The sequence below is a fragment of the Micromonospora sp. NBC_01655 genome (assembly GCF_026339755.1).
In the GTDB taxonomy this organism is placed as follows: domain Bacteria; phylum Actinomycetota; class Actinomycetes; order Mycobacteriales; family Micromonosporaceae; genus Micromonospora.
The window spans coordinates 623105-679726 of record NZ_JAPEQF010000001.1 but is presented as its reverse complement, the minus strand read 5'-3'; the positions used below and the strand labels follow the sequence as shown (position 1 = coordinate 679726).

54 protein-coding genes and 1 pseudogene (2 of these 55 only partly in view) are annotated in these 56622 nt (G+C 74.1%); 34 read left to right on the top strand and 21 right to left on the bottom strand.

Annotated elements, in window-relative coordinates; all coding sequences use genetic code 11:
* From OOK41_RS03315 to OOK41_RS03290, 6 genes are all read right to left on the bottom strand, one after another.
* Positions 1 to 1334, bottom strand: the 5' portion of a protein-coding gene (locus tag OOK41_RS03315) for a sensor histidine kinase KdpD (RefSeq protein WP_266262919.1). It extends 244 nt beyond the left edge of the window; the window shows 1334 of its 1578 coding nt (coding positions 1-1334); its start codon is at positions 1332 to 1334; the stop codon falls past the left edge of the window.
* Positions 1327 to 2022 (bottom strand): response regulator transcription factor, encoded by a 696-nt coding sequence (locus OOK41_RS03310; RefSeq protein ID WP_266262918.1) that lies wholly within the window; start codon positions 2020 to 2022, stop codon positions 1327 to 1329. The genes OOK41_RS03315 and OOK41_RS03310 overlap by 8 nt, the downstream gene beginning before the upstream one ends.
* Positions 2023 to 2090: 68 nt before the next feature.
* Positions 2091 to 2600: a hypothetical protein gene (locus tag OOK41_RS03305; protein WP_117668255.1), complete on the bottom strand. Its 510-nt coding sequence runs from the start codon at positions 2598 to 2600 to the stop codon at positions 2091 to 2093.
* 299 nt (positions 2601 to 2899) lie between these two features.
* Positions 2900 to 3868, bottom strand: coding sequence for a DUF2332 domain-containing protein (locus OOK41_RS03300; protein WP_266262917.1), 969 nt, complete (start codon positions 3866 to 3868; stop codon positions 2900 to 2902).
* A gap of 84 nt (positions 3869 to 3952) precedes the next feature.
* On the bottom strand, positions 3953 to 4945 hold the full coding sequence (locus tag OOK41_RS03295) for an aminoglycoside phosphotransferase family protein (RefSeq protein ID WP_266262916.1): 993 nt from the start codon (positions 4943 to 4945) through the stop codon (positions 3953 to 3955).
* Positions 4946 to 5068: 123 nt separating this feature from the next.
* Positions 5069 to 6241, bottom strand: coding sequence for an acetyl-CoA C-acyltransferase (locus OOK41_RS03290; protein WP_117668252.1), 1173 nt, complete (start codon positions 6239 to 6241; stop codon positions 5069 to 5071).
* Between the two features lie 115 nt (positions 6242 to 6356).
* Between OOK41_RS03290 and OOK41_RS03285 the strand changes: the two genes are divergently transcribed.
* On the top strand, positions 6357 to 6806 hold the full coding sequence (locus OOK41_RS03285; RefSeq protein WP_117668251.1) for a PH domain-containing protein: 450 nt from the start codon (positions 6357 to 6359) through the stop codon (positions 6804 to 6806).
* Between the two features lie 138 nt (positions 6807 to 6944).
* Here OOK41_RS03285 and OOK41_RS03280 read toward each other — a convergent pair whose 3' ends face one another.
* Both OOK41_RS03280 and OOK41_RS03275 read right to left on the bottom strand, forming a co-directional pair.
* Positions 6945 to 7856 carry a rhomboid family intramembrane serine protease gene (locus OOK41_RS03280; protein WP_117668250.1) on the bottom strand — a complete coding sequence of 304 codons (912 nt, stop codon included), beginning with the start codon at positions 7854 to 7856 and terminating at the stop codon, positions 6945 to 6947.
* 64 nt (positions 7857 to 7920) lie between these two features.
* Complete coding sequence (locus tag OOK41_RS03275) at positions 7921 to 8451, bottom strand: peptidylprolyl isomerase (RefSeq protein WP_117668249.1); 531 nt, start codon at positions 8449 to 8451, stop codon at positions 7921 to 7923.
* A gap of 84 nt (positions 8452 to 8535) precedes the next feature.
* Here OOK41_RS03275 and OOK41_RS03270 point away from each other — a divergent pair, with 84 nt between their 5' ends.
* Entirely contained in the window at positions 8536 to 9339 is an 804-nt protein-coding gene (locus OOK41_RS03270) for a hypothetical protein (protein WP_266262915.1), read from the top strand.
* A gap of 151 nt (positions 9340 to 9490) precedes the next feature.
* On the opposite strand, the gene corA is transcribed toward OOK41_RS03270, so the two are convergent.
* Entirely contained in the window at positions 9491 to 10633 is a 1143-nt protein-coding gene (gene corA / locus OOK41_RS03265) for a magnesium/cobalt transporter CorA (RefSeq protein WP_266262914.1), read from the bottom strand.
* A 371-nt stretch (positions 10634 to 11004) separates the two neighbouring features.
* Positions 11005 to 12099, bottom strand: a complete 1095-nt coding sequence (locus tag OOK41_RS03260; RefSeq protein ID WP_117668246.1) for a PLP-dependent aminotransferase family protein — start codon at positions 12097 to 12099, stop codon at positions 11005 to 11007.
* A gap of 232 nt (positions 12100 to 12331) precedes the next feature.
* Here OOK41_RS03260 and OOK41_RS03255 point away from each other — a divergent pair, with 232 nt between their 5' ends.
* Positions 12332 to 13162 (top strand): 3'(2'),5'-bisphosphate nucleotidase CysQ, encoded by an 831-nt coding sequence (locus OOK41_RS03255; RefSeq protein WP_266262913.1) that lies wholly within the window; start codon positions 12332 to 12334, stop codon positions 13160 to 13162.
* Positions 13163 to 13244: 82 nt separating this feature from the next.
* Positions 13245 to 14375: a hypothetical protein gene (locus OOK41_RS03250; protein ID WP_266262912.1), complete on the top strand. Its 1131-nt coding sequence runs from the start codon at positions 13245 to 13247 to the stop codon at positions 14373 to 14375.
* Between the two features lie 3 nt (positions 14376 to 14378).
* On the opposite strand, the gene OOK41_RS03245 is transcribed toward OOK41_RS03250, so the two are convergent.
* The 4 genes from OOK41_RS03245 to OOK41_RS03230 are packed head-to-tail and all read right to left on the bottom strand — an operon-like array spanning position 14379 to position 17285.
* Positions 14379 to 15302 carry a glycosyltransferase family A protein gene (locus OOK41_RS03245; RefSeq protein ID WP_266262911.1) on the bottom strand — a complete coding sequence of 308 codons (924 nt, stop codon included), beginning with the start codon at positions 15300 to 15302 and terminating at the stop codon, positions 14379 to 14381.
* On the bottom strand, positions 15299 to 16264 hold the full coding sequence (locus OOK41_RS03240; protein WP_117668242.1) for a sulfotransferase: 966 nt from the start codon (positions 16262 to 16264) through the stop codon (positions 15299 to 15301). The genes OOK41_RS03245 and OOK41_RS03240 overlap by 4 nt, the downstream gene beginning before the upstream one ends.
* Positions 16252 to 16788, bottom strand: coding sequence for a glycosyltransferase (locus OOK41_RS03235; protein WP_117668301.1), 537 nt, complete (start codon positions 16786 to 16788; stop codon positions 16252 to 16254). Before OOK41_RS03235 ends, OOK41_RS03240 begins: the two co-directional genes overlap by 13 nt.
* A gap of 56 nt (positions 16789 to 16844) precedes the next feature.
* On the bottom strand, positions 16845 to 17285 hold the full coding sequence (locus OOK41_RS03230) for a UDP-N-acetylglucosamine--LPS N-acetylglucosamine transferase (RefSeq protein ID WP_117668241.1): 441 nt from the start codon (positions 17283 to 17285) through the stop codon (positions 16845 to 16847).
* A 247-nt stretch (positions 17286 to 17532) separates the two neighbouring features.
* On the opposite strand from OOK41_RS03230, the gene OOK41_RS03225 reads away from it, so the two are divergent.
* Entirely contained in the window at positions 17533 to 18513 is a 981-nt protein-coding gene (locus tag OOK41_RS03225) for a sulfotransferase (RefSeq protein WP_266262910.1), read from the top strand.
* Positions 18514 to 18530: 17 nt separating this feature from the next.
* On the opposite strand, the gene OOK41_RS03220 is transcribed toward OOK41_RS03225, so the two are convergent.
* Positions 18531 to 19463 (bottom strand): hypothetical protein, encoded by a 933-nt coding sequence (locus OOK41_RS03220; RefSeq protein ID WP_266262909.1) that lies wholly within the window; start codon positions 19461 to 19463, stop codon positions 18531 to 18533.
* Positions 19464 to 19667: 204 nt separating this feature from the next.
* Between OOK41_RS03220 and OOK41_RS03215 the strand changes: the two genes are divergently transcribed.
* The 13 genes from OOK41_RS03215 to OOK41_RS03155 all read left to right on the top strand — a co-directional run bounded on the left by OOK41_RS03215 (position 19668) and on the right by OOK41_RS03155 (position 34911).
* Positions 19668 to 21494 carry a lipopolysaccharide biosynthesis protein gene (locus OOK41_RS03215; protein WP_266262908.1) on the top strand — a complete coding sequence of 609 codons (1827 nt, stop codon included), beginning with the start codon at positions 19668 to 19670 and terminating at the stop codon, positions 21492 to 21494.
* Positions 21491 to 22483: a DUF3048 domain-containing protein gene (locus tag OOK41_RS03210; protein ID WP_117668237.1), complete on the top strand. Its 993-nt coding sequence runs from the start codon at positions 21491 to 21493 to the stop codon at positions 22481 to 22483. Before OOK41_RS03215 ends, OOK41_RS03210 begins: the two co-directional genes overlap by 4 nt.
* Positions 22480 to 23967 carry an O-antigen ligase gene (locus tag OOK41_RS03205; protein ID WP_117668236.1) on the top strand — a complete coding sequence of 496 codons (1488 nt, stop codon included), beginning with the start codon at positions 22480 to 22482 and terminating at the stop codon, positions 23965 to 23967. Before OOK41_RS03210 ends, OOK41_RS03205 begins: the two co-directional genes overlap by 4 nt.
* On the top strand, positions 23967 to 25196 hold the full coding sequence (locus OOK41_RS03200) for a hypothetical protein (RefSeq protein WP_266262907.1): 1230 nt from the start codon (positions 23967 to 23969) through the stop codon (positions 25194 to 25196). The genes OOK41_RS03205 and OOK41_RS03200 overlap by 1 nt, the downstream gene beginning before the upstream one ends.
* A complete protein-coding gene (locus OOK41_RS03195) occupies positions 25193 to 26053 on the top strand; it encodes a sulfotransferase (protein ID WP_266262906.1) in 861 nt (286 codons plus the stop codon). The genes OOK41_RS03200 and OOK41_RS03195 overlap by 4 nt, the downstream gene beginning before the upstream one ends.
* A complete protein-coding gene (locus OOK41_RS03190; protein ID WP_243639486.1) occupies positions 26041 to 27576 on the top strand; it encodes a lipopolysaccharide biosynthesis protein in 1536 nt (511 codons plus the stop codon). The genes OOK41_RS03195 and OOK41_RS03190 overlap by 13 nt, the downstream gene beginning before the upstream one ends.
* A gap of 79 nt (positions 27577 to 27655) precedes the next feature.
* The gene (locus OOK41_RS03185) at positions 27656 to 28705 is read left to right on the top strand and encodes a glycoside hydrolase family 26 protein (protein ID WP_266262905.1); all 1050 of its coding nucleotides are present in this window, start codon (positions 27656 to 27658) and stop codon (positions 28703 to 28705) included.
* Positions 28706 to 28935: 230 nt separating this feature from the next.
* Positions 28936 to 31014 (top strand): hypothetical protein, encoded by a 2079-nt coding sequence (locus tag OOK41_RS03180; RefSeq protein ID WP_266262904.1) that lies wholly within the window; start codon positions 28936 to 28938, stop codon positions 31012 to 31014.
* Positions 31015 to 31129: 115 nt separating this feature from the next.
* Positions 31130 to 31579: an NUDIX hydrolase gene (locus tag OOK41_RS03175; RefSeq protein WP_207892706.1), complete on the top strand. Its 450-nt coding sequence runs from the start codon at positions 31130 to 31132 to the stop codon at positions 31577 to 31579.
* Positions 31576 to 32346, top strand: a complete 771-nt coding sequence (locus OOK41_RS03170; protein ID WP_266262903.1) for a hypothetical protein — start codon at positions 31576 to 31578, stop codon at positions 32344 to 32346. The genes OOK41_RS03175 and OOK41_RS03170 overlap by 4 nt, the downstream gene beginning before the upstream one ends.
* An 81-nt stretch (positions 32347 to 32427) precedes the next feature.
* Complete coding sequence (locus OOK41_RS03165; RefSeq protein ID WP_266262902.1) at positions 32428 to 33159, top strand: phosphocholine cytidylyltransferase family protein; 732 nt, start codon at positions 32428 to 32430, stop codon at positions 33157 to 33159.
* Positions 33147 to 34211 (top strand): iron-containing alcohol dehydrogenase family protein, encoded by a 1065-nt coding sequence (locus OOK41_RS03160; protein WP_266262901.1) that lies wholly within the window; start codon positions 33147 to 33149, stop codon positions 34209 to 34211. Before OOK41_RS03165 ends, OOK41_RS03160 begins: the two co-directional genes overlap by 13 nt.
* Entirely contained in the window at positions 34189 to 34911 is a 723-nt protein-coding gene (locus tag OOK41_RS03155; protein ID WP_266262900.1) for a CDP-alcohol phosphatidyltransferase family protein, read from the top strand. Before OOK41_RS03160 ends, OOK41_RS03155 begins: the two co-directional genes overlap by 23 nt.
* A gap of 223 nt (positions 34912 to 35134) precedes the next feature.
* On the opposite strand, the gene OOK41_RS03150 is transcribed toward OOK41_RS03155, so the two are convergent.
* A complete protein-coding gene (locus OOK41_RS03150; RefSeq protein ID WP_266262899.1) occupies positions 35135 to 35590 on the bottom strand; it encodes a hypothetical protein in 456 nt (151 codons plus the stop codon).
* 242 nt (positions 35591 to 35832) lie between these two features.
* On the opposite strand from OOK41_RS03150, the gene OOK41_RS03145 reads away from it, so the two are divergent.
* On the top strand, positions 35833 to 36846 hold the full coding sequence (locus tag OOK41_RS03145; protein ID WP_266262898.1) for a helix-turn-helix transcriptional regulator: 1014 nt from the start codon (positions 35833 to 35835) through the stop codon (positions 36844 to 36846).
* Between the two features lie 394 nt (positions 36847 to 37240).
* Here the strand turns inward: OOK41_RS03145 and OOK41_RS03135 are convergent.
* Together OOK41_RS03135 and OOK41_RS03130 are read right to left on the bottom strand one after the other, a co-directional pair.
* A pseudogene (locus OOK41_RS03135) lies at positions 37241 to 37618 on the bottom strand (glycosyl transferase family 1); the annotation flags it as partial.
* Positions 37619 to 37837: 219 nt separating this feature from the next.
* Entirely contained in the window at positions 37838 to 38293 is a 456-nt protein-coding gene (locus tag OOK41_RS03130) for an RICIN domain-containing protein (protein ID WP_266262897.1), read from the bottom strand.
* Between the two features lie 558 nt (positions 38294 to 38851).
* Here OOK41_RS03130 and OOK41_RS03125 point away from each other — a divergent pair.
* The gene (locus tag OOK41_RS03125; RefSeq protein WP_243639483.1) at positions 38852 to 39085 is read left to right on the top strand and encodes a hypothetical protein; all 234 of its coding nucleotides are present in this window, start codon (positions 38852 to 38854) and stop codon (positions 39083 to 39085) included.
* A gap of 366 nt (positions 39086 to 39451) precedes the next feature.
* On the opposite strand, the gene OOK41_RS03120 is transcribed toward OOK41_RS03125, so the two are convergent.
* Both OOK41_RS03120 and OOK41_RS03115 read right to left on the bottom strand, forming a co-directional pair.
* Positions 39452 to 39847 carry a hypothetical protein gene (locus OOK41_RS03120; protein ID WP_117668224.1) on the bottom strand — a complete coding sequence of 132 codons (396 nt, stop codon included), beginning with the start codon at positions 39845 to 39847 and terminating at the stop codon, positions 39452 to 39454.
* A gap of 19 nt (positions 39848 to 39866) precedes the next feature.
* Positions 39867 to 41117 (bottom strand): glycosyltransferase, encoded by a 1251-nt coding sequence (locus OOK41_RS03115; protein ID WP_266262896.1) that lies wholly within the window; start codon positions 41115 to 41117, stop codon positions 39867 to 39869.
* A 24-nt stretch (positions 41118 to 41141) separates the two neighbouring features.
* Between OOK41_RS03115 and OOK41_RS03110 the strand changes: the two genes are divergently transcribed.
* The 12 genes from OOK41_RS03110 (at position 41142) to OOK41_RS03055 (ending at position 55519) form a co-directional block, all read left to right on the top strand.
* Positions 41142 to 42002: an Fpg/Nei family DNA glycosylase gene (locus OOK41_RS03110; protein WP_266262895.1), complete on the top strand. Its 861-nt coding sequence runs from the start codon at positions 41142 to 41144 to the stop codon at positions 42000 to 42002.
* A 265-nt stretch (positions 42003 to 42267) separates the two neighbouring features.
* Positions 42268 to 43839, top strand: a complete 1572-nt coding sequence (locus tag OOK41_RS03105) for a sugar transferase (RefSeq protein WP_266267720.1) — start codon at positions 42268 to 42270, stop codon at positions 43837 to 43839.
* A 40-nt stretch (positions 43840 to 43879) separates the two neighbouring features.
* Complete coding sequence (locus tag OOK41_RS03100; protein ID WP_117668220.1) at positions 43880 to 45103, top strand: sensor histidine kinase; 1224 nt, start codon at positions 43880 to 43882, stop codon at positions 45101 to 45103.
* A 23-nt stretch (positions 45104 to 45126) separates the two neighbouring features.
* The gene (locus OOK41_RS03095) at positions 45127 to 45888 is read left to right on the top strand and encodes a LytTR family DNA-binding domain-containing protein (protein WP_117668296.1); all 762 of its coding nucleotides are present in this window, start codon (positions 45127 to 45129) and stop codon (positions 45886 to 45888) included.
* A gap of 73 nt (positions 45889 to 45961) precedes the next feature.
* On the top strand, positions 45962 to 46708 hold the full coding sequence (locus OOK41_RS03090; RefSeq protein ID WP_266267719.1) for a DUF5701 family protein: 747 nt from the start codon (positions 45962 to 45964) through the stop codon (positions 46706 to 46708).
* Positions 46709 to 46868: 160 nt separating this feature from the next.
* Positions 46869 to 47546 (top strand): response regulator transcription factor, encoded by a 678-nt coding sequence (locus OOK41_RS03085; protein ID WP_266262894.1) that lies wholly within the window; start codon positions 46869 to 46871, stop codon positions 47544 to 47546.
* Positions 47543 to 48604 (top strand): ATP-binding protein, encoded by a 1062-nt coding sequence (locus tag OOK41_RS03080; RefSeq protein WP_266262893.1) that lies wholly within the window; start codon positions 47543 to 47545, stop codon positions 48602 to 48604. The genes OOK41_RS03085 and OOK41_RS03080 overlap by 4 nt, the downstream gene beginning before the upstream one ends.
* Before the next feature lie 83 nt (positions 48605 to 48687).
* Positions 48688 to 50427, top strand: coding sequence for a DUF4153 domain-containing protein (locus OOK41_RS03075; protein WP_266262892.1), 1740 nt, complete (start codon positions 48688 to 48690; stop codon positions 50425 to 50427).
* A 482-nt stretch (positions 50428 to 50909) separates the two neighbouring features.
* Positions 50910 to 51278: a hypothetical protein gene (locus OOK41_RS03070; RefSeq protein WP_353962198.1), complete on the top strand. Its 369-nt coding sequence runs from the start codon at positions 50910 to 50912 to the stop codon at positions 51276 to 51278.
* 1 nt (position 51279) lies between these two features.
* A complete protein-coding gene (locus OOK41_RS03065) occupies positions 51280 to 52938 on the top strand; it encodes a cation acetate symporter (protein WP_266262891.1) in 1659 nt (552 codons plus the stop codon).
* A gap of 143 nt (positions 52939 to 53081) precedes the next feature.
* A complete protein-coding gene (locus tag OOK41_RS03060) occupies positions 53082 to 53846 on the top strand; it encodes an ABC transporter ATP-binding protein (RefSeq protein ID WP_117668215.1) in 765 nt (254 codons plus the stop codon).
* Entirely contained in the window at positions 53831 to 55519 is a 1689-nt protein-coding gene (locus OOK41_RS03055) for an ABC transporter permease (RefSeq protein ID WP_266262890.1), read from the top strand. The genes OOK41_RS03060 and OOK41_RS03055 overlap by 16 nt, the downstream gene beginning before the upstream one ends.
* Positions 55520 to 55553: 34 nt before the next feature.
* Here OOK41_RS03055 and OOK41_RS03050 read toward each other — a convergent pair whose 3' ends face one another.
* On the bottom strand, positions 55554 to 55802 hold the full coding sequence (locus tag OOK41_RS03050; RefSeq protein WP_266262889.1) for a hypothetical protein: 249 nt from the start codon (positions 55800 to 55802) through the stop codon (positions 55554 to 55556).
* A gap of 80 nt (positions 55803 to 55882) precedes the next feature.
* On the opposite strand from OOK41_RS03050, the gene OOK41_RS03045 reads away from it, so the two are divergent.
* Both OOK41_RS03045 and OOK41_RS03040 read left to right on the top strand, forming a co-directional pair.
* Positions 55883 to 56377: an SRPBCC family protein gene (locus tag OOK41_RS03045; RefSeq protein ID WP_266262888.1), complete on the top strand. Its 495-nt coding sequence runs from the start codon at positions 55883 to 55885 to the stop codon at positions 56375 to 56377.
* A gap of 118 nt (positions 56378 to 56495) precedes the next feature.
* Positions 56496 to 56622 carry the 5' end (the start) of a flavin reductase family protein gene (locus OOK41_RS03040; protein ID WP_266262887.1) on the top strand. It continues 557 nt past the right edge of the window, so the window shows 127 of its 684 coding nt (coding positions 1-127); it begins with the start codon at positions 56496 to 56498; the stop codon falls past the right edge of the window.

The window sequence follows — 56622 nt, the reverse complement described above, 5'->3', positions numbered from 1 at the left end:
AGCACCCCGCCGGCCGCCGGGTCCGGCCCGGCCGGCCGCGCCGCGAGCACCACCGGTGCCCCCGGCGGTACGACCCGCAGCGCGTTCTCCAGCAGCCCGTCGACCACCTGCCGGATCCGCCCCGGATCGGTGTACGCCGGCACCGCCCCGTCGGGGATCTCCACGCGGAACGCCACCCCGACCGCCGCGCAGCGGTCGGCCCAGGTGCGTTCCGCGTCGGCGGCCAGCCGGGTCAGGTCCACCGGCACCGGTTCGAGGGGGAAGTCGGCGGCCTCCAGCCGGGCCAGGGCGAGCAGGTCGCGGACCAGCCGGTCCAGGTGCTCGGCCTCGGCCAGCATGGTCCGCCCGGTCTCCGGCGCGTCGTCCGCGCCGACCACCCCGTCGGCCAGCGCCTCGGCGTACCCGCGGATGGCCGTCAGCGGGGTGCGCAGCTCGTGCGAGACGGACAACAGGAACTCCCGCTGCCGGCCCTCGCTGGTGGCCAGCGCGGCGGCCAGCGCGTTGAGGGCCCGCGCCAGCTCGGCGACCTCCTCGGGTGACTCCACCGGCACCCGGACCGCCCGGTCCCCGGCGCTGAGCCGGGCGGCGGCGGTGGCGGCGGTGCGGATCGGCCGGGCCAGCCGGCGGGCCAGCAGCATCCCGGCGCCCAGCCCGGCGGCGAGGCCGGCGAGCAGCGGCAGCCACAGGGTCAGCAGCACCCGCCCCCACAGCCCCGGGGTGGCCGGCCTGGTCAGCACCACGCCGTCCCCGCCGGGCAGCGGCCGGCCCTCGACCAGGGCCCGCTTTCCCGCCACCAGCCGCCGGCCGGAGACGTTGCGGCCCTCGGCGACCCGGTTCACCAACTGGCGGGGCAGGCCGGCCCGGTCGACCGTGCCGGCGCGGATGACGTACACGTCGATGTCCTGCTCGCGGAGCTGGCGGATCAGCCGGTCGCCCGCCATGTCCCGCTGCCGGGGCAGCCGGACGCGCAGCACGTCGGCGGCGAGCCGGGCCTGCGCGGCGAGGGCGTCCTGGTCGCGCCGTTCCACCCCGCGCACCGCGAGCGGCACCGCGACCAGAGCGGTGACCAGCACCGAGACCAGGGCCACCGCACAGGTGACCAGCACCGCGCGGGCGGTGAGGGTACGGCCCGGGCGGCGGCGCGGCGGCGGCACGGGCCGGGGGCCGATCACCGGCAGCGCGACGGTCGGCTGGGCCGAGGCGGACACCGGCGGCGGGGCGGGGAGGCCGCCGGACGGCGAAGCGGAGAGTCCGCCGGGCGGCGGCCGGCGCGGGCCGACCTCGGGCGGCGGGGCCGGCGAGGGGCGGTCGCCGGCCGGCGGGAGGTCAACCATCGGCTGCGTACCCGACGCCCCGGTGGGTGCGGATCACCCCGGCCGCCCCGCCCAGCTTGGCCCGGACCTGCGCCACGTGCACGTCGACCGTGCGGGTGCCGGCGTGCACGGCGTACCCCCAGACGCTGGCCAGCAACTCCTCCCGGGTGAAGACCCGGCCGGGCCGGGCCATCAGGTAGGCGAGCAGGTCGAACTCGGTGGAGGTGAGCTGCACCGGGGCACCGGCCACGGTCACCGTGCGGCGGGCCGGGTCGAGGGTCACCGGGCCGACCGTGCGGGCCCGCTCGTCGACCCCGGGGGCACCGGCCGCGCGGCGCAGCACCGCACGGACCCGGGCGACCAGCTCGCGCGGGCTGAACGGCTTGGTCACGTAGTCGTCCGCGCCGAGTTCCAGGCCGACGATCCGGTCCACCTCGTCGTCGCGCGCGGTGAGGAAGATGACCGGCGTCCAGTCGCCGGCCTCGCGCAGCCGCCGGCAGATCTCGGTTCCGGCCAGGCCGGGCAGGGCGATGTCGAGGACGCAGACCACCGGGCGCAGCCGGCGCGCGGCGGCCAGCCCGGCGGTGCCGTCCCGTTCCAGGTGTACGCCGAAGCCGTCCCGGGTCAAGTAGAGCCGGACCAGGTCGGCGATGGCCGGCTCGTCCTCGACCACGAGGACGAGCCCGCGTTGCGGTGCGTCGACGGTCACCGGCCCATGATTGCCGAACCTCGCGGCCGGGGTGCGCCGGGCCGTGTTCGAATCGGGTAAGGAACCGCTCAGCGGACCACCACGGGCCGCAACGTGGTGGGGCGGGCTGCGGCCGGGGCGTCGCTGATGGTGGCCACGACCCGTTCCCGGGCCGTCCGCAGCCGGGTGCGGAACGCGTGGTGCAGCAGGGCGTCGAGCTGCCACACCTGCCTCGGGTGCTGGGGCCGGATGACGAACCTCTCCCGCACGCCGTCGATGGCGGTGGCGGCCAGCTCGACGGCGGGCAGCCGGGGGTCCGGGCTCCAGGTGACGTCACTCAGCTCGCGCAGTTCGGCGTTGAGGTGCAGGCACAGGCGGTGCAGCACCCGGGTCTGCCGGATGACGACGAGGCGTCGGTGGGTGAGCAGCAAAAGGTACTCGCCGATCGGACGCTGCGGCCGGCTGCACCGGGTCACCAGGATGGTGGCGTCGCCGCCGCCGACGCAGCGGCGGAAGATCGGCATGTGCCGGCTTACGGTCTGCGCCGCCAGCCCGGTGTCGGCGGCGGCGGGCAGGAACGTTCGGGAGAAGACGTCCATGCCCTGCCCAACGACGGCGGGCGGCGGCGTGATATGGGTCACGCCGAACTTGCGGAACTTCCACGTCCCGGTGTCGCACCCGGTGTGCGGCGGCGGACGGGGCCGAGCACCGCGGCTGCCGTGGCGGCCAGGGCCCGCCGGACGCCGCGCCCGAACCCGGGCACAGAGAAGCTGTTCGTCACGTGTCCCCGATCTTCCCCGTGCAGAAGAGAGCCGGCGGGCGGCCGACGGTCCTCGCGCAGCACCGGAGCCCCGATTGCTCCGGGCCGTCGGTGGCCTTGTCGAGATCGGACGGCGACTCAGCCGGTGAGCCCGTGCAGGGACTGGCCGTGCGGACCGGCCCAGGCGACCGGACGGCCATCGAGGGAGAGCAGGAAGCGGGTGGCCTCGCCGGGCGGGGGCGCGGGGGAGTCGGCGGGCGCCGGCAGCACCCCCGCCGCCTCGTTGGCGATCCAGTGCCCAGGCAGCCCGGCGACGGTTCGGGCGAACCCGGTGCGGGCCACGGGCGGCACGTAGGCCAGGACGGCACTGTGGAAAACCACGAGGGTGGCCTCCGGTGGCGCGGCGGCGGCCAGCGCCGGCAGGTCGGTGAGCAGGTCCCCCCGGCGCAGCAGGGGCGGGTCGGCGCGGGCGACCCGGGCGGCGGCGGTCAGCCGGTCCCGCCGCCCGTGCTGCTCGGGCCAGACCAGGGCGGTGAGCCAGCCCAGGTCGTCCGGGTCGGTGACGTCCAGCGGGTTGAGGTCGAGCCCGGCCCGCCACACCACCTCCGGCACCCGGCCGGGCAGCCGGACGTCGCCCGCCACCGCACAGGTGAGCCGCACCGCGCTCCCGGCCGGGCCGACCAGGTGGTCGTCCGCCCCTGGGCGGACGTAGCGGTACCGGTAGGCGTCGGGGTACAGGCAGAGTCCGGCGGACGCGCCCACCTCCAGCAGGGCCAGGGGCTGCGGCAGCCGGGCCAGCAGCGGCAGCAGCACCGCGCACCGGGCGGCCTCGTTGGTCTGGGTCCGTCGCGCCCGCACGGTCGCCGCCACCTCGGCCCAGTGGTCGGCCGTCCAACGCCGGAACGCCGCCGGGTCGTCGACCGGGCCGCCGAGGTGGCGTACGGCGCCGAAGATCAGGTTGGGCTGCCGCTTCGGCTCGGGCAGGCCGTCGAGGAGGGCGAGCAGCCCGGGGTCACCGGCGACGGCGAGGGCCAGCCGCTCGTACGTGGGGGTCTCGCCCCGGGCCTCGCGCTCGCCGAACGCCCGGTACCACCGCGCCGTGTCCATGCCGGCAGCCTCGCCCGAGACGCACCGGCACCGCCATGACCGGCACCACGTTTCCCGGCCCCGGCCTGTCCGGCCCGGTCCCGCCTACAGCCTGTCCGGCTCGAACAGCTCGGCGAGCCAGCCGGGGACCGCCTCGGCGTAGCCGGCGCGGGCCGGGTCCGGGGTGGACAGGGCCCGCCGCCAGGACAGCGACCGGCTGACCTTGGCCACGGTGACCGCGAGGCCGGCCGCCTCCCGCAGGTCGGCCAGGTCGTGCCGGTCGGTCCAGGCGTCGAGGTACGCGTCCCGCAGCCGGGCCAGCATCGGGTCACCGGCCGGCAGCTCGAAGGTGCCCGCCACCGAGTTCAGCGTCACCAGGAGGGTGCCGAAGGGATGGGCCACCGAGGCGTCGCCCCAGTCGAAGACGCGGTGGTCGGCCGCGAAGACGTTGCCGTCGTGCAGGTCGTCGTGCTGCACGCCGGCCGGGACGCCGAACGAGGCGAGCCGGCGGCAGCGCGCCGCGAACTCCGGCAGGAACGCCCGCAGCCGCTCGTACGTCTGCGGGGTCAGACCGTCCGGGGCGCCGACGCGCATCGCCTCGCGGTCGTCGAGCAGCTCGGCGAGCAGGCCCGGCATCGCCTCCGGGCGGTGGTCCGGCACGCCGAGGGCCAGCAGCTCGCCGGCCCGGGGCACGGTCGCGCGCTGGAGCGCGGCGTACCCGGTCAGGACCCGTTCCCAGGCGGCCGGGTCGCGCTCCCGGGCCAGGCTGTCCCGCAGGGACTCCCCACCGTCGGGCAGCAGCGTCCAGCCCCGCTCGGCGTCCACCGCCACCGGCTCGGGCACGCGCCCCGGGGCGATCCGGGCCAGCGCGCCGAGCAGCCCCGCCTCGAAGCGGGTGCCGGCGTTGACTGCCTTGAACCAGTACGGGCCGGCGTCGGTGGGCAGCCGCCAGACCAGCGACCAGGGCCGCAGCCGGCTCTGCACCGGGCCGGTGATCCGGCGGCCGGCCCTGCCGAGGTGGTCGGCGGCCCAGTCGTGGGCCAGATCCTGCCACCGCTGGTCGGACCAGTCGGCGAGCGGCGTCGAGGAGGCGGTCACAGTGGGCAGACTATGAGCCGCGTCGGGGCGGGGCGAGGGGGTTTCCGCCGCCCGACCGGGTCGGAGGCCGCCCGCCCGGTGCCGGCCGGGGTGGGGCGGGACGCCTCCGGCCGGCGGGGACGGTCAGAGCAGCTCGACGATGGTGGCGTTGGCCATGCCGCCGCCCTCGCACATGGTCTGGAGGCCGTAGCGGATGCCGTTGTCCCGCATGTGCTGGAGCATCGTGGTCATGATCCGGGCTCCGGAGGCGCCGAGCGGGTGCCCCAGGGCGATCGCGCCGCCGCGCGGGTTCAGCCGCTCCGGGTCGGCCTCCGTCTCGGCCAGCCAGGCCAGCGGGACCGGGGCGAACGCCTCGTTCACCTCGTACACGCCGATCTCCTCGATGCCCAGCCCCGCGCGGCGCAGCGCCTTCGCGGTGGCCGGGATGGGGGCGGTGAGCATGGCGACCGGGTCGTCGGCGGCGACCACGGCGGTGTGCACCCGGGCCAACGGACGCAGGCCGTGCCGGCCGGCCCACTCGGCAGTGGTGACGGCGAGCGCGGCGGCGCCGTCGGAGATCTGGGACGCCGAGCCGGCGGTGACCACGCCGTCGGACCGGAACGGGGTCTTCAGCTCGCCGAGCTTCGCCAATGTGGTGTCCCGGCGGATGCCCTCGTCGGCGGCGAACTTGCCGCCGTCGGGCAGGACCACCGGGGCCAACTCGGGATCGAACGCCCCGGCGTCCTGCGCGGCGGCGGCCTTCTCGTGGCTGGCCAGGGCGAACTCGTCGAGCTGGGCGCGGGAGAAGCGCCAGCGGGCGGCGATCAGCTCGGCGCCGGCGCCCTGGTTGAACGGCAGCGGGGAGTCGTCGGCGAAGCCCTCGACCCCCCGGTAGCGGTCGCGGATCTGGTCGCTGAACGGTGAGCCGTCGCCGACGCTGGAGCCCATCGGCACCCGGGTCATCGACTCGACGCCGCCGGCCACCACCAGTTCGGCCTGGCCGGACGCGACGGCGGCGGCGGCGAAGTGCAGGGCCTGCTGGCTGGACCCGCACTGCCGGTCCAGCGTGGTGCCGGGAACCGACTCCGGCCAGCCGGCGGCGAGCACGCCGTTGCGGGCGACGTTCCACGACTGCTCGCCGACCTGGGACACGCAGCCCCAGACGACGTCGTCGACCTGCTCGGGGTCGATCCCGGTGCGCTCGGCCAGCGCGCGCAGCACGTGGGCCGAGAGGTCGACCGGGTGCACGGTGGCCAGGCTGCCCTTGCGCCGCCCGACCGGGGTCCGTACCGCACCGACGATGACCGCGTCACTCATATTTACTCCCCGGTAACCTGGCAGGCCTCGATACTACGTCCTGTCCCGGCCGGCCGTCCCCCACGTCGGCCGGTGGCGGCAGGCCGGAGCGGTCCCGGCAGGGCATGCTGTACGCATGCGGCCAGAGCGGAGCCCGGAGTCGTCGGCGGCGGTGCGGCAGTGGCGGGTGCCCACCGGGGTGCCGGTGGTCAAGCTGGTCGGCGCGGCGGCGCTGGTCGGGCTCGGGCTGGTCTTCGTCGACGGCGACCGGGTGCGGCTGGTGCTGGCCGTGGCGACCGCCGTCGGGCTGGCCGGGTGGGCGGCGCGCGACCTGCTGGTGCCGGTGCGGCTCGCCGTCGACCCGGCGGGGATCACGGTGGTCCGGGGCCTCGCCGGCCGGCGCCGGCTCCCCTGGGACGCCGTCGAGGCGATCACGGTCGACCGCCGGCCCCGGCTCGGGCTGGCCACCGAGATCCTGGAGATCGACGCGGGCGACTCGCTGCACCTGTTCGGCCGGTACGACCTGGACGCCCCGCCCGCCGAGGTGGCCGAGACGCTGCGCGCCGCCCGGACCGAGCCGTCCTGACTGACTGCACGCCACGGGCACCGAGCCACCGTCGGGGCGGCACGGTGTACGACACGACGCGGCTTCCCGCCGTCGTGAGGCCACCTTGTACCGCACCCAAAGCCGATCATGGGCGGGCCCCGACCGGCCCGGCGGGGGTCAGCCCGCGAGCGTCGCCGTGCGGACGACCGCGAGCCCGATCAGCGCCACCAGCACCAGCACGGTGCCGGCGGCCTGGAACAGCCCGCGCCGGGACCGGGGCGCGTACGCCAGCAGCAGGGCCATCGCCCCGCCGGTCACCAGCCCGCCGAGGTGGCCCGGGATGGAGATGCCCGGCACGGTCAGGGTGAAGACCAGGTTGATCACCAGGACCGGGAGCACCGAGGAGATGTCCCGCCCCATCCGGCGTTCGATCACGATCAACGCGGCGAACAGGCCGAAGATCGCGGTGGACGCGCCGGCGGTGGTGGCGTTCTCGGCGCTGAACAGGTAGGCGGCCACGTTCCCGCCGAGCCCGGCGACCAGGTAGAGGGAGAGGAAGCGCAGCGGCCCGAGGTTGGCCTCCAGCGACCGGCCGAGCACCCACAGCGCCCACATGTTCAGCAGCAGGTGCAGCACGCCGTAGTGCAGGAACATCGCGGTGACCAGCCGGTACCACTCGCCCTGGGCGATGCCGTGCACGCTGCCGTCGGCGAACAGGGCCTGGCCGAGCACCGAGCCCCAGTCGGTCAGTGGCGTGCTGCCGCCCATCAGGCCGCCGAAGCCGGAACCGCCCGCCACCGCGTCCCCGCCCCGGTCGGAGGCGATGGACAGGACCATGAGCAGCACGTTCAGCGCGAGGATGGCCTTGGTGACGTAGCCGTGGCGGCCGACGGTACCGCCGCCGAAGGCGGTACGCGCCGGCCGCACGCTACGGCGTCCCTCGTTCACGCACTCGGGGCACTGGTGCCCGACCGAGGCCGCCCGCATGCAGTCCGGGCAGATCGGCCGGTCGCAACGGGTGCACCGGACGTACGTCTCCCGGCCGGGGTGCCGGTAGCAGATCGGGGTGGTCGGCGGGGACTCACTCACGGCTGCTGCCTCCCGGTGCCGGCGGGGCGCTCAGTCATGCGAGCAAAGGTACCTCGCGCCCGGGTCAGGCCGGGGTGCGCTCGATCTCGACCCGCTCGATGACCACGTCGGAGAGCGGGCGGTCGCTCGGGCCGGTCGGGGTGTTGGCGATCGAGTCGACGACCTTCGCCGACGCCTCGTCGGCCACCTGGCCGAAGATGGTGTGCCGGTTGTTCAGGTGCGGGGTCGGCCCGACGGTGATGAAGAACTGCGAGCCGTTGGTGCCCGGCCCGGCGTTGGCCATGGCGAGCAGGTAGGGCCGGTCGAAGCGCAGCTCGGGGTGAAACTCGTCACCGAACTTGTAGCCCGGGCCGCCGCGCCCGGTGCCGGTCGGGTCGCCCATCTGGACCATGAAGCCGCTGATCACCCGGTGCGAGATCGTGCCGTCGTAGTACGGCCCGCTGCCCGGCTGACCCGTACGCGGGTCGGTGTATTCCTTGTTGCCCTCGGCCAGGTCCACGAAGTTGCGGACCGTCTTCGGAGCGTGGTTGGGGAAGAGCTCCAGCCGGATCGGGCCAGCGTTGGTGTGCAAGGTGGCGTAGACAGCCTCGGCCACGGGTACTCCTCACTCGTTGGTCAGTTCCATGCGGATCCTCCCATGTGCCCGATCTGGCAGTGCGGAGGCATCCGAAGGTGGAGGATGACGAAGGAACAACTCCCAGGAGGTGGGACCGTGTTTGGAATCGGGCGGCGTAGGACCCAGGGACAGTTGGCCAAGGTCGAGCTGAACCAGGGCATCGGTCACCTGAAGCAGGCCGCCACGCACGCGGCGAGGGGCGCCGGCGCCACGGTGGGCCCGCGGGTCCAGGCGGCCCGGGGCGCCGTCGCACCGACCGCCCTCGTGGTGCGGGACCGGGCGGCGAGCGGTCTCGCGTCGACGGCCGCAGCCCTGGCGCCGCTGGCCCTGGCCGTGCGCAACGTGCAGGCCGAGGCGGCCGGCAAGGCCATCGCCGGCAGCAAGGCCGCCGCCGGGCGGAAGGCCGCGCTGAGCAAGAAGGCCAGGGCGAAGAACCTGAAGGCCGCGCGGCGGAAGCAGAAGAAGACGTCGGGCGGGATGATGGTCGGCCTGCTGGCCGCCGGCACCGTCGCCGGCCTGGCCGGCGCGATGGCCCTGCGCCGCCGCCGGGAGCAGCAGGAGTGGACCGAGTACGAGCCGGCCCAGACCGTGGAGCCGGCGCGCGACGAGGTGGACACCCTGATCGTGGAGACCCCTTCGGCGAACGGCGCGAAGCCGACCGACTCGTCCACCCGGCCCGGCGGGCCGACCGGGGCCGACGGCAACAGCGCCGCCACCAGCGCCCCGGGCACCCAGCCGGTGATCCAGCCGAACGACAAGGTGCCCTCGGTCGCCGAGGGCGCCCGGGACGTCTCGGGCCGGCCCGCCGACGACCTCACCACGGCCCTCGGCAAGGAGAAGACCGCGCGGTCCGGCAGCCGTCGCTGACCCCGCCTGCCCTCGCCCGCGGCGCGGCGACGACCCCCGTCGTCCCGCGCCTCGGGCGTTCCGGCGCCGTCCGGTCCGCCGACCCCGCAGCCGCGACGAGCGGCGTCGGCGAACGACGGGGCGGCGGGGCGGCGCCGGCGGGCGACGGGGCTCAGAGCCAGCCGTTGCGGCGGAACCAGCGGTACAGGGCCAGCGAGACGACCAGCATCAGGGCGAGCACGACCGGGTAGCCGTACGTCATTTTCAGCTCGGGCATGATCTCGAAGTTCATGCCGTAGATGCCGGCGATCGCGGTCCAGACCGCGGCGATGCCGGCCCATGCGGCGATCTTGCGCATGTCGTTGTTCTGGTCGACCGTGACCTGGGCCAGCCGCGCCTGGAGGATCGAGTTGAGCAGGTCGTCGTACGAGTTGACCTGCTCGACGGTGCGGCTGAGGTGGTCCTGCACGTCCCGGAAGTAGCGCCGCACCTCCTGCGGCACCTCCCGGTTGACCTGGGCGGTGAGGGTCATCAGCGGCCGTTGCAGCGGCGCCACCGCCCGCTTGAACTCGACCAGTTCCCGCTTCATCTGGTAGATCCGCTGGATCCGGCCGCTGCCCTGGCGGTCGAAGACGTCGGCCTCCAGCACGTCCAGGTCGTCCTCCAGCCGGTCGGCCACCTCCAGGTAGACGTCCACCACCCGGTCGGTGATCGCGTACGCGACAGCCCAGGGGCCATGCGCCAGCAGTTCGTGCCTGGCCTCCAAGTCGGCGCGGACCGGGGCGAGCCGGCAGGCGTCCCCGTGCCGGACGCTGATCACGAAGTTCGGGCCGATGAACAGCATCACCTGCCCGGTCTCGACGACCTCCGAGTTCTCGGTCAGCTCGTCGTGCTCGCAGTACCGGGCGGTGCGCAGCACCAGGAACGCGACCTCGCCGAAGCGTTCGAGCTTGGGCCGCTGCTGGGCCTTCACCGCGTCCTCGACGGCCAGTTCGTGCAGGCCGAAGGTGTCGGCGATGGCGGACATCTCGGCCAGCTCGGGCTCGTGCAGGCCGACCCAGACGAACCCGCGCTCGCGGCGGGCCGCGGCCAGCGCCTCCGCGTAGTGCCACTCACCGGGCTGCCGCCTGCCGTCGACGTAGAGCCCGCAGTCCATCACCGCGCTGCGCCCCGGCCCGGCCGGCTCGGGGACGCGCTGGCTGCCGTCGGTGTTGAGGATCCGGGTCATCGCCCGCACCGGGGCCCAGGCCCGCGGCTTGATCGCCCGCCCGCCGTCCGGCGACGTGGCCCGGCTCCGCTCCGCCCGGTCCGACATGGCGACCCCCTCCCCACGCTGTCGCGGCAGCCGCATGCCGTCGCGGGTTGCAGGGTACGCCGGCCCGGCGCGGGCCGGCCGGTGTCGGCCGCCGCCCCGGCGGGTGGCCGGTGGGCGTCCCGGGCGCGGGATGGGGGCGGCGCCGGGTGGGCCGGGCCGCGTCAGGGGGGTGAGGGGGCGACACGGCCCACCCGGCGCCCTTGGGGGCGGGGGTTGTGCTGCGTGCGCCACCGGTCGGGCGTCGAGGCCCGCATCGGGGCAGGTCGACCGGTCGACGTGAATGGCGCTCGCAGCATTGTGGGCCGTGGACCGGCCGGGCGGGAGTCCCGACCCGGCCGGCATCGCGCTTCTGTCAGAAATCTGACAGAAGATCAGCCTCGGACGGCCGCCACCGCCTCCGCGAGGCGACGAACACCCTCGTCGATGCGGTCCGCGGTGACCGCCGAGAACGCCAGCCGCAGCGCGTGCTGCCCACCGTCGAGCACGAAGTCGCTGCCCTTGACCACCGCCACGCCCCGCTCCGCCGCCGCCGGGGCGAGCCGGTCCACCAGCACGTCCTCCGGCAGCTCCACCCAGAGGAAGTAACCGCCGTCCGGCTCCACGAACCGCGCCTCGGGGAGGTGCCGGCGCAGCGACTCGGCGAGCACCCGGGCCCGCTCGCCCAGCGCGGTGCTGACCGTCCCGATCGAGCGGGTGATGTCGCCGGAGACGCAGAACTGGTGCACGATCGCCTCGGACACCATGCCGGGCGAGATGTAGAGGCTGGTCGCCTTCTTCGCGATGTCGGCGATCAGGTCCGCCGCCCCGATCAGGTAGCCGACCCGCACCCCCGGGCAGACCGTCTTGGTGAAGCTGGAGGCGTGCACCACCACGCCCCGGGTGTCCAGCGAGAGCATCGACGGCAGCGGCTCGCCCCGGAACCGGATGTCGGCGTACGGGTCGTCCTCGAAGATGATGAAGCCGTACTCGGCCGCCAGGTCGAGCAGCTCCCGCCGCTTCTCCAGCGACAGGGTGACCCCGGCCGGGTTCTGGTAGTTCGGGATGACGTGCGCGAGCTTCGGGCGGACCCCGGCCTCCAGCAGCTTGCGCAGCTCGGCGGTGTCCAGGCCGTCCGGCTGGATCGTCACGCCGTGGATCTCGCCACCCATCCGCTGGAGGTTGAGCAGCGTCCGGTCGTACGTCGGGCGCTCGACCACGACCGCGTCGCCGGGGCGGACCAGGTGGTCGAACAGGAACGCGTCGGCCTGGAGCGAGCCGTTGGTGACCAGCACCTGGTCGGCCTCGACGCCGTGCTTCTCGGCGATCCACCTGCGCAGGGGCGGGTAGCCGACGGAGGTGCCGTAGGCGGTGACCCCGGCGGGATCGGCGTCGAAGGCACGGACGGCGGCGGCCTTGAGCCCCTCGACATCAACGATGTCCAGCGAGGGAGCCCCACGGGCGAAGGAGATCAGCTGCTCGGCGGTCATGCGGACGAGCCTAGGGCCTGGCCCGGGCGGTCCGACCGGCATACACGCCAAGTTCAACATGCGGGCAGCGGACCGGCGGCGGAACGGCCGACGCGGAAGCGGCCGGTGGTGCGCGAGACTCAGGTGTCGATTATCGGACCGGTCCCTGGCCGCATCCCCGCGACCGCCGAAGGATGGGCCTCCGCGCGGCGCCGACGGGCGGCACCGGCACCCGAGGAGTGGTGAGGTTCACGTGACCGAGGACGGTACGGGTCGGCTCGACGACCAGGCCTTCGCGGAGTGGCTGGCCGACGCGGCCGGTGCGGCGCTGACCGCCCTGCGCGCGGAGCAGGGCTTCGCCGATCCGGCAGCGCTCAAGGACGCCGGCGACAAGGTCTCCCACGACCTGATGTCGACCGCCCTGGCCCGGTGGCGGCCCGCCGACGCGGTGCTCTCCGAGGAGCAGGCCGACAGCCGGCGCGCCTGGGCCGGCGACCCGACCGCCGGGGCCCGTCCCGCGCGGCTGGAGGCGGACCGGGTGTGGATCATCGACCCGCTCGACGGCACCCGCGAGTTCTCCGAGTCCGGGCGCGACGACTGGGCGGTGCACGTGGCGCTCTGGCAGCGCTCCGCCGGCCCGGACGGCGCGCTGGTGGCCGGCGCGGTCGGCATGCCGGCCCGTACCGCACCGGACGGCAGGCCGCTGGTCCTCGGCACCGCCGTTCCCGCCGCGCCCGCCGTGGCCGGGCCGCTGCGGATCGCGGTGAGCCGCAGCCGGCCGCCCGCGTTCGTGGGCGAGCTGGTCGAGGGCATCGGCGCCCGGGCGGTGCCGATGGGCTCAGCCGGCGTGAAGGTCTGCGCGGTGGTGACCGGCGAGGTCGACGCGTACGTGCACGCCGGGGGCCAGTACGAGTGGGACTCGGCGGCCCCGGTCGCGGTCGCCCTCGGCGCCGGCATGCACGCGTCCCGGATCGACGGCTCGCCGCTGCGCTACAACCGGGACGACCCGCGCCTGCCCGACCTGCTGGTCTGCCGGCCGGAGCACGCGGAGCCCCTGCTGGCCGCCATCGACCGTCACCGTTGACCGGCGGCCCTGCCGCCGCCCGACGGGCGCGGTCGTGGTGCTCCCGCCCGGCCCCACCGACACCGCCGCCCCGAGGAGGGTCATGAGCCCCGGCCCCACCACCGCACCCGCCCCGCCCCCCACCCCGACGGAGCCCGACAGCCCGCGCCGCCGGCTCGGCCGCTGGCTGCTGCTCCCGCTGGCCGCCGGCGCGGTCGCGCTGGGCACCACGGTCGCCCTGGCCACCAACGGGGACCTGCCCGGGGGGCCGGCCCCGACGGTCACCGACGCCGGGTCCGAGGGCGCGGGCCTCGGCCCGGCCGCCCCCGGCGCCCGGCCGACGCCGGGCGGCGACGAGGGCTTCGGCAGCAGCCCGAGGTCCGTCTCGCCGAGCCCGGGCGCCAGCGACGGGACAACGGCCGGCGCGTTCCCGGGCGGCCGGAACACCCTCCCGGGGGCGAGCATCCACCTCCAGGGCGGGGAGAGCTTCGCCGCCGGGCTGGCCCGGTCCGACCGCAGCTACGGTCCGCTGCGCATGGTCCGGGTCTTCTACCCCGGCCTGCCGCCGGCCTGGTCCGGCAGCCGCGCCGACGTCGCCGACCGGACCGTGGTGGTCTCCTTCAAGGCGCCGCCCGGCGAGGTGGCCGCCGGCCGGCACGACTCCCGGCTCGCCGCCTGGTTCCGCTCCGTCCCCGGCAACCTGGACGTCTACTGGTCGTACTTCCACGAGCCGGAGGACGACATCGCCCGGGGCTCGTACACCGCCGCCCAGTACCGGGCCGCGTGGCAGCGGCTCGCCGGCCTCGCCGACCGGGCCGGCAACGCCCGGCTGCGGGCCACGCTGATCCTGATGTGCTGGACGCTCAACCCGAGCTCGCACCGCACCTTCGAGGACTACTGGCCTGGCGGCGACGCGATCGACGTGCTCGGCTGGGACTGCTACAACAGCGGCGGCAAGTTCAACCGGTACACGGACCCGGCGCAGGTCTTCTCCCCGATGATCGCCAAGTCGAAGGCGCTGGGCAAGCCGTGGGGGCTCGCCGAGACCGGCAGCGTCCGGATCGCCGGCGACAGCGGCGCCGGGCGGGCCGCCTGGATCCGGGCCATGAGCCGGTACCTCGACGGTCAGCGCCCGCTGTGGGTGGCGTACTACGACTACCAGGTCGCCGGGGGCGACTTCCGGCTCACCGACGCGCCGAGCCGGGAGGCGTGGCGGGCCTGGTGCGCCGCCTGACGCTCAGATCCCCCGGCCGCGTCTGTGCAGCGTACGCAGGACGCGGTCGGGGTCGACGGCCCGGCTGGCCACGGCGAGGGCCAGGTACGCGCGCGGCTCCCGGGGGTTGCGGGACAGCGTGCGTCGGGCCCAGCGGACCGCCTCGCCCCGGTTGCCCAGCGCCGCCTGGGCGAAGGCGATCTGCCCGCTGACCCGGGCCTCGCCGGCCGGCACGGTGGCGAACTCCGGGTACCGGCCGAGCAGCCACTGCAACGCCGTGGCGATGGTCTCCCAGCGCTGGGCGAAGTACGACCGCTTGTGCCAGCGCACCGTCACGTACGGCTCGACGACGTTCACCAGCGGGGCGTGCCGGGCGGCCCGGAGCAGGAACTCGTAGTCCTCCGCGTAGCTGCCCGGGATCTCCTCGTCGACCAGCCCGATCCCGTCGAGCAGCGCGCCCCGGCGGATCAGGAACGTCGACGGGTGCAGCTCGGTGTGCCGGTCCCGCAGCAGGGCCGCCAGCGGCACCCGGTCCACCGGGAGCACCCGGTCGACCGGGGGGCGGCCGTCGTAGTCGACCCGGATGCCGCAACTCACGAACGCCCCGTCGGGGGCGGCGCGCAGGGCGGCCACCTGGGCGGCGAGCTTGCCGGGCAGCCACTCGTCGTCGTCGTCGCAGAACGCCACCAGGTCGCCGGTGGCGGCCAGGATGCCGGTGTTGCGGGCACCGGCCAGGCCCGGGGTGCGCTCGTTGACCAGCACCGTCACCCGGGGATCGTCGGCCAGCGAGCGGTCCGGCTCGGACTGGTCGTAGACGACCACCACGTCGACCGGGCCCGGGTGGTCCTGGCCGAGAATCGCGTCGAGGGCCTTGCGCAGCAGTTCGGGGCGGTCCCGGGTGGGGACCACCGCGGTCACCGACGGGTGCTCGTTCAGCGACTGGGTCATGGTGCCTCCGTGGGGCCCGGGCGGCCGAGGCCGACGTATCCGTACCGCAGCCGCAGCGGCAGCGTCGCGGCGCTCACCACCGCCCGGCTGCGCGAGGGCAGGGCCGTGCGCCAGGCGTCGTCCTGCCGGACCCGCAGCGGCCCCGCGTTGAACCGCAGCGGGTTGCCGGCGATGCTGTGCGCCCTGACCAGCGGCGTGGGCGACGGGTCGAGCACCCGCAGCGCCTCCGGGGTGTCCGCCAGGCCGGCGAAGCGGCGGACCCGGGCGACGGTGCCGCGCGGGTCGGCGGTGAAGTCCTCGTAGCGCAGCCGGACCACCGGCGCCCGCGTGGCGAGCAGGTGGAACGCGGCGTTCTGCGCCGTCCACAGCTTGCTCACCGTGAACGGCGAGAAGGTCGGCATGTACGCCTCGGCGTCCACCACCTCGGGCCGGCGCACCTGCTTCGCCCACGAGTACGCCACCGCCCGGCTGTCCCGGACCAGGTGCAGCACCCGCAGGTCGAGGTCGTCGGCCCAGCGCAGCGCGAACGCCGTCGAGGCGTGCTTGCTGGAGTCCACCACGAGCTGTGCCCCGGTCACCGCCATCGCGGCGGCGTAGATCCGGGTGTAGAGGTCGGCGTAGCGGCGCACCTGCGCCAGCTCGGCGGCGGGCAGGTCGCCCCTGGCCAGCCGGGGGATGTGCCGGGTCCGGTCGACGGTGGCCTTGAGCGCGAGCACGTCGGCACGGTCGACGGCCGACCAGCCGCCGAACGCGTGCTCGCCGACCCGCTGCCAGAAGTCGCAGGCGGTGAACCGCTCCCCGCAGCCGCACCGCTCGTCGCCGCCGAGGGCCCGCTCCCACAGGTGGACGACCTCGCCGACGGCGCAGACGTCGGGGTGCTGGGCGAGGATCAGCTCCAGCAGCGTGGAGCCGCTGCGGCCGAGGCCGCCGACGAACAGCACCCGGGCGCTCACCGCCACCACCTGCGCCGACCCGGCTCCCGGCTGGTCCGGACCAGGTCCTCGACGATCCGGCCCACCGCCGTGGCGGCGGCGACCCGGGAGTCGGGCCGGCCCGGGTCGGCCGACAGCGCGTACACCCGCGGGTCGGCCACCCCCCGGTCCAGGGCCGCGACCAGGTCGGCCTCGGACTCGACCAGCCGGACCATCCCGGCCGCGCCGAGCCGGCGGGCGAAGAGCTGCTGGTGGTCGTCGACGTGCTCGTCCCGGGTCGGGTCCCGGGGCACCACGATCGGCAGGTGCCCGTGCCGGCGCGCCTCGGTGATGGTGGCCGGCCCGCCGTGGCAGACCACCAGGTCGGCCTCGGTCATCGCCCGCTGGAGCTCGTCGTGGGCCAGGAACGGGGCCGCGTCGGGCAGCCGGGGCGCGCGGCTGCGCCCGTGCTGGACGACGAGACGGACCTCGGGGGCGAGGCCGTCGCGGCCGGCGTGCCAGCGCTCCAGCCACTCGACCAGCCGGTCGAACCGGTGCACGTCGGTGCCGACCATGGCCAGCACGGTACGCCGGAATGGTGAGTTGGTGCGCTGGCGGGGGACCGGCAGGCTCACAGCAGGTTTCCCACCACGGTCGCCTTCGGGTAGAGCCGGCGCTGTTCCTCCCACTGCACGAGCATCGCGGAGAGGAACGGCCGGCACAGCCGGGCCGACAGCGTCGGGGTGTCGATCCGGTCGTACACCTCGATGTAGACGGTGGGGATGCGGCGCAGCCGGGCCACCACCACGAACGGCACGGCGACGCCGGCTCCGGTGGTGACCACCGCCGCGACGTCCCGACCGCGGAACACCCGGACGGCGAGCCACATGTTGCGGGCCAGGTTCCGCACGTTGCGGGTGGTCGGGTGGTGCGCCCAGACCACGTCCTCGCCGTCGAGCAGCGACCGGGCGTCCGGGGTGTCGAACGTGACCCAGGAACGGGACCGGTCGCGGTACCACGGTTGCAGCGCCACCAACTGCGCGAGGTGCCCGCCGCTGGATCCGACGAGCATGACTTCACCAGACTCCACGCCACCCGCCTCCCACGGCCCGGCCGCGCCCCGGGACGCGCCCGACGAGGGCGGTCGACCGGACGGCGCGGCGCCGCCACAATGTATCGGCCACCCCACAGAGAACATAAGTGGCTTCCACCACCATCGGACCTGTCGGATGGTTGGCTGCGGCCCTTCCGCCAATGCCTCACTCCGCCGTCCCGTGCCTAGACTGCCGCTGACATCCACCGGGGCGAGAGGATCGCGGATGACCGACACGGCCGAGGCGGCGCAGGGCAGCGGCACCCGGGCGGTCCCCGACCCGGTCACCGTCCTCTACGTCTGCGGGATGCCGCGCAGCGGCTCGACCCTGCTCGACCTGATGCTCGGCCAGTTCGTCGGGCACTGCGACGTCGGCGAGCTGTTCTACCTGTGGCAGTCCGGCGTCGAGCGGAACTTCCGCTGCGCCTGCGGGGAGCACTTCGACGCCTGCCCGTTCTGGGGCGAGGTCGGCCAGCGGGCGTACGGCGGGTGGTCCCGGGTCGACGTAGCCGAGGTGCTGGCGCTGCAACGCCGGGTCGACGCGACCGGCCGGCTGCCGCTGATCGTGGGCCCCCGGATGTCCCCGGCGTTCCGGCGCGACCTCGACCGCTACACGGAGTTGCTCGCGAAGCTCTACCGGGCGGTGGCCGAGGTGTCCGGGGCGAAGGTGGTGGTGGACTCGACCAAGCGCCCCTCGCTGGCGTACATCCTGGCCCGGGCCCCGCAGATCGACCTGCGGCTGGTGCACGTGCTGCGCGACCCGCGCGGGGTGGCGTACTCCTGGAGCCAGGTCGTCGAGCTGCCCGAGGGCACCTCCACCAAGGGTCGGATGAACCAGCGCTCGGCCCGGCTGACCGCCCGGCGCTGGGTCACCGTCAACGCGATGGTGGCCGCGCTGGCCCGCCGCGGCGTCCCCCGGGTCACGGTCCGGTACGAGGACCTGGTCCGCGACCCGCGCGCCGAGCTGGGCCGGATCGCCGCGCTCACCGCCGACGTGACCGGCGTCGTGGACCCGCTGGAGTTCCTACGGGACAACGAGTTCGAGCAGGCCGGATCACACGCGGTCGCCGGCGGCCGGATCCGGATGCGCAGCGGCTCGATCACCCTGGCGCTGGACGAGAGGTGGCGCCGGGAGTACGCCCCGGGTCACCGCCGGCTGGTCGGCGCACTGACCTGGCCGCTGCGCCGCCGCTACGGCTACCGCTGACCGGTCCGCCGCGCCGCTCAGGAGCGGGCGGCGGCGGCCAGGTGGGCGTCCAGGGTTTCCAGCAGCTCCGGGGCGCGCTCGTAGTCGAACTTGCGGGCGAAGTGCGCCCCGCTGGCCAGCGCCCTGGGCAGGTCCTCGGCGGTCAGCGACTTCGGGTGGTTGAAGGTGCTGCCCCGGAAGTCGAAGTACCGCTTGCAGTCCGGCACCAGGTCGAACCGCCCGGAGCTGCACACGATGGTCTGGAAGACGGCCTCCACCGGGGAGAGGCAGCGTCGGAAGTACGACACCACGTCCGGCCGCCGGTCGAAGTACTCCCGCAGGTACGCCACCACAGGCCAGCTCAGCGAGGTGAACGCCGACCCGCCGTGCAGGCGCAGGTCGGGCCCGAACGGGGTACGGGCCCGGCGGCCCACCGCCAGCCCGTACGACACGTGCACCCGGACCAGCGGCTGCACCCGGTTGACCGCCTGGAGCGGGCGGAGCAGCTTCTTGCCCCGGGGGGTGAGCGGGAGCAGCCGGCGGTGCTGGAAGTGGTAGCGGGACCGGACCCGGCGGCTCGGCCAGTGGCTGTCCGGGCCGAACGCGTCCCAGTACTCCATGAACCCGTCCGCGCCCGAGCCGACCAGCTCCGCCTCGCACTCGCCGAGCGGCCGCAGGGGGTAGTCCTGGCCGGTGATGTTCGCCAGCCAGTCGACCCGCACCCCCTCGTCGTTCAGCCAGTCCACCGCGGCCATGTAGCGGTCGACATGACTGAAGTCACCGTAGCCGCCCTCGTGCGTCTGCACGACGACGTCGGGCAGCGAGCGCAGCTCGGCGAGGTCCAGCGGGGGGCCGTTGACGTCGTGGCTGATGTGCACCACGCTGTCTGGGCTGTACCGCTTCACGGCGTGGACCAGCCGGTTCATCTGCTCGGGCGACCGGTGGCTCTGGATGTGGTAGCAAAACCGCACCCACCCATCCTGCCCCCGCGCCCCGCCGGGTGAGAAGCGCACCTTCGTCGGCTTCCCCTCGTCGCCCGGATCAGGGAGACTCAGGGTTCCGCCGTGGTGCCGCCCGCCACGGCCGACTGGCCGGTCCCGGTCCAAAGGAAGCGACACAGCCCGATGCCCTCGCCTCACCACACCGATCTGCGCGACTCAGACGGCCCCACGCTGATGACCTACCTTGAGTGGCTGCGCCGCCGGTGGTGGATCCTCGTGGTGGCCGCGCTGCTGGGCGCGGGCGCCGGCATGCTGGTCAGCCAGGTGCAGACCCGCACGTACGTGTCGACCACGTCGCTGCTGGTCCGCCAGGTCGGCCCGGACGCCAACCAGGGCGCCAAGGTCAACCTGGACACCGAGGCCCAGGTGGTCCGCTCCCTGGTGGTGGCCGAGCGGGCCCGGGCCCTGCTGAAGACGACCATCCCGCCGGAGGACCTGGTCCGCTCGCTGTCGGTCACCGTGCCGCCGAACAGCCAGGTGCTCCAGATCGTGTACGAGGCGCAGAGCCCCGCGGCGGCGCAGGCCGGTTCGCACTCCTTCGCCCAGGCGTACCTGGACCTGCGGCTGGCCACCGCCACCCGGTCGCTGGAGAACGAGACGACCGCGCTCAAGCAGCAGATCGCCGAGACCAACAAGCAGCTCGCCGCAGTCGCCGGAAAGATCGCCGGGACCCCGTCCAACTCGGTCGAGCGGGCCCGCGCCGAGGCCGACCGGAACGTGCTGACCAACCAGCTCGCCAGCCTCAACAGCCGGCTGAGCCCGCTGCTGAGCACCGCGCTCGACCCCGGCGAGATCATCTCCGACGCGGCGCTGCCCCGGAAGCCCAGCTCCCCGAACACCACCCTCAACCTGGCCAGCGGTCTCGGCGCCGGGCTGCTCTTCGGCATCGTGGTCGCCCTGGTGCTGGACCGGCTGGACACCCGGGTCCGGCGCGGCCGGGACGTGGCCGACCGGCTCGGCCTGCCGATGCTGCTGGAGCTGCCCGCCCGGTCGACCGGGCTGACCGTCCTGCCGGCGGCGCACGAGGTCTCCCGGGAACTCGGCCGGCTGCGCAACGTGCTGTTGTCCACCATGCCCGAGCCGCAGCCCGGGCGGGGCCGTCTGCTGCTGCTCACCGACACCTCCCCCGGCCCGGCCGCCGGCTTCGTCGTCGGCAACCTCGCCGCGGCGTACGCCCGCACCGGGGCCCAGGTCGCGGTGGTCACCACCAAGCCGGACTCCCCGCTGGGCGGGATGCTCGGCGGGGTCCGGCCCCGGCACACCCTCGCCGACGTGCTGCGCCACGACGTCTCGGCGCTCACCGCGCTGACCCCGGCCCCCGGCCTGAACCAGCTCCGGGTGCTGCTCCCGGGCAACCTCGACACCGAGGTGGAGCTGCCGGTCGCCACCATGCTGGAGATCCTCGCCGAGTTGGCCGCCCGCTTCGACCACGTGCTGATCGAGACGGCCCAGCCGACGGCTGCGGTGGAGGCGCAGGCACTGGCCCGGCACGTGGACGGCGTGATCCTGGTGGTCGAGGGCGGGCAGACCCGCAGCAGCGAGATCACCGCCGCGATGCGGCAGTTCGAGCAGGTCGACGCGCCGGTCCTCGGCGCGGTGCTGGCCCCCCGGCTGGCCGACCGGGGCCCGGCGGTCCAGCCCACCCCGCCCATCCCGCCGGCCCGCCGGCTGGGCCCGCCGTCGCCCCGCCCGCGGCCGACGCCCGCCGGGCGGCCCCAGCCGGGCATGCCCAACATCGAGACCACGATGATCCTGCCCCGCGCCGGCGCCGGCGCCCGGGACACCGCCGCCAAGCCGGCCCCCGCCCGGACCGGGGTGGCCAAGCCGCCGCCGGTGCAGCCCCCGCCGCCCCCGCCGCCCGGGTCGCCCGGGTCGCCGAAGCCGGCAGCCCAGCAGAAGCCGGCCGGCAAGTCCACCGTCTACCGCTCCGCCCGGGACGCCGACGGCCCAGACCCCGACCGGTACACCATGGCCTTCAACCCGCTTGAGGACCGGGAGTGAACCGCCGGCGGGCGCTGGGCACGACGCTCGCGGCCGTGCTCGTCGCCGCGCTCGGCGCCGGCTGCGCCGAGGAGCAGGCGCCCGGCGCGGCGAACGTGGTGGACCCGGGCTCCCCTGCGCCCCGGCCCAGCCCCACCCCGAGCCTGCCGGCCGCGCCGCTGTCCGGGAAGCCGGTCGCGGCGGCGACGGCCGCCCGGCAGGCCGTGGTGGTGCCGCTGCGGGTGACCGCCGGCACCAGCCCGGCCGGACTGGCCGAGGCCGACCTGGTCTACCAGGAGTTCGCCGAGTCGGAGAGCCTGCACCTGACTGCGGTCTACCAGTCCCGCGACGCCGCCCGGGTGGGCCCGGTCGCCGAGATCCGGCCGGTGGACATCCGTACGGTCGGCGTGCTGCACCCGTTCGTCGGCTACGCCGGCGGGCCCACCGGGTTCCTCCGCCAGTTCGAGGCGGCGGAACTGCCGGGGGTGACCCCGGCGCAACGCTCGGCCGCGTTCCCGTCCGGCCAGGCGTCCGTCGCCGCGCTGCGGCAGGCGGCCCCGAAGGGCGGCGCCGCGCCGACCCAGGTCTTCGACCACGCCACCCCGGGGGCCCCGCTGGCCAGCCAGGGCGTGACCCCCGCCGGCAAGCTGACCGTCACCGCGCCCGGCCATCCCGCCCAGACCTGGGCGTACGACGCGGCCAGCTCGTTGTGGCGCGGCCGGGTCGGCAAGGCCACGGTGAGCGTCGCCGCGGTGGTCGTGCTGACGATGGAGTACCGCACCATCGACGTCCGCAAGCCCAGTCCCCGCTCACTGCCGGGAGCGAACGTGTACGGGTCCGGGGCCGCGGTGGTGGTGTCCGGGCCGTCCAGCGCGAGGGCGCAGTGGAGCAAGCCCGGCCAGAAGCTGGTCTGCAACGTCACCGACGCGGCCGGCTACCAGGTCCGCCCGCAGCCCGGCCCGGCCTGGGTGATCTACGCCCCGAAGACCGCCAAGGTCAGCGTGACATGACCACGGCCGCCCCGCTGCGGTCCGTTCCCGGGCCGGAGCCGGCACCGGCGGGCCGCCATCCGGCCGACCCGCCGCAGAGCCCGCCGCCCGGCGCGACCCGCCGCTGGTCGCTGCGGCTGCCCGTCGCCTGGCCGGTGACCGCCCTCTTCGTGCTGTACCCGCTGTGGTGGGCGCTCGGCCTACCCTCGTTCATCTTCGCCATCCTGGCCGTCCCGATGGCCTTCCAGCTCTACCGGCGCGGCACCGTGAAGGTGCCGCCGGGCTTCGGGATCTGGCTGATCCTGCTGGCCTGGGTGGTGCTGTCCGGGCTGATGCTCGACATCACCGCGCCCAACACGCTCACCCCGAACGGGTTCGGCCGGTACATCGGCTGGGGCATCCGGGTGATGAACTACACCGCGCTGACCGTGACGATGCTGTACGTGCTCAACCTCAGCGAGCGCGAGCTGCCGCGTAAGCGGCTGGTGAAGCTGTTCGGCTTCATGGCCGTGATCACCGTCGTCGGCGGGTATGTCGGCGCGCTGTTTCCCCAGCTCAAGTTCGTCGCGCCGCTGAACTACATCCTCCCCGCCGCCATCGCCAAGGAACCGTTCGTCAACCGGCTGATGCACGTCGAGGTCGCCCAGGTGCAGGAGGTGCTCGCCGGGGAAGCCAGTTCGCCCCGCCCGGCCGCCCCCTTCGAGTACACCAACACCTGGGGCGAGAACATGGCCATCCTGCTGATCTGGTTCATCGTCGGCTGGGTGGTCCTCGGCCGGGGGCCGCGCAAGCTCACCGGGTACCTGGTGGTGGCCGCCGCCATCTTCCCGATCGTCTACTCGCTCAACCGGGGGCTGTGGATCGGCCTGGTGGTCGGCGCGGTGTACGTCGCGGTGCGGATGGCGCTGCGCGGCCGGATCGTCGTCCTGGTCGGGCTGGCGCTGGCCACCGGCCTGGTCGGGGTGGCGGTGCTCGCCTCGCCGCTGGGCACCCTGCTCAACGAGCGGATGGCGAACGGGCACAGCGACGACATCCGGGCCACCCTGTCCAACGGGGCGGTGGAGGCGGCGAACCACTCGCCGGTGCTCGGCTACGGCGGCAACCGGGCGCTGATCGGCAGCAACCGGTCCATCGCGATCGGCAAGTCGGCCGACTGCAAGCAGTGCGGCAACCGGGAGCTGGGCAGCAACGGCCAGGTGTGGAACCTGCTGGTCGGCCAGGGGTGGGTGGGCGCGTTCTGCTACAGCGCGTTCTTCCTCTGGTGCCTGTGGCGGTTCCGGCACGACCACACCCCGATCGGCATCGCCGGCAGCCTGGTGCTGATCCTGATGCTGTTCTTCCAGTTCCTCTACGGCTCGCTGAACACCACCCTGGCGTACGGGCTGATCAGCGTGGCGCTGCTCGCCCGCAACGACCTGCACCTGCGCGAACTGCGCCGCGAGGCCCGGTTCGCCGCACCGGAGACGACGGCCCCGCGCGCGGGGCCGGAACGGTGGTCCCGCTGATGCTCATCCCACCCCCGGGCGCGGACGCGCGCGGCACGTACCTGCCCGAGCTGGCCGGCGTGGTCTGGCCGGAACCGGCCCAGCCGGCGCTGCGGCGCGGCGGCCGGGCCGGGTTCGCGGTGGTGCCGTCGGCCGCGCGACCCCGGCTGCTGGTCCCGGCCGGCTCCCGACGGGCGGCGGCGGGCGCGGTCCGGCACTCCACCGAGGCGCAGGGGGCGAAGGCCCGGCTGCGCCGCGCCGTGCTGGCGACGGCGTTCCGCACCGGGCTGGGCCGGCTCGCGTTCCGGGACCGACTGGTGGTCGACGCCGCCGCCGACGGGCTCGACGCGCACCTCGCCGCCGTGCTGGGCCGCCCGGCGCTGCTGAGCATCCACATCGGCCCGGCCCGGGCCAACCGCAAGCCGGTCGTTCAGCTCCTCGACGCCGCCGGCACCCCGATCGGGTACGCCAAGCTCGGCGTCGACCCGCTCACCCGGGCGCTGGTAGCGGCCGAGGCGGCGGCGCTGGGCCGGCTGGCGACGCTCGACCTGCCCGGGATCGGAGTGGCCGAGGTGCTGCACCACGGCGCCTGGGGCGGGCACGCCCTGCTGGTGCAGAGCGCCCTGCCGGTGGGGCTGCCCCGGGCCGCCCCCGCGCGGGCCGCCGAGGCCGAGCGGGCCGCCATGGTCGCGGTGAGCCGCTGCGCCGGCATCGACCGCCGGTCGTACGCCGACAGCCCCCACGCCCGGCGGCTCGCCGACGAACTGGCGGCGCTCGGCGACCGGCCGGAGGCGGCCCGGCTGCGCGCCGTGCTGGCCGAGGTCCGGCGGGCCGACCCGGTGCTCGACCTCGGTGCCTGGCACGGCGACTGGAACGGCGGCAACAGCGCGGCCCTGGCCGACGGCCGGGTGCTGGTCTGGGACTGGGAGCGGTTCGCCGACGACGTGCCGGTCGGCTTCGACGCCCTGCACCGTCGGGTGCAGACGGCGATCACCCGGGCCGGCGTGGAGCCGCGCGCGGCGGCCGGGCGGCTCATCGTCGACGCGGCCGGGACGCTGACGGAGTTCGGGCAGCCGGCCCGGGCGGCCGACCTGGTGGCGGTGCTCTACCTGGTCGAGCTGGCGGCGCGGTACCTGCGCGACCGGCAGGCCGAGGCGGGCGCCCGGCTGGGACACGTGGCCGACTGGCTGTTGCCGGCGGTGGAGGATCACCTGGCCGGTCGGCCTGGTGCGGGAGGAGTGGCGAAGTGACGCTGGTCAAGGCACAGGCGCGGCGCGCGGTGCGGTCGGTGAGCCGGACGTACGGCCGGTGGACCGCCGGGTCGCGGCTCGCCCCCGACTTCCTCATCGTGGGCGCCCAGCGGTGCGGCACGACGTCGCTGTTCAAGACCCTCTCGCAGCACCCGGCGGTGCTGCCGGCGGTCTACCACAAGGGCGTGCACTACTTCGACACCGGCTACGACCGGGGGATGGACTGGTACCTGGGGCACTTCCCGACGGTGCGCCGGGCCGAGGCGGTCCGGGAGCGGGCCGGGGTGCGCGGGGTGACCGGCGAGTCGAGCCCGTACTACATGTTCCACCCGCTGGCCGGCGAGCGGATCGCGCGGGACCTGCCGGATGTGCGGCTGCTGGTGCTGCTGCGCGACCCGGTGGAGCGGGCGTACTCGGCGCACTCGCACGAGGCGGCCCGGGGCTTCGAGCCGGAGGGCTTCGAGCGGGCCCTGGAGCTGGAGGAGGAGCGGATCGCCGGGGAGCGGGAGCGGCTGCTCGCCGACCCGACCGCGCACAGCCACCACTACCAGCACAACGCCTACCTGACCCGGGGTCGCTACGTCGAGCAGCTCGAACGACTGGAGTCGATCTTCGGCCGGGACCGGCTGCACGTGGTCGACGCGGACGACTTCTTCGCCGACCCCCGGCCGGCGTTCGACGCGGTCTGCGACTTCCTCGGCCTGCCGCGCTGGGCGGAGATCTCGTTCGGCAAGCACAACGCCCGGTCCCGCTCGCCCATGGACCCGGCGCTGCGGGCCCGGCTGGAGGAGCACTTCGCCCCGTACGACGAGCGGTTGAGCACCTGGTGGGGACGCGTGCCGTCGTGGCGACGGTAACGCCGGCCCGGTCCCCGGCCGGCGAGCTGGGCGGGGCAGCCCGGCACGGGGTCGCGAACCTGCTCGGGGTGGCGGTCGCGGCGGTCGCCGGATTCGGCCTGAACATCGTCGTCACCCGGGCCTGGTCCATGGCGGACGCGGGCCTCTTCTTCGCCGCCACCAGCGCCTTCATGATCGCGTACGCGGCGGCCCGGCTGGGCACCGGCGTCGGCTCGGTCTACTTCCTCAGCCGCTACCGCACCCTCGGCCAGCCGGAGCGCATCCGCGCGTCGGTGCTGGTCGGGCTGCTGCCGGTGGTGCTGTTCGGCACGCTGATCGCGCTGGCCGGCTGGTGGGCCGCCCCGCGGATCGTGGCGCTGACCTTCGACGAGCCGGCGCCCGGGGCGGTGCGGGCCCTGCGGGTGCTGCTGGTCTTCGTGCCGGTGGCCGCGCTCTGCGACTTCGCGTTGGCCGCCTGCCGGGGGTTCGGCAAGATGCGCCCGCTGCTACTGGTCGAGCGGCTCGGCCGGACCGGGCTGCAACTGCTCGGGGTGGGCCTGGCCGCCCTGTTCGGGCTCTCCGCCACCACCGCCCTGCCGCTGGCCTGGGCGCTGCCCTACCTGCCCGCCGCGCTGCTCGGCACCGTATGGCTGGCCCGGCTGGTCCGGCGGGCCGAGCGGGGCGCGCAGGCCCCGCCGGTGTCGCTGCGCGACGAGTTCTGGCCGTACTGGCGCTACAGCGGCCCCCGGGCGCTGAGCGGGCTGGCCCAGATGGCGGTGCAGCGGCTCGACATCGTGCTGCTCGGCGCGCTGCGCGGGCTGTCGGAGGCGGCGCTCTACACGGCGGCCACCCGGTTCCTGGCCCTCGGGCAGCTCTCCGGGCAGGCGCTGTCCACCGCCGTGCAGCACCGGCTGGCCGAGCACCTGGTCCGCGACGACCGGGCCGCCGCCGGCCGGCTCTACCAGGCCGCCACCGGGTGGCTGGTGCTGCTGGCCTGGCCGGCGTACCTGCTCTTCGCGATCTTCGCCGAGCCGATGCTGCACCTGTTCGGCGACGGGTACGCCGCCGGCCGGCGGGTGACCGTGTTCCTGGCGCTGACCATGCTGGTGGCCACCGGCTGCGGCATGGTCGACACGGTGCTCAACATGGCCGGCCGGACGTCCTGGACGTTCTACAACGCGCTGGCCGGCACGGTGGTCAACGTGGTGCTCAACGTGCTGCTCATCCCGCGCTTCGGCATCATGGGTGCGGCGGTCGCCTGGTCGGCGTCCATCCTGATCACCAACCTGGTGCCGCTGCTCCAGTTGCACCACGCGTACCGGCTGCACCCGTTCGGCCGGGGCACGCTCGCCGCCGCCGGGCTGGCGGTGGCCTGCTTCGGCGTGCCGGCGCTGCTGGCCCGCACCGTGGCCGACGCCGGGCCGGTCACGCTGGCGGTGTTGGCCGTGCTCGGCGCCGCCGGGTACGCCGCCGGGATGTGGCGGCTGCGCCGGGTGCTCCAGCTCGACGCGCTGCGGGCGCTGCGCCGGGGCCGGCGGCGCTGAGGTCCCTGCCACGGGCCCGTCCACGAAACGTCCACCACCGGCGCGCCGGTGGCCTCAGCACGAGGAAGGTGCGGCAACGATGAAGCGGTTCCAGACGGCGGTGGTGCTCCTGCTCGGGTCGGCGCTGGCCGTGTCGGCGTGCTCCGAGGCGGCTCCGGACTTCGTGCCGCCACCGGCCGCGCCGACCGCCACCGCGCAGGCCACGAGCCCTGGCGCGGCGGACGGCCTGCGCACCACCGGTCGGGGCCCGGAACTGCCCGAGAAGGGTGTCTGGCTGGGCGCCTGGGTGAAGCCGGATTGGCAGACCCCGGAGGGCCGGGTCGAGGCGCTGACCGCGTTCGCGGACCAGACCCGGGGCGAGGTCGTCCTGGCGCACATGTTCCACGACTGGGAGGACGACTTCCCCGGCCCCACCGAGCACGCGTTCCAGGCGGCCGGGAAGCTCCAGATGATCTCCTGGTCCGGCGCCGACACCCGGTCCATCCGGGACGGGGTGTACGACCAGCTGATCCGGCAGCGGGCCGAGAAGATCAAGCAGTTCGGGGTGCCGCTGCTGCTGCGCTGGCGGTGGGAGATGGACCGCCCGAACCTGACCCAGAGCGTGCACTCCCCGGAGGACTACGTCGCCGCCTGGAAGCGGATCCGGGGCATCTTCACCGAGGTGGGGGCCACCAACGCCGGCTTCGTCTGGTGCCCGCACGTGCAGGGTTTCGTCGACGAGAAGCGCAACGCCGCCGCGTACTACCCGGGCGACGACCAGGTCGACTGGCTCTGCACCGACGTGTACCCGGGCAAGGAGTTCGACGGCTTCGCCGAGCAGATGGACACCTTCATGCCGTTCGCCGCCCAGCACCCCCGGCCGGTGATGATCGGCGAGTTCGGGGTGACGTACCCGGGCGGGCCCGGCCAGCGCGCCGCCTGGCTGAGCGAGGCCCACGACTACGTCAAGCGGCACCCGCAGATCAAGGCGGTGGTCTACTTCGCCGCGAAGCAGACCACGAAGCCCGTGTACGACAGCACGTTCGACGAGGACCCGGCGGGGCTGGCCGCGTTCCGGGAGCTGACCGCCGACCCGTGGTTCGCCGCGCCGCCCCCGCCGGTTCCGGCGCACGGTCCACGTACCCGGTGACCTCGTCTCCGCGTACGACCGGCCCGGCCGGCGGGGGGCGGATAGACCGAATGGACGGACAGAACGGGCACCCCGGGGTAGACGCCGCGCGCCGCATGCGCCATCGTGGTGCAGAGACTTGTGTCCCGGTCGTCGCCTCCCGGCCGGGGATCACCAGGATCACCGACCGGCCGGGCCGGTCGGGTGGAGGCGCCCGCATCGTTCTCTCCGCCGTTCATCCGGAGTTGCCCGTGGCCCGTAATCCGGCACTCAGTCGCCGACCACTCGCGGTCCTGACCGCCGCCGCACTCACCGTCACCGGTGCCCTCGTCGCCAGCCCGGCGCCCGCCGCCGCCCCAGGCCACGCCACCGTGGTGGGCGCGGTGCCGTCCACCCTCACACCGGACATCGTGGACGGCACCGTCTTCGCCATCCACGACGCCGGGAGCAAGGTCGTCGTCGGCGGCTCGTTCACCGGGGTGGAGAACCGCGGCTCGGACGTGAAGATCCCGCGCAATTTCGTGCTGGCCTTCGACAAGGCCACCGGCCAGGTGGACACCGCGTTCGCCCCGGTGGTCGACAACGAGGTGCTGGACATTCTCGCCGGCCCCACCGCCGGCACCGTCTACCTCGCCGGCAAGTTCAACACCGTCAACGGGACGAACCGCCGCAAGCTCGCCCTGGTCAACCTGTCCAACGGCAGTCTGGTCGCGAGCTTCCCGAACCTGGCGTTCAACGGCCTGGTCAACGACATCGCCAAGGTCGGCAACCGGCTGCTGGTGGGCGGCATCTTCACCACCGCCGCCACCAAGCCGCGCGGCGGCCTCGTCTCGCTCGACGCCACCACCGGCGCGGTGGACGAGTACCTGACCGCCACGCTGACCGAGCACCACAACTACGACGGGGTGAGCGGCGCTAGCGCGGGCGTCGGGGCCGAGAAGCTGGCCGTCTCGCCCGACGGCACCCAGCTCGTGGTGATCGGCAACTTCAAGAAGGCCAACGGGGTGCTGCACGACCAGGTGGTCCGGCTCACCCTCGGCACGAGCGCGGCGACCGTCTCGGGCTGGAACACCAACCGCTACGAGCCGCGCTGCAACTACAAGGCGTTCGACTCCTACGTGCGGGACGTCAGCTTCTCGCCGGACGGCCGGTACTTCGTCGTCGCCACCACCGGCAGCCCGTACAACGGGACGCTCTGCGACGCGGTCGCCCGCTGGGACACCTCCTCCACCGGCACGGCCGTCCAGCCGACCTGGGTCAACTACAGCGGCGGCGACACGTTCCTCTCCGTCGGCATCACCGAGCAGGCGGTCTACGTCGGCGGCCACTTCCGCTGGGTGAACAACACCTCCGCCACCAACTCGGCGTACCCGGGCGCCGTCGCCCGGCCCAGCATCGCCGCGCTCGACCCGCTCAGCGGCCTGCCGCTGGCCTGGAACCCGGGCCGGCACCCGCGCGGCTACGGCGTGGCCGAGCTGCTGGTCACCGCGCAGGGCCTGTGGCTGGGCTCCGACCAGGAGTGGATCGGCAACTTCCAGCACCGCCGGGAGCGGATCGCGTTCTTCCCGCTCACCGGCGGCGCGGCCCCGCACTCCACCGCCACCACCACCCTGCCGGGCAACGTCTACTTCGCCGGGCCCGGCGCGACGAACACGATGCGCACCCGGGCGTACGACGGCATCCTCGGGGTGAGCAGCTCCGCGCCGGTCGCCAGCCCCGACGGCACCGCGTGGTCGGCCGTCCGGGGTGCCTTCTGGGTGGGCGGCACCCTCTTCTACGGGGTGCAGGGCGCGCTGTGGCGGCGCACCTTCGACGGTGCCGCCTTCGGCACCCCGAAGCTGGTCGACCCGTACCACGACCCGCTGTGGGACAAGGTGGTGACCGACTCCGGGCCGGAGGGTCAGACGTACGCCGGCAACACGGTGAACTTCTACCCGGAGCTTCCGAACGTGACCGGAGCGTTCTACACCAACGGCCGGCTCTACTACACGCTGACCGGCCAGAGCGGCCTGTTCTGGCGCTGGTTCAGCCCGGACAGCGGCACCGTGGGCGCGGACAGGTTCACCGTGGCCGGCGCCACCGGCTTCGCCGACGCCGGTGGGATGTTCGTCTCCGGATCCGGCATCTACCTGGTCAGCCGCAGCACCGGCAACCTCTCGTCGGCCGGCTGGGTCGGCGGGGCGCCGACGGGCGGCTGGACGACGCGCAGCGGCCCCCAGGTCGACACGATCGACTGGCGGGCCGCGGCGGTCTTCACCGGCCCCGACAGCCCGACCCCGCTGCCGACCAAGCGGATTCCGGTCAAGCGGACGCTCAGGCAGAGCCGCTGACCCCGAGCCCACGGCCCGGTCCCCGCCCGGGGGCCGGGCCGTGGGCGTTCCCGCCGGCAGCGTCCCTGGTCACCGGGCATCGCCCTACGGGGCCTCGGCTCGCTACTGTCGACGGGTGTCCACCGAGCCTCTCCGCTGCGCCGGCGCCCTGATCGTCGACGACGACGGCCGCATCTTCATCCAGCGACGGTCCCCGCAGCGGGTCCTGTTCCCCGACACCTGGGACATCGTCGGCGGCCACCTGGAACCGGGCGAGGAGATCGAGGACGCGCTGCGCCGGGAGGTCACCGAGGAGACCGGCTGGACCGTGTCGCACATCCTCGGCCCGGTCGGCGAGTACCGCTGGACCGGCGCCGACGGGCTGGACCGGATCGAGAGCGACTTCCTGGTCCGGGTCGACGGCGACCTGGGCCGCCCCCGGCTGGAGGTGGGCAAGCACACGGAGTACCGCTGGCTGGCCGAGCAGGACGTCGCCCTGCTGGACGAGCACCGCGACGTCAACGACGGGCTGATCCGGCGGATCGCCGAGGACGCCTTCGCGGCCCTGCACTCGATCGGTCTGTGAGCGAAGAGGTCGAGCTCGCGCCGCACCGGTTCGCCGGGCTGGTCGCCCCGGCGGTCGACCGGGTCTTCGTCGCCGGCATCCTCGCCGGCCACGACGGGGGCGGCGAGGAGCTGAGCCAGCGGTACGGCGGGCCGGCGGCCACCAGCTCCCTGGTCGAGTTCCGCACCCGGCTGGCCGCGCCGGGCGGGACCGTCGACCCGGCAGGCTTCGCCGCAGTGACCCGGTACCGGGACCCGGGGTCCTGCCAGCGGGCGCTGGACAAGCAGGTCGCCTACGGCATGCTGCACCGCCGCACCGACGGCTGCTTCTCCGCCACGGAACGCGGGCACACCTTCCTCGCCGAGATCTACCAGGTGCACGCCGAGGTGACCGAGGAACTGTGGGCCGGGCACCACGACCGGGTGCTCCGGCTGGTCGAGGCGCTCGGCCGGCTGCTCGCGTTCGCGCTGGTCGCGGCCGAGGAGGAACCGGGCTCGGCCGGCGAGGCGTTCGCCGTGATGGCGCCCCCGCACGAGCCCGACGGCGCCCCGCCGGGGCTGCTGCTGCTCAACCGGCTGGGCACGCTGCGCTACCACCGGGCCGACGCGCACGAGGCGGCGTGGGCGGCGGCCGGGCACACCGCGCTCAGCATCACCGAGCTGCCGGCCGGCCCGGAGCGGCTGGCCATCGAGCAGGAGACGGACCGACGGGCGGCGGGCCCGTACGCGGTGCTGACCGCCGAGGAGCGGCTGGCCATGCTCGCGGACCTGGCCGCGCTGCCGGGGTGAACCCCTGGTTGACGGCGGGCGTGATCCGTCCCGGCGCTATCCTCCACCGGTGACCCGGAGTCGTACGAGGGAGGCGGTCGCATGATCGGGATGGTGCTCGCGGCCGGTGCGGGGCGCCGACTGCGCCCGTACACCGACACCCTGCCCAAGGCGCTGGTGCCGGTGGACGGTGAGACCACCATCCTGGACATCGCGCTGCGCAACCTCGCCGAGGTCGGGCTGACCGAGGTGGTGGTCGTCGTCGGGTACGCCGCGGACGCGGTCGTCTCCCGCCAGGCGGAGCTGGAGAAGCGCCACGGCGTGCGGCTCAGCCTCGTGCACAACGACAAGGCCGAGGAGTGGAACAACGCGTACTCGCTCTGGCTGGCCCGGGAGCACTTCGCCCGGGGGGTCCTGCTGGTCAACGGCGACACCGTGCACCCGGTGAGCGTGGAGAAGACCCTGCTGGCCGAGCGCGGCCCGGGCATCCTGCTCGCGGTGGACACCATCAAGCCGCTGGCCGAGGAGGAGATGAAGACCACCTTCGACGCCGCCGGTCAGCTCACCCGGATCACCAAGCTGATGGACCCGGGCGAGGCGTACGGGGAGTACATCGGCGCGACGCTGATCGAGCCGCAGGTGGCCGACGCGCTCGCCGACGCCCTCGAGACGACCTGGCGACGGGACCCGAACCTCTACTACGAGGACGGCTACCAGGAGTTCGCCGACCGGGGCGGGGAGGTGCGGGCGGCGCCGATCGGCGACGTCTCCTGGGTCGAGGTCGACAACCACGACGACCTGGCCCGGGCGTGGGAGATCGCGTGCCGCTACTAGCCCGGACGGTGCTCACCCCGCTGCACATCGACGTGCGGCGGGGGGCCGTGGCCGACCTCGCCGCGATCCTCGCCGACGGCCGGATCTCCTCCGGCGGCGACGTGGCGGTGGTGGTCGGCCCGGGCCAGGGTGCGCAGATCGCCGAGCTGATCCGGCCGTCGCTGCGCTCCGCGGACGTGTTCACCGTGGCCGGTGGCACCCTGGAGGCCGCCGACGACCTGGGCGGCAAGCTCCGCGCCCGCTCGTACGACGCCGTGGTCGGCATCGGCGGCGGCAAGACGATAGACGTCGCCAAGTACGCGTCCACCCGGCGCGGGCTGCCGATGGTGACGGTGGCGACCAGCCTGGCCAACGACGGCATCGCCTCACCGGTGGCCAGCCTCGTCAGCGAGGGGATCAAGGGCTCCTACGGGGTGCACATCCCGATCGCGGTCATCGTCGACCTGGACTTCGTGGAGGCCGGCCCGGAGCGGCACAACCGGGCGGGCATCGGCGACGTGGTGAGCAACATCAGCGCGCTGGCCGACTGGGAGCTGGCCCGTCAGGTCCGGGGGGAGCCCGTCGACGGGCTGGCCGCCTCGCTGGCCCGGATGGGCGCCGAGGCCGTCCTCGCCCATCCCGGCGACATGACCGACGACGCGTTCGTCACGGTGCTCGCCGAGGCGCTGATCTCCAGCGGGCTGGCGATGGCGGTCTGCGGCACCAGCCGGCCGGCCAGCGGCGGCTGTCACGAGATCATGCACGCCGTCGACGCCCTCTTCCCCGGCACCGCCTCGCACGGTGAGCTGGCCGGGCTCGGGGCGCTGTTCTGCACCTGGCTGCGCGGGGACCGGCGGCGCTTCGGGGAGATGTCGGCCTGCCTGGCCCGGCACGGCCTGCCCCGGCTGCCGGCCGACGTGGCGCTCGACGACGACCAGTTCGTCGAGGCGGTGCAGTTCGCCCCGGCGACCCGGCCGGACCGGTACACCATCCTGGAGCACCTGGCGATGTCGCCTTCCGAGACGCGGGAGCGGCTGGCAGACTACGCCGGTGCACTCCGCGACCTTGGCTGAGCCGTCCCGCCCCTCCGTAGCCGACTTCCACCGGGTCAACCGGGGCGGCGGCCTGTTCAGTGAGTCGATCAGCCAGTGGCTGGGCGCGGTCTTCGCGCTGGTCGCCCAGCGGCTCGGGCTGCGCCCCACGGCGCTGTCCATCGCCAACCTGGTGCTCGGCCTGGCCGCCTCGGTGACCGTGGTGGCCCTCGCCGGCCCGGTCGCCGCCGGGGACGTGCCGGCCTGGGTGGTCGGCCTGGCCGCGCTGGTCGGCTGGCAGGTCGCGTACTCGCTGGACTGCGCCGACGGGCAACTCGCCCGGGTGACGGGGCAGGGCAGCGCGGCCGGCGCCCGGGTGGACGTGCTCTGCGACGTGGCCGCCCAGATCGCCCTGGTGGCCGCCCTGTCCGCCACGGCCGTGGCGCAGCGCCCGGAGACGCCGGCCTGGCTGGTCGCCGTCTTCGCGGGCACCTGGATGGTGAACCTGGTGACCTCGGTGATGCAGGCCGGCCCGAACGCGGCCAGCATGGTCACCTCGACCTCGCTGCCGGTCCGGCTGGCGAAGCTGGTCCGCGACTACGGCGCGGTGATCTTCGTGGCCGGGCTGGTGCTGGCGTTCGCCCCGGCCCTGGTGTTCTGGGTGATCGTGGCGTTCACGATCGTCAACGGCGGCTTCCTCCTGGCCAGCATCGCCTTCTCGGCCCGCGCCTCGCTCCGCTGAGCCGCCGGGACCTGTCTCGTCACATCCGGCTGCCAAGCTTCGACTGATCGCTCAAAGAGGAAACGTGCCCCGGCTCCGAAGATGGGAGCCGGGGCACTTCACTGCCTCATCGCTCGTGTCCGGTGCCCGGCGCCCGTCCCTATGGGCCGGGTCATCGGTCCGTCAGGGGCACTCACCGCCCGCACGCCCGCCGCTTCGGGGCGCAGACCCCTTCAGCCTTGTCTCAGGGCATCACCGTGTGCCAGTTCTTCTCGCAGTGGATGATCTTTCCGGCCGAGTTCGCGTGGCAGGCTCGGGAGTTCAGGTTCCCGATCGGATACGAGCTGTAGAAGTACGCCTTGGCCGTGCCGGCACCGTTGGTGGAGCAGTCCAGCACAGGGACGGTGCGGAAGTGCCAGTGGTCACTCTGCCATCCGCCGTGCGTGTAGGCGATCTCGATCGTCGCGCAGTAGCCGTCGGTGGCGGTGTCCTCCACGTACGCCTGGATCGCGGAATATTCGACGGAGGTGGTCCATTCGTCCACCTCTTGATATACGCCGCCAGCAGTGCTGCGCGCGTCCCCGGAGTATTTGTACCCGTAGCCGCCGGGGGAGTTGGTGTCGTAGAACCAGTCGTCGGTGCTGTGTGCGCTTGCCGCGCTGGGGACGGCGATCACCAGGCCCAACACTGCAACGAGCACGAGCGACATGCGTTTCACGGCTCTCTTCTCGTGTCTGGCCAGTCCGGCTGTGGACAGCAGTCTGGTGAGTCTCCGTACCATGGCGGGTTCCCTTCTCTGGAGCGAGAATCGGTCGTCGTTGCTGAAACCACCATCAGACCGTCGGGTATCGGCTGTCACCTTGCTTCGGTCTGAGCCGAAAGGCCACCATCGATGGGCGTTTGAGGAGAGTTGGCGCTGGTTCTGGATGGGAAGGGTCGCGGGTGGTCTACCGGATTCACTTCACGGCAGAGGACCTGGGACGCACCCGGCTGATGGGGTCGCCGTCGCCGCTGGTGGAGACCATGCGGGTGGTCCGTGGGTTGTGGAAGCCCTCGTTGATGCGGCATGTCCCCTGGACGGAGCCGGCGGTTCCACGTCTGCCGGCCGAAAGCCGCTTGGTCCTCGATCTGGCGCCGGCTCGTGGCTACTCGCCGAACTTCCTGTCCCTGGCACGGCTCGGCGGCGCGCAGGAGTGCCTGGAGCAGGTCCGGTCCACACCCCGGTCGCTGATCCGCCGGGAGATGACGCGCTTCGCCGAGGAACGGCCAGTGCCGGGCTGGGCACGCCGACTCGACGACGACCCGCAGGCCCTCCAACGCCTCGCTGATGCCCTCGGTCAGCTACACACCACGCTGATCGCCCCATACTGGGACCAGGTGACCGCCTGGGTCGCCGCCGACCGGGCCGCCCGGGCCCGGGACCTGGTCGACCACGGGATCGACCACCTGTTACGCCATCTGTGTCCGCCCCAGATCCGCTGGAACCCGCCCGTCCTGGAGATCCATACCGGGCTCACCGGCGAGCTGCATCTCAGCGGCCGCGGGCTGCTGCTGATTCCCTCGGTGTTCGGCTTCGGCAGGCCCAGCGTCGACTGCGACGCCGAACCCCAACCCTGGCTGAGCTTTCCCATCCCCCACAACGGGCAGCGCTTTCCCGGCACGCCGACGCCAGCGGAGTCGGAAGCGGCACCTCGGCAGATGGTCGCGCTGCTGGGCCGTACCCGCGCGACCGTCCTGCACGTCATCGCCCAGCAGCCCGGTTGCACCACCGGTGAACTTGCCGCCACCGCCCGCATCAGCGCCAGCAGCGCCAGCGAACACGCCACCGTGCTCCGGGCCGCCGGACTCATCACCACCACCCGCCGCAGGCAAAGCGTCCTCCACGTCCTCACCCCAACCGGCCGGTCTCTCCTCGACACGGGCCAGACCCGCGTTACTTCGGCTGGCCGGCGGTGAACCACACCGCAGCGAGGACGAGCAGGAACTGGCCGAGAGGCTAGCCCGCCCCGCCTCGGTGATCATGAAGTTATCGCCATCCGCTCCGGCGTTTTCTGCCGCTAACTTCATGATCACCGGCGGTCCCGGTCCGCCCTGCTCTCCTAGTCGCTCAACTCTCCGGCGGCGGTGGTTCGTCCGCTCTCCGGGCCTTCCACGGCTGATGTTCGGTGATCCAGGCTTCCACGTCCTCCACCAGCCAGACCGCCCCACCAGCCAACCGGTCGAAGGGCTCCGGGAAATCGGGTCGGCTGGTGAGCTGAACGACCCGGACGCGCGACACGCCCAGGCGCTCCTGAAGCTCCGCGCTCCTCAACTCCGTCCGGGACACCGCCGCCCCTGCGAGCGAGGTGGCTTAGCGGGGCGGGGCGGTAGCCGAGACGCCCGCGTACACGTCGATCAACTGGCGGGTGACCACGTCGGGGTGAAGGTGCGCTCGTAGCGGGCCCGGGCGGCCGGGGCGAGCCGCGCCGTGCCCGCGCGGGCCACCGGCAGGGCGGCGGCCATGGCGGCCGGCTCCGGGGGGCCACCACCCAGCCCGCCTCGCCGGCCTGCACCCCGACCGGCAGGGCGACGTGGCCCGCCCCGGGGTGGCCGTGGCGACGGCGGCCGGGCCGGTGCCGGCGGGCTCGCGCGGGGCGTCCGCGCCGAGGAGGTACGGGATACCATCGAGGGCGGTGCCGAGCACCGGACGGCCGCTGGCCAGCGCCTCGATGATCACCGTGGGCAGCAGCCAGACCGCCCGCCAACCGGTCGAAAGGCTCCCGGAAATCGGGTCGGCTGGTGAGCTGGACGACTCGGACGCGCGACATGCCCAAGCGCTCCTGAAGCTCCGCACTCCCGTACAGCGCAGCGGAAGAGCAGGCAGCGAACGACGAACTGTCGTAGCCGAACGGACCGGGCCCGCGGTTTCCCGCCGGGCCCGGTCGATGGTGGTACGTGTCGTCGAGGATCAGCTGTAGACGCCCCAGTACTGGCCCGAGTTGGGGCCCAACTGCCCAACGTGGCCGCCGTTCACCGGGGTGGCGTCCAGGCGGCTCAGCCGCAGGCCGCTCTTGTGGTTCTTACGCAGGTAGCCCTCCTGGGACCAGCCTTGCTCCAACGCACCGTAGACACAGGTCACCTGGACGGCGTGGGCGCCCGCCGCGATGCTGCCGCCCTCGATCGAGAGGCATTTGCCGCTCTTGGCGTTGACGAGCTGAGCGGATCCGTCCCAGTCCCAGCGCTGCTCGGCGCCACCATTGCAGGTCGCGACGATGACGTGGGCGCCATTGGCCACACTGGCGCCGGCGACCGCCAGGCACAGGTCGTAACCAGTTGGACGAAGCGTGAAGCCGCTGAGGACGGCGGCCTGCGCCGGTGCGGCCGTGGACAGCAGAACAAGGGCGGCGGCGAGGCCGGTCGCCACCCTACGGCTCTTCTTGAACACAGTTGCCTTTCGATGAACGGGCCGCGCCGGGACAGCCGACACGGGTCGCGCCTCGAGACTTTTGGCCAGCACGGAGGCATTCATGCCACCCCTCGGACTGGCTGGTTGGCAGCGGCCTTTTCGGACCGAACCATGATCAATATAGCGCCGGGGGGGGAAAAGCCGGGCAACGTTGTTTCCAGCTCGACAGACACCGTCTGCACCACCAGCCCGCCGTGTGTGTGCGGTCCGCAACACCCAGGGCGAGCGCAGCGGGTACGGGTTGTGCAGGTGCAGCACGTCCGGCCGGTGCTCGGTGATCAGCCAGCTCAACGCCGAGGCCAAGTGACGTTGGAGCACTGAGGGCGGCACCTGGCTGGGTGGGTCTGGCGGCACCCCTGATGTTGCGCAGGGTGGACCTATTTCCTACCGCCGAAGACCTTTGAGCGTGCCAGCCTGCGGTCCGGTAGTTACGCCCGGAGCAGCTCCACCAGGACGACAACGGCCCCGGCTACCTCGTGCGCGTCGACGACCTCGCCGAGCGGATCCCACCGCCGAGTGGCAGCAGCACAGCTGCTGGCGGCTGCCCAGCAGCCCGACGCCGACCCGGAGATCATCACGTTGACCGTCGCCGAGATCCGCCGACTCCTCAACGCCTTCGTCCTCGCCACACCCCTACCACCAGAGCACACCCTGCACTGGTCGATCTGGCGACGAACATTCCAAGCCCGAGCCCGACAATCCCACTACCAGCGCAGACTCGCTCACGACGTGTGGCCTCGTTTCGGGTAGGGCAGGGCGATTGCGAAGTCGGGCGGGAGCGCTTCGATCAGGAGGTCTCGGGGGTCCTGGCGTGGGCGCCGCTCCACGGCAGGTATGCGTCCCGGCCCCTGTGGAGCTGAGTCGGATACGACATCAGCCACGCCCGCCGCGATCGGCGATCGCAAGCGACGACCCGACGGGGCGGTGGGTAACGCGACGGCGGTGGCCCGACCGGCGATGATGACGTAAACGACTCAGCTCCATAGGCGCAGCCCACGGCATCGACCGCCTCGCCCACAGCTCCGCCCCGGCCACGGCCCCCCGGGCCAACCAGGGACGTGCTTGCCTGCCGCCGGAGACGTGGCCGTGCGTCTCCCGCCTCGACACACGCCCTGGCTAGGCGTCCTCGGCCTCGCTGAGGTCCTCCACCCGCACCGGCCGGTCCCGGTCGAACGTGACGATGATCCCGTACGGGTCGCAGATCGGCATGCTGTCCTCCGCGAACCGCAGATCCCACTCGTCGCCGGTGCGGAACGTCAGTTCCGGCTCCGACAGCGGCAGACCGTGCGGCTCCAACCCCTCGTACGCCGTTACGTGGTCCACGCTCAGCCCGAAGAGCCCCGGGTCCGCCAGCAGCGAGGCCCGCAGGTAGGCGAGCGCAGCGTGCACGTACCCGTCGAGGTTCTGCACGACGCCGCGGATCAGGCCGAGATCGATGCCCTCCGGGAAGTCCGGACCGCCGCGCTCACGCACCACGTAGACGCGCACGCCCCGCCCGCCGGCCCAGCGCACCGCCGGCTCCGCTGAGCGGTCAACCGAGAGAGGCGTACACGTCGATGAGCTGCCGCGTGACCACGTCGGGGTGGAAGGTGCGCTCGTAGCGGGCCCGGGCCGCCGGGGCGAGCCGCGCCGCGCCCGCCCGCGCCACCGGCAGCGCGGCGGCCATCGCGGCCGGCTCCGGGGCCACCACCCAGCCCGCCTCGCCCGCCTGCACCCCGGCGGGCAGCGCGACGCGGCCCTCCCCCGGCACGGCGGTGGCGACGGCGGCCGGGCCGGTGCCGGCGGGTTCGCGCGGGCCGTCCGCGCCGAGCAGGTACGGGATGCCGCCGAGGGCGGTGCCGAGCACCGGACGTCCGCTCGCCAGCGCCTCGATGATCACCGTGGGCAACACGTCGTGCCAGGTGGACGCAGCGATGATCACCGCGCTGGCCTCGATCGCCGCGCGCACCCCGGCACGGTCCAGCGGGCCGAGGTAGGTGACATCGGCGCGCTCGGCGGCGGCGGCCTCGGCCAGCGGGCGCAGCTCGCCGTCACCGGCGATGCGCAGCGGGCCGAGCGAGCCGTCCGGGTGTCGCCGCCAGGCGTCCAGCAGCAGGCCCAGCCCCTTCTCCGGGGAGAGCCGGGCCATGTACAGGAAGCCGTCGCCGAGCGGCGCGGGTGCCCCCGGGTCGGGGATGCCGTTCGGCTTCACCACGATCCGGTCCGCCGGGACACCGTAGTCGCGCAGGTGGTCGGCAACCGCCGAGGTGAGCGCGACGAACCGGTCCACCGACTTCCAGGTGCCCCGGTGCACCGCCAGCGTGGTGGCCATCAGCGCGCTCTGGGCCCGCGAACCCCGGTAGCAGCGGTGCACGATCGCCGGCACGCCGAGCGCCCGGCCCCGGCAGTCCTGGCAGATCATGCCGTCCCGGAAGTACAGCCCGGAGGAGCAGACCTGCCGGTAGTTGTGCACCGTCTGCACCACCGGCACGCCGTGCTTGTGCGCGGTCCGCACCACCCAGGGCGAGAGCAGCGGGTACGGGTTGTGCAGGTGCAGCACGTCCGGCCGGTGCTCGGTGATCAGCCGGCTCAGCTCCTGCTGGGCCCGGGGTGCGTAGATCGGGGAGACCGGCAGCAGCGCCTTGGCCGACTTCGGCATGGTCGGGATCTCGTCGGAGCTGCGCAGGAACGGCAGCACCTCGACCCCGGCCGCCGTGAGCTGGGCGATCTCCGCGTCGACGATCGTGTTCTCGCCGGAGGGTTGGGCTTCCCGGTACCGGTTGTGCGCCACCACGATTCTCACGGGAAAGAAGGCTACCGTTGGCTGATGCCTGAACTTCCCGAGGTGGAAGCGCTCGCCGGCTACCTGCGGGAGCGCGCAGTGGGGCGGCGCGTCGACCGGGTCGAGGTCGCCGCGATCAGCGCCCTGAAGACGTACGAGCCGGCGCCGGCCGCCGTGTCGGGCCGTACGGTGACCGACGCCCGGCGACACGGCAAGTTCCTGGACGTGGTGTTCGGCGACGACCTGCACCTGGTGGTGCACCTGGCCCGGGCGGGCTGGCTGCACTACCGGGAGTCGTTCCCCTCCGGTGGGCCGTTGCGCCCCGGCAAGGGGCCGATCGCCCTGCGGGTCCGGCTCGACGACGGCTCCGGCTTCGACCTGACCGAGGCGGGCACCCAGAAGAAGTTGGCCGCTTACCTGGTCACCGACCCGGCGGCGGTGCCCGGGGTGGCGAAGCTCGGCCCGGACGCGCTCGCCGCCGACCTGGCCACCTTCGCCGAGCGGATCCGTAGCCGCCGCGGCCAGGTCAAGGGGGTGCTGACCGACCAGACGGTGCTGGCCGGGGTGGGCAACGCGTACTCGGACGAGATCCTGCACGCGGCGCGGCTGTCCCCGTTCGCGCTGTCCGACCGGCTGACCGACGAGCAGGTCGCCGCCCTGCACGAGGCGACCCGCCGGGTGCTGGGCGACGCGGTATCCCGCTCACTGGGACAGAAGGCGGCGGAGTTGAAGGGCGAGAAGCGTTCCGGGCTGACCGTGCACGCCCGGGCCGGCCTACCGTGTCCGATCTGCGGTGACACGGTCCGGGAGGTCTCGTTCGCCGATTCCAGCCTCCAGTACTGCCCCACCTGCCAGACCGGCGGCAAGCCGCTCGCTGACCGTCGGTTGTCCAGACTCGTACGGTGAGTGACGACACAGGGTGGTTACGGAGTGGAATCGCCGGCCGAGCGCCGATCCTCCCGGTCCGCACCTCTACCGGGGCCGCCATCCATCGGTATAGTGGCTCGGTCCCCGGCTTTCGCACCTGAGGTGGAGCCGGCCGGATCCCACGCGGCACACCGGGCGAGAAGTCCCTCGGGTCTACATCCGGTGCGGGCCCCGCGTGGGAAACTGAACGGTGGGCGACCCGTGCCCTCACTGCGAGTGAGCGGCGCGCGTCATGCGGGAGGACATGGGTGAGGTGACGACAAGCCTCCAGCGCCCGGTAACCAGCGAAGGCCGGAGCGAACTCGTGCGGCACGTCGACAGCTTCGAGATCCAGCCGCCGACGCCGCCGTCACACAACGGCGTGCCCCGGTCGGCCTGGGCCCGGGCACGTCGGCGGGTGTCGCGCTGGCACCGGCCCTACACCACCGCCCTGCTCCTGCTCGACTTCGGGGCGGCGGCGCTGGCGAGCTTTCTCGCCATCCAGATCTTCGACCAGGCGGCCTCCGGCTTCTACGGCGTGGAGGAGGATCCCACCTGGTTCTACACGGTCGCCTTCGGTCTGCTGCCGCTCGGCTGGGTGGTGATCCTGTGGGGCAACCGGGCGTACGACCGCCGCTATCTGGGCCTGGGCCCGGACGAGTTCAAGCGGGTGATCCGGGGCGGCGTCGCGGTCGCCGCGACGGTCTCCTTCCTCGCCTTCGCCACCGTGACGCAGCTCTCCCGGTGGACGGTCGGCTTCGCGCTGCTCGGGGCGTTGCTGCTGATCCTGTTCGGCCGCATCCTGGCCCGGTCCACGCTGCACGCGCTCCGCCGCCGGGTCGGCCAGGCCGGGCACCGGATGGTGCTGGTGGGCACGCTCCCGGAGTGCCTGGAGGTCTACACCGCGGTCACCCGCAACCCGAGCGCCGGGCTGGTGCCGGTGGCCATCCACATCACCGACGGGTACGCCGCCGCCCGGGGCATGCAGACCCCGGTCCCGGTGTACGCCGGCCGGGACGTCCTCGCCCTGGTCCGGGAGGTCGGCGGCGACACGATCGCGGTCTGCGGCTCGGCCAGCGCCGAGCCGGGCGAGCTGCGCCGGCTGGCCTGGCAGTTGGAGGGCTCCGGCGTCGACCTGGTGGTGGCCCCGCAGCTCACCGACATCGCCGGCCCCCGGGTACACATCCGCCCGATCGAGGGGCTGCCGCTGCTGCACGTCGAGGAGCCGACCCTGTCGGGCCCGGCGCTGCTGGTCAAGAACCTGATGGACCGGGTCGCCGCCGGCGTCGGCCTGCTGCTGCTCGTCCCGGCCTTCCTGGCCATCGGCGTGGCGATCCGGCTCTCCGATCCCGGCCCGGTCTTCTTCCGCCAGCCCCGGGTCGGCCACGAGGGCCGCACGTTCCGGGTGTGGAAGTTCCGCACCATGTACGTCGACGCCGAGGACCGGCTGGCCGGCCTGGTCGACCAGAACGAGACCGACGGCATGCTGTTCAAGATTAAGGAGGACCCCCGGGTCTTCCCGGTGGGCCGCTTCCTGCGGGCCTCCTCGCTCGACGAGCTGCCCCAGTTGATCAATGTGCTCTGGGGCGAGATGTCGCTGGTGGGGCCGCGTCCGCTGCCCGCCGACGACGGCGACTTCCTCGGCGACGTGCGCCGCCGGCTGCTGGTCCGGCCGGGCATGACCGGGCTGTGGCAGGTCTCCGGCCGCTCCGACCTGTCCTGGGACGAGGCGGTCCGGCTGGACCTCTACTACGTCGACAACTGGTCCCTGGCGTACGACCTGAGCATCCTGTGGCGCACGGTGGGCGTGGTGTTGGCGAGCAAGGGCGCGTACTGACGGTCTTGGCGTAGCGGCCGGGACACGCCAGGATCGCTGCGTGGGTGGCAACGTCTCCGCCGTGGTCGGCGTGGTCTCGCTGGTGACCGCGCTGGCCGCGGCGCTGTACGCGGTGGTCCGGCTGCGCGCCCGACGGGGCATCGCCACCGCCACCCAGCGGGCCACCTACGAGGTGCTGCACACCGCCGGGCTGGCCGCCGAGTCGCTGCGGGCCGGCCTGAGCACGGCGGGCGCGGCGAAGGCCGTACGCCACCTGCGGGCCCTGGTCGGGGCGGCCGGGCTGGCCCTGACCGACCGGGACACCCTGCTCGCCCTCGACGGGCGCGGGACGCACCACACCGGCCAGCTCGTCGCGGCGGCCCGGCGGGCGGTCTCCGGCGGGCGGTCGACCGTGCTGGGGGAGCCGGAGCTGCACTGCGACCGGGTCGACTGCCCGGTCCGGGGCGCGGTGGTCGCCCCGTTGCGCGCCGACGGCCGGGTGGTCGGGGCGCTGGTCGCGGTCGCCGACGGCCCGCCCGCGCCGGGGCTGGTGCAGGCCACCCTGGAGACCGCGCACTGGGCCGGCAACCAGCTCGCCCTGGCCGAGCTGGACGCCTCCCGGGAGCGGCTGGCCAGGGCCGAGGTGCGCGCGCTGCGCGCCCAGATCAGCCCGCACTTCATCTACAACGCGCTGACCGCGATCGGGTCGTTCGTCCGGACCGATCCGGAGCGGGCCCGGGAGCTGATCCTGGAGTTCGCCGAGTTCACCCGGTACTCGTTCCGCGCGCACGGCGAGTTCACCACCCTGGCCGAGGAGCTGCGCTCGATCGACCGGTACCTGACCATCGAGCGGGCCCGGTTCGGCGACCGGCTCCAGGTGCGGTTGCAGATCGCCCCGGAGGTGCTGCCGGTGACGCTGCCGTTCCTCTGCCTCCAGCCGTTGGTGGAGAACGCCGTCCGCCACGGGTTGTCCCGCAAGCCCGGCACCGGCATGGTGAGCATCGAGGCCCGGGACGCGGGTGCCGAGTGCCACATCACGGTGGAGGACGACGGAGTGGGCATGGACCCGACGACGCTGACCGCCGGGATCGCCGAGCTGGCCGGGGCCGGCAGCGACCCGACCGACGACCCGGGCCAGCACGTCGGCCTCTCCAACGTCGACGAGCGGCTCCGCTCGGCCTTCGGGGACCGGTTCGGCCTGGTCGTCGAGACCGGCCTCGGCTCGGGTACGAAGGTGAGCATGCGGGTGCCGAAGTTCCACCCCGGCGTGCGGGCGGGCTCGTGACCGAGCGGTCCGGCCCCGCCGGGCTGGCCACCGGCGCCTTCCTGCGGGTGCTGGCGGTCGACGACGAGCCGCCGGCGCTGGACGAGCTGGCGTACCACCTGCGGGCCGACCCCCGGGTGGCCCGGCTGCACACGGCGGGGGACGCCACCGAGGCGCTGCGGGTGCTCCGCGACGGCGACGTGGACGTGGTCTTCCTGGACATCCGGATGCCCGGGCTGGACGGCATGGAGCTGGCCCGGGTGCTGCGCCGGTTCGCCCGGCCCCCGGCGATCGTCTTCGTCACCGCGTACGACGACGGCGCGGTGGACGCCTTCGACCTGGGCGCGACGGACTACGTGCGCAAGCCGGTACGGGCCGAGCGGCTGGCCGAGTCGCTGCGCCGGGTCGTCGGCGCCCGGGTGGTGCCGACGCACCCGGCGGCGCTGGCCCGGGCGGAGGAGGACCCGACGATCCCGGTCGAGCTGGCCGGCACCACCCGGATGCTGCCCCGCTCGGCGGTGCGCTGGGTGGAGGCGCAGGGCGACTACGCCCGGCTGCACACCGCCGACGGTTCGCACCTGGTCCGGGTCTCGCTGGCCACCCTCGCCGAGCGCTGGGCGGACGCGGGATTCGTGCGCATCCACCGGTCGTACCTGGTGCAGTTGAAGCTGATCGCCGAGCTGCGCCTGGTCAACTCCGGCTACGTCGTGGTGCTCGACGGCACGGAGCTGCCGGTCAGCCGGCGGCACACCAGGGAGCTGAAGGACAAGCTGGTCCGCGCCGCCAAGCAGGACTGGAACCGCTGAGCCGGGAACAGCCGAAACGCCGCCGTACGTTGTACGGTAGACGTCCGACTCCCGGGAGGCCACCGTGACCGTCATGGACCGCACCACCGACCCAGACCGCACCACCGACCTGGACCGCACCGTCGTCGTCGAAACCGGCGTCATCGAAACCGGCGTCATCGAAACCGGCGGCTTCGAAACCGGCGTCGAGTTCGACCGGCAGGTCGCCAACCTCGTCCGCCTCGGCTACCCGGCCCTCGCCGGCTGGACCGTCGACCGGTTCACCGAACTGGTCGCGCCGCTGCGGGCCGCCGCCGTGGCCGGCGCGGCCGAACTGCCGCCGCCCACCGAGGCGCGGGTGCCGTTCCTGCTGGTGGTCACCCGCGACCTGGTGCCCGTGCCGGACCGCCTCGCCCTGACCACCCTCGCCGGCAAGCGCAAGCCCGGCTTCCTCGACAGGAACTTCCCCCTCGACGACCTGCCGAAGTTCGAGCCGATCAGGGAGTTGGAGCTGCCGGCCGGGCCGGCCTACCTGCTGTTCGACGTCAACCGGGGGGAGGAGTTCCGCAACCTGACGCCCGCCGCCGCCGTCGAGGCGATGACGCCCGTCGGCCGGCTGCCGATCAGCATCGACGAAGGGATCGCCTTCGTCACCCACTTCCCGGCCGCGCTGGCCCCGAACAAGTGCTTCTCGCTGGTCGGGTCGCGGTGCGGGGACCGCCGGGTGCCGGCACTGTGGATCAGCCAGGGCGCGCCGAAGCTCGGCTGGTGCTGGCACGGCAACCCGCACACCTGGCTCGGCTCCGCCTCCGCCCGCCCCGAACGGATCGGCCTGGACTGAACCTACGGGGACCTTCGTCCCGTTCGTCCACGGCGACCTTGCCCGAAGGCTGGCTCACCCGCGTTGTCCACCGGGTTATCCACAGGTGTGGAGAGTTCTCCACAGGTTGTTCACAACGTGCCCCACCGATCTCCACGGCCCCTGCCTACAGTCACCTCCCATGAGGGAACGCAGGGTGCTGGTGGTCGAGGACGAGGGGACGATCGCCGAGTCGGTCGCCACCCGGCTACGGGCCGAGGGCTTCACGGTGGAGATCGCCGGGGACGGGCCCAGCGCCGTGGACCGGTTCCGGACCTGGCAGCCCGATCTCGTCGTCCTCGACGTCATGCTGCCGGGCTTCGACGGCCTGGAGGTGTGCCGGCGGATCCAGGGCGACCGGCCGGTGCCCGTCCTCATGCTGACCGCCCGCGACGACGAGACCGACCTGCTCGTGGGGCTGGCCGTCGGGGCGGACGACTACCTCACCAAGCCGTTCTCGATGCGGGAGCTGGCCGCCCGGGTGCACGTGCTGCTACGCCGGGTCGAGCGGGCGGCGGCCGGCGGACCCGCGACGCTCACCGTCGGCGACGTCGAGATCAACCAGGCCGAGCGCCGGGTGCTGCGGGACGGCGTCGAGGTGCACCTGACCCCCACCGAGTTCGACCTGCTGGTGCACCTCGCCGGCCGGCCGCGTGCGGTGCTGCCCCGGGAGCGGCTGCTCGCCGACGTGTGGGGCTGGGCGGAAGGCGCCGGCACCCGGACGGTGGACAGCCACGTGAAGGCCCTGCGCCGCAAGCTCGGCGCGGACCTGATCCGCACCGTGCACGGCGTGGGCTACGCGCTGGAGGCTCAGCCGTGACCACCGACCGGCTGGTGACCTGGCTGAACCGGGTGCTGCCCCGGCCGCTCGACCCGGTTCGCTCGATCAAGGTGAAGCTGGGCGTCCTGCTGGTCACCTCGGGCGCCGCCGGCCTGGCCTACTTCTGGCACGCCATCGGCTGGCTGCCCCCGATGACCTCGGCGACGGCGATCGGCCTGGCCCTGCTCACCTCGCAGGTGCTCGCGCACGGGATGACCTCCCCGCTGCGGGAGATGACCGCGGCGGCCGGGGCGATGGCCCGGGGCGACTACTCCCGGCGGGTCCGCGCCACCTCCCGCGACGAGGTCGGCGAGCTGGCCCACGCGTTCAACAAGATGGCCGCCGACCTCGCCGCGGCCGACCAGCGCCGGCGGGAGCTGATCGCGAACGTCTCGCACGAACTGCGTACGCCGATCACCGCGCTGCGGGGGGTGCTGGAGAACCTGGTCGACGGCGTCGCCCCGACCGAACCGGCCGCGCTGCGCACCGCACTGGCCCAGACCGAGCGGCTCAGCCACCTCGTCGCCGACCTGCTCGACCTGTCCCGGCTGGACGCCGGGGTGGTGCCGCTGCGCCGCACACAGATCGACGTCGCCGACTTCCTTGACGAGGCCGTGGAGCACGCGGCGGCGACCGCCGCCGGGGTCGGGCGGGACGTCCGCTTCCGGCTCGACCCGCTGCCGGCCCCGCTGACCGTGTACGCGGACCCGTCGCGGCTGCACCAGGTCTTCGCCAATCTGCTGGACAACGCCGCCCGGCACAGCCCGGCGGGCGGAACGGTGCTGGTCGGCGCGGAGGAGCGGGACGACCACCTGCACTTCGAGGTCACCGACGAGGGCGAGGGCATCCCGGTCGCCGAGCGCTCCCGGGTCTTCGAGCGGTTCACCCGGGGCGACCGGTCGGGGGGCGGCGGGACCGGACTGGGCCTGGCGATCGCGCGCTGGGTGGTGGAGCTGCACGGCGGCGCCATCGCCGTCCTGGACCCCCACCCACCCCACCCAGGCGCCCACCCCGGCTGCCGCATCCGCGTGTCCCTCCCCCACCCCACCCACCCCTAACCTCCCTCTCCGCCCTCCCCTCCCTCCCTCCCCCCTCCCCTCCCTCCCTCCCCCTTCCCCTCGGCGTCGATCAAGGAGTTGTGGTGCCCGACAAGAGCGACAAATCAGCAGACGTACCCCAGCACGAGTCCATGATCGAGGGGGGAGTGGCGGTCGCGAGCGGGCAGCAGGTGGTGGCGGGCGGTGGGGGGCAGGTGGCCTCCGGGGTGCCCCGGCCGGGGGTGCCGCCGCGGCCACCGTCCTTCTTCGAGCGGCGGTGGCCTGGGCCGAACGGGCCGGCCCGGCCCGTGGTACTCGGCGCGGTGGCCGTGGCCGCCGTGGTGGCGGCGTTCTCCGTCCCCTTCGACCGACCCGGGCTCGGCTGGCTGGTGGCGGTGCTCGCCGCGACCGCCGCGCTCGTCCCGGCCGGCACGGGACGCCGGGACCCCGCACCGGGCGGCTCGACGCACGGCCCGGTGCCCGATCCACCGCCCGGCCCGATCAGCTCCCCTGAGACGACGGTCCGAACCGCCGCCCGTCCCGACGCCACGGGGGCGCCGGGGCGGGCGGCGGGCCGAGCACCGGAACGGTTGGTCTGGGCCACCGCCACCATCGCCCTCGTCTCGGTCGGGTACGTCCGGGCGGCCGGCTGGCTCTTCGTGCTCTGCCTGCTCGCCGCCGTGGTCACCGGCGTCCTCGCCGTGGCGGGTGGCCGGACACCGCTGGGCATGCTCACGGCCGCTTCGATCACCCCGGCGGCCCCGTTCCGGGCGCTCTCCTGGGCGGGACGCGGGCTGCCCCGGTCCGGCCCCGGCGGATCGACGGTCGGGCGCGGCCTCGCCACCGTCGCCGCGTCGGTGGCGCTGCTGCTCGTCTTCGGCCTGCTCTTCTCCTCGGCCGACGCGGTCTTCGCCGACCTGGTGACGGACCTGCTGCCCGAGGTGTCGGTGGGCGCGACGGTCGGCTGGCTGTTCCGCTGCGCGCTGATCGGCGCCGGCCTGCTCGGCGCGGCGTACCTGCTGGCGGCGCCGGCCGACCTGGACGGGCTGCGGGCCGCCCCGGCCCGGCCCGTGCGCCGGCTGGAGTGGGTGGTGCCGCTGGCCCTGCTCGACGCGCTGTTCGCCGCGTTCGTGCTGGTGCAGCTCACCGTGTTGTTCGGCGGCTCCGCCCACGTGCTGCGCACCGCCGGCCTCAGCTACGCCCAGTACGCCCGGGGCGGCTTCTGGCAACTGCTGGCGGTCTCCGCCCTCACCCTGCTGGTGATCGCCGGGACCGCCCGGTGGGCGCCCCGGACCACCCGAGCCGACCGGCTCCTGTTCCGACTCCTGCTCGGCACGCTCACCGCGCTCAGCCTCGTCGTGGTCGCCTCCGCGCTGTACCGGATGCAGGTGTACGCCGACGCGTACGGAGCGACCCGGCTACGGCTGGTGGTGGCCGCCGTCGAGCTGTGGCTCGGGGCACTGTTCGTCCTGGTCGGCGTGGCCGTCGTGCGACTGCGGGCCGGCTGGCTGCCGCCGCTGGTGGTGGGTACGGCGGTGCTCGCCCTGCTCGGGCTGGCGGCCGTCAACCCGGACCGGCTGATCGCCGAGCGCAACGTCGACCGGTACCGGCTGACCGGAATGATCGACGTGGAGTACGTCTCCCGGCTCTCCGCCGACGCGGTGCCGGCGCTGGACCGGCTGCCCGAGCCGCTGCGCTCCTGTGCGCTGCGGGACATCGCCTTCGAGCTGCCGATCGACCACGTCCGGACGGCGAACCTGGGCCGGGCGGCGGCCCGCGAACTGCTGGGATCGGCGCCGACAGGGGCGACGGCCCTGACCTGCCCCACCCCCCGCTACCGGTGAGGCCCGGCACGCGGACGGCCGGCACGGACCCGGCACCGCGCGGTGGACGGCCACCGCACGGGCGCCCTTGACAATCCCGCCGATCGGGCGAGACTGCCGGGGTGGCCGCACCCGACGATCCCGTACCGCCACCCCGGGCCCCAGGCCCGGCCGGGTCACCGGACGCCCCGAGCCGGACGCCGGCGGCCCGAAGCGAAACACCGGGCCGGACGCCAGCGGCCCGAAGCGAAACACCGGGCCGGACGCCAGCGGCCCGAAGCGAAACACCGGGCCGGACGCCAGCGGCCCGAAGCGAAACACCGGGCCGGACGCCAGCGGCCCGAAGCGAAACACCGGGCCGGACGCCAGCGGCCCGAGGCGAAACGCCGGGCCGGACGCCGGTGCCCCCCGGCGGGACGGCCGGCCGGGCCCCATCGACCTGCAGCGGGACGCCCGGCCGGCCGCCGGTGACCGTGACCGGGCCGTCGGGTCGGGTGCCGGTCGTGCCGGGCCGGACCCGGATCGTGCTGGCCGAGGTGTCCCGCCGGGAGCCCGGCGCGGACCGGGCCCGGGCCGAGCTGGCCCAGCAGACCCGGGTGGGCGAGGCGCTGGTCCGGGGGCTGGTCCGGGCCCAGCTCGCGTTGGCGCTGCGGCTGAGCCTGGTGGTGCTGATCGGGCTGGGCGGCCTGCCCTGGCTGTTCGCCATCGCACCGGCGGTGGGCCGGGTCACCGTGTTCGGGGTGAACCTGCCCTGGCTGCTGTTGGGGGTGGTCTCCTTCCCGTTCCTGATCGCGGTCGGCTGGGCGTACGTGCGGCTGGCGGAGCGCAACGAGCAGGACTTCACCGACCTGGTCCAGCGGCCGGAGCGCTGAGATGGCCAACGGGTACGTCGTTCCGGCGATCGTCGCGGTCACCCTGGTCACCGTCGGGATCGGCTTCTACGGGCTGCGGCTGGCCCGCACCACCTCCGACTTCCTGGTCGCCTCCCGCTCGGTCAGCCCGACCTGGAACGCCGCCGCGATCGGTGGCGAGTACCTGTCGGCGGCGAGCTTCCTCGGCGTGGCCGGGCTGATCCTCAAGTACGGCGTGGACGTGCTCTGGTACCCGGTCGGCTTCGCCGCCGGCTACCTGGCGCTGCTGCTGTTCGTGGCCGCACCGCTGCGCCGCTCCGGCGCGTTCACCCTGCCGGACTTCTGCGAGCTGCGGCTCGGCTCGCGCCGGCTGCGCACCCTGGCCACCGTGTTCGTGATCTTCATCGGCTGGCTGTACCTGGTGCCGCAGCTCCAGGGGGCGGGGCTGACCCTGGCCACGCTGACCGGGGCTGCCTACCCGGTCGGAGCGGTGCTGGTGGCGGTGGTGGTCACCGCGAACGTCGCGCTGGGCGGGATGCGGGCGATCACCTTCGTCCAGGCGTTCCAGTACTGGCTGAAGCTCACCGCGCTCGCCGTACCCGCGATCTTCCTGGTGTTGCAGTGGCAGGCCGACGCCCGCCCGGCGGTGACCCCGCCCGACGGGCCGGCGTTCCGGACCGCGACCACCGTCGTGGTCGAGCACCGCGCGACCCTCACCTTCCCCGACGGCGACGCCCGGGAGGTACGCCCCGGCGACCGTCTCGACTTCGCGGCCGGCGACCCGGTGCCGCAGGTCTCCGGCACGGCCATCGACGCCGCCGACTGGCTGCTGCCGGACACCGCCGGGGACGACGACCGGGGGCTGTTCGCCACCTACTCGCTGATCCTGGCCACGTTTCTGGGCACCATGGGGCTGCCGCACGTGCTCGTCCGGTTCTACACCAACCCGGACGGCGCGGCGGCCCGGCGCACCACCCTGGTGGTGCTGGCTCTGGTGGGCGCGTTCTACCTGCTGCCCACCCTGTACGGGGTGCTGGGCCGGATCTACACTCCGCAACTGCTTGTCACCGGGCAGACCGACGCGGTGGTGGTGCTGCTGCCCGGGGCGGCGCTCGGGGACGGCACGACCGGCCGGCTGCTCGCCGCGCTGGTCGCCGCCGGGGCGTTCGCCGCGTTCCTGTCCACCTCGTCCGGGCTGCTCACCAGCGTGGCCGGGGTGATCTCCACGGACGTGCTGGGGCGCGGCTCGGTACGCGGCTTCCGGCTGGCCACGGTGATCGCGGGCGGGGTGCCGGCGCTGCTCGCGCTGAACGTCTCGGGGCTGGACGTCTCCCAGGTGGTCGGCCTGGCCTTCGCGGTCGCCGCGTCCAGTTTCTGCCCGCTGCTGGTGCTGGGCATCTGGTGGCGCGGCCTGACCGACGTGGGCGCCGCCGCCGGGGTGCTGGTCGGCGGCGGCGCGGCCGTCGGGGCGGTGCTGGTGACGGTGCTCGGGCCGCCACTGTCCGGCTGGCCGGCCACGCTCACCACGCAGCCGGCCGCCTGGACGGTCCCGCTCGCCTTCACGGTCATGGTCGCGGTGTCGGCGGCGACCCGCCGCCGGCTCCCCGCCGACATCGCCGGCACCATGCTCCGCCTGCACTCCCCCGAGGCGCTGCGCGCCGAGGGAAGGGCCCCTTCCTGACGCCCGCCGTAGCGGGAGGAGGGCGTGCTGCCCCTGGACGGCCTGGTCAGCCGCGCGCCGGACCCAGCCTCCTGCCAGAGGAGGAGGCCGGGCTCGTCCCGTGGCGGGAGCGGTCGCTCGTCCCGGCCGGATACCGTCGGAGCATGACTGATCAGCACCCCGCGCTCGCGCTGCGTGGCCTCGCCAAGCGGTTCGACGGCAAGGTGGCGGTGGCCGGCGTTGACCTCGACGTCCCGGCCGGCTCGTTCTACGGGCTGCTCGGCCCGAACGGCGCCGGCAAGACCACCACCCTGTCCATGGCGGTCGGGCTGCTCCGCCCGGACGCGGGCGGGGCGTGGGTGCTCGGGCACGACGTGTGGACCGACCCGGTCCGGGCGAAGCAACTCTTCGGCGTGATGCCGGACGGCGTGCGCCTGTTCGACCGGCTCAGCGGGGCGGAGCTGCTGGCGTACCACGGCCTGCTGCGCGGCATGGACCCGGCGGTGGTCGACCAGCGGGCGGCGGAGCTGCTCGACGTGCTCGCCCTCGGCGACGCCGGCCGGACCCTGGTGGTGGACTACTCCGCCGGCATGAAGAAGAAGATCGGCCTGGCCTGCGCGCTGCTGCACGGGCCCCGGCTGCTGGTGCTCGACGAGCCGTTCGAGGCGGTCGACCCGGTGTCGGCGGCGCTGATCCGCGACATCCTGCACCGGTACGTCGTCGGCGGCGGGACGGTGGTCTTCTCCAGCCACGTGATGGAGGTCGTGGAGCGGCTCTGCTCGCACGTCGCGATCCTCGCCGAGGGGACGATCAAGCAGGTCGGCACCCTCGACCAGGTGCGCGGCGACCGCTCGTTGGAGGACGTGTTCGTCGAGGTGGTCGGCGGGCGCACCGCGACGGGCGAGGAGCTGGCATGGCTGTCCCGGTGACCGCGCCCGCCGAACGGTCCCGACCGGTCTCGGCCCGGCACTTCGTCCGGCTCAAGCTGCGGGTGATGGGCAACAACTTCCGCGGCCAGGGCTGGCGGATCGCGATGTTCGTGGGCGGCGTGATCGCCGGGCTCTGGTTCGCCGCCACCGGGTTCTTCCTGTTGGCGGCCCCCGGGCTGGCCGGCGAGCCGAGGTACGCGCTGATGGTCGCCGCGTTCGGCGGGGGCCTGCTGGTGCTCGGCTGGCTGCTGCTGCCGCTGGTCTTCTTCGGCGTGGACGAGACGCTCGACCCGGCCCGGTTCGCCCTGCTGCCGCTGACCCGACGCACCCTGGTCACCGGGCTGCTCGCCGCCGCGCTGGTCAGCGTCCCGACGGTGGCGGTGCTGATCGCGACCCTCGGTCTGGTGCTCACCGCCGGCATGCTGGGCGGGTGGGCGGCGGCGCTGGTCGCGGCCGTCGGGGTGGCCGCCGGGCTGGTCCTCTGCGTCGCCGCGAGCCGGGCGGTGACCAGCGCGTTCGCCACCATGTTGCGGTCCCGCCGGGTACGTGACCTGGCAGCCGTGCTGCTCGCGGTGCTCGCCGCGCTGCTGGGCCCGTTGCAGCTCGTGGGGCTGGCCGCCCTGCGGCAGGCCGACTGGGACCGGCTGGCCGGGGTGGCCCGCGTCGTCGGCTGGACCCCGTTCGGCGCCCCGTGGACGGTCGGCATCGACGTGGCCGAGGGGCGGGCGTGGGCGGCCCCGCTGAAGCTGCTGATCACGGCGGCGGGCATCGGGGCGCTGCTGTGGTGGTGGTCCCGGTCGCTGGAGTCGGCGATGGTGGGGGCGGCCAGCGGGGGCACGGCGAAGGCCCGCGGCGGCCCGGTCGGCGGCGCGGTGACGCAGCTCTTCCCCCGGGCTCTCGGCTGGGCCCGGCGGGACCGGTTCGGCGCGCTGGTCGCGCGGGAGTGCCGCTACTGGTGGCGGGACGCCCGGCGGCGGGCCAACCTGATCACGCTCGCGGTGATCGGGATCTTCGTGCCGGTGATGGTCAACTTCGGCGGGACGAGCTTCTCGACGGAGAGCGGGATGGAGTTCGCCGCCCCGAGCTCCTCCCCGGTGCTGGCCAGCCTCTCGGTCCTCTTCGTCGGGGTGCTCGCCTCGGTCACCCTGGCCAACCAGTTCGGCTTCGACGGCAGCGCGTACGCGGCGAACGTCGTCGCCGGGGTGCCGGGCCGGCTGGAGCTGCGCGCCCGGGCGACGGCGTTCTCGGTGTACGTGCTGCCGATCCTGGCCGTCGTCGCGGTCGTCCTGGTGGTGGTGCTGGGCCGGCCGGCGTGGCTGGGCCTGCTGGCCGGCACCCTGCTCGCCTCGTACGGGGTGGGGCTGGCGATCAACTCGCTCGTCTCGGTGCTCGGGGCGTACTCGCTGCCGGAGACGAGCAACCCGTTCGCGATGAACAGCGGGGCCGGGCTGGCGAAGGGCCTCCTCACCGTGCTGTCGATGATCGGCTCGGCAGCCGCCGCGGTGCCGATGGTGGTCGCGGCGGCGCTGCTCGGCGACGCCTGGCTCTGGCTGGCCCTGCCGCTGGGCCTCGCGTACGGGCTGGGCGCGGCGCTGCTCGGGACGTACCTCGCCGGGGACGTGCTCGACCGGCGGGCCTCGGAGCTGCTGACGGCCGTGACCCCGCGCCGCTGACGCCCCCCGCCGACGGCGGCGTGCGGGCCACGGGTCAGCGGCGGCGTAGGAACGCGTAGAAGAGCGGGTTCCCGTCGGTGACGTTGACCAACTCCCACCCGAACTGGCACAGGTACTCGACGCCCTCCATCAGCTGGGTGACGCCGCTGTGCGTCAGGGCGGGGCGGGCGACCAGGACGAGGTGCCGGTGCGGGTAGGTCCGCAGGTCCACCTCGTTGCGGGCCAGGGTGTTGACGTCGAGGATGCGGGTCTGGGCGAGCTTCTGCGGCGTCATTGGGGTCATGCCCGGCACGATAAGGCCCCCGCGCACCCGCCGCCGGCCGTCCTCCTGCACGGGTTGGCGGGCGGCGGCACAATGGGCCGATGCCCGTCGTCGAGTCGCTGGTCACCGTCCCGGTGCCGCCCGAGCTGGCCTTCGCGGTGTCGCAGACCGTCGCCCCGGTCCGCTACCGCTGGGACCCGTTCGTCCGCGAGCAGCACTTCACCGACGGGGCGACCCGCCCCGGCAAGGGCGTGCGCACGTTTACCCGGTCCCGGCACGGCCTGGTCATGGTCAGCGAGTACGTCTCCTTCGCGCCGCCGAGCCACGTCGGGATGAAGATGGTCCGGGGGCCGTGGTTCTTCGAGATGTTCGCGGGCGGCTGGCGGTTCGCGCCGGGCCCGGAGCCGGGCACGTCGGTCGCCACCTGGCGGTACAGCTTCCGCTGCCGGCCGGCGTTCCTGCGCCCGGTCGCCGACCGGGTCGGGGTGTGGCTGCTGGGCCGGGACATCCGCCGCCGGATCGCCGGGTACGCCGCCGGCTGCGCCGACCCGGAGGTGCTGGCCGCCGCCCGCCGCTCCCTCACCACCGACGAGTGACGTTTCCTCGATCGTCTGTCGAAAAACGACAAGAACACGGCGTGTCGTTCTCCATTACGTGCAAACGATCATTGGTGCTAGGACTTCGCCCGGTGGATGAAGCTGCGCCAGGCGTCGGGTGGAGCACCGAGGAAACCGGACGGCGCTGCTGGTTTACCTGGGACACCTGATGGCGGAGGCGGGCGACCAGCTCGCGCAGCTCGGGGGCCACGAGCGCCGGGCCGGCCTGCACGAGCGGTTCCTGG

What these genes read in the sequence shown, in the direction of transcription:
- OOK41_RS03305 (WP_117668255.1), bottom strand. Translation starts at nt 2,600, where the DNA reads ATGGACGTCTTCTCCCGAACGTTCCTGCCCGCCGCCGCCGACACCGGG.
- OOK41_RS03300 (WP_266262917.1), bottom strand. Translation starts at nt 3,868, where the DNA reads ATGGACACGGCGCGGTGGTACCGGGCGTTCGGCGAGCGCGAGGCCCGG.
- OOK41_RS03290 (WP_117668252.1), bottom strand. Translation starts at nt 6,241, where the DNA reads ATGAGTGACGCGGTCATCGTCGGTGCGGTACGGACCCCGGTCGGGCGG.
- OOK41_RS03285 (WP_117668251.1), top strand. Translation starts at nt 6,357, where the DNA reads ATGCGGCCAGAGCGGAGCCCGGAGTCGTCGGCGGCGGTGCGGCAGTGG.
- OOK41_RS03270 (WP_266262915.1), top strand. Translation starts at nt 8,536, where the DNA reads ATGACGAAGGAACAACTCCCAGGAGGTGGGACCGTGTTTGGAATCGGG.
- corA (WP_266262914.1), bottom strand. Translation starts at nt 10,633, where the DNA reads ATGTCGGACCGGGCGGAGCGGAGCCGGGCCACGTCGCCGGACGGCGGG.
- OOK41_RS03260 (WP_117668246.1), bottom strand. Translation starts at nt 12,099, where the DNA reads ATGACCGCCGAGCAGCTGATCTCCTTCGCCCGTGGGGCTCCCTCGCTG.
- OOK41_RS03250 (WP_266262912.1), top strand. Translation starts at nt 13,245, where the DNA reads ATGAGCCCCGGCCCCACCACCGCACCCGCCCCGCCCCCCACCCCGACG.
- OOK41_RS03245 (WP_266262911.1), bottom strand. Translation starts at nt 15,302, where the DNA reads ATGACCCAGTCGCTGAACGAGCACCCGTCGGTGACCGCGGTGGTCCCC.
- OOK41_RS03235 (WP_117668301.1), bottom strand. Translation starts at nt 16,788, where the DNA reads ATGGTCGGCACCGACGTGCACCGGTTCGACCGGCTGGTCGAGTGGCTG.
- OOK41_RS03230 (WP_117668241.1), bottom strand. Translation starts at nt 17,285, where the DNA reads ATGCTCGTCGGATCCAGCGGCGGGCACCTCGCGCAGTTGGTGGCGCTG.
- OOK41_RS03225 (WP_266262910.1), top strand. Translation starts at nt 17,533, where the DNA reads ATGACCGACACGGCCGAGGCGGCGCAGGGCAGCGGCACCCGGGCGGTC.
- OOK41_RS03215 (WP_266262908.1), top strand. Translation starts at nt 19,668, where the DNA reads ATGACCTACCTTGAGTGGCTGCGCCGCCGGTGGTGGATCCTCGTGGTG.
- OOK41_RS03205 (WP_117668236.1), top strand. Translation starts at nt 22,480, where the DNA reads ATGACCACGGCCGCCCCGCTGCGGTCCGTTCCCGGGCCGGAGCCGGCA.
- OOK41_RS03200 (WP_266262907.1), top strand. Translation starts at nt 23,967, where the DNA reads ATGCTCATCCCACCCCCGGGCGCGGACGCGCGCGGCACGTACCTGCCC.
- OOK41_RS03185 (WP_266262905.1), top strand. Translation starts at nt 27,656, where the DNA reads ATGAAGCGGTTCCAGACGGCGGTGGTGCTCCTGCTCGGGTCGGCGCTG.
- OOK41_RS03165 (WP_266262902.1), top strand. Translation starts at nt 32,428, where the DNA reads ATGATCGGGATGGTGCTCGCGGCCGGTGCGGGGCGCCGACTGCGCCCG.
- OOK41_RS03110 (WP_266262895.1), top strand. Translation starts at nt 41,142, where the DNA reads ATGCCTGAACTTCCCGAGGTGGAAGCGCTCGCCGGCTACCTGCGGGAG.
- OOK41_RS03105 (WP_266267720.1), top strand. Translation starts at nt 42,268, where the DNA reads ATGGGTGAGGTGACGACAAGCCTCCAGCGCCCGGTAACCAGCGAAGGC.
- OOK41_RS03090 (WP_266267719.1), top strand. Translation starts at nt 45,962, where the DNA reads ATGGACCGCACCACCGACCCAGACCGCACCACCGACCTGGACCGCACC.
- OOK41_RS03085 (WP_266262894.1), top strand. Translation starts at nt 46,869, where the DNA reads ATGAGGGAACGCAGGGTGCTGGTGGTCGAGGACGAGGGGACGATCGCC.
- OOK41_RS03065 (WP_266262891.1), top strand. Translation starts at nt 51,280, where the DNA reads ATGGCCAACGGGTACGTCGTTCCGGCGATCGTCGCGGTCACCCTGGTC.
- OOK41_RS03060 (WP_117668215.1), top strand. Translation starts at nt 53,082, where the DNA reads ATGACTGATCAGCACCCCGCGCTCGCGCTGCGTGGCCTCGCCAAGCGG.
- OOK41_RS03055 (WP_266262890.1), top strand. Translation starts at nt 53,831, where the DNA reads ATGGCTGTCCCGGTGACCGCGCCCGCCGAACGGTCCCGACCGGTCTCG.
- OOK41_RS03050 (WP_266262889.1), bottom strand. Translation starts at nt 55,802, where the DNA reads ATGACCCCAATGACGCCGCAGAAGCTCGCCCAGACCCGCATCCTCGAC.
- OOK41_RS03045 (WP_266262888.1), top strand. Translation starts at nt 55,883, where the DNA reads ATGCCCGTCGTCGAGTCGCTGGTCACCGTCCCGGTGCCGCCCGAGCTG.